This is a genomic window from Enterobacter sp. CM29, from assembly GCF_013179605.1.
Taxonomy (GTDB): domain Bacteria; phylum Pseudomonadota; class Gammaproteobacteria; order Enterobacterales; family Enterobacteriaceae; genus Enterobacter; species Enterobacter intestinihominis.
Genome location: NZ_JABMCU010000011.1, coordinates 1 through 42,197 on the forward strand (window position 1 = coordinate 1; position 42,197 = coordinate 42,197).

Annotated in this window: 35 protein-coding genes; 12 read left to right on the plus strand and 23 right to left on the minus strand. The window is 55.0% G+C overall.

Annotated elements, in window-relative coordinates; genetic code table 11:
* The 3 genes from HP459_RS02825 to HP459_RS02835 form a co-directional block, all read right to left on the minus strand.
* Positions 1 to 2,205, minus strand: a 2,205-nt coding sequence (locus tag HP459_RS02825; RefSeq protein WP_171935907.1) for a fimbria/pilus outer membrane usher protein, incomplete at its 3' end; no start/stop codon positions are given.
* Positions 2,206 to 2,243: 38 nt separating this feature from the next.
* Positions 2,244 to 2,927, minus strand: a complete 684-nt coding sequence (locus HP459_RS02830; protein ID WP_038416069.1) for a fimbria/pilus periplasmic chaperone — start codon at positions 2,925 to 2,927, stop codon at positions 2,244 to 2,246.
* A gap of 44 nt (positions 2,928 to 2,971) precedes the next feature.
* A complete protein-coding gene (locus tag HP459_RS02835) occupies positions 2,972 to 3,499 on the minus strand; it encodes a fimbrial protein (RefSeq protein WP_171935908.1) in 528 nt (175 codons plus the stop codon).
* 367 nt (positions 3,500 to 3,866) lie between these two features.
* On the opposite strand from HP459_RS02835, the gene HP459_RS02840 reads away from it, so the two are divergent.
* Genes HP459_RS02840 through HP459_RS23725 form a run of 4 tightly spaced genes read left to right on the plus strand, consistent with a single transcriptional unit; the run spans position 3,867 to position 8,844 of the window.
* The gene (locus HP459_RS02840; protein WP_022648150.1) at positions 3,867 to 4,478 is read left to right on the plus strand and encodes a fimbrial protein; all 612 of its coding nucleotides are present in this window, start codon (positions 3,867 to 3,869) and stop codon (positions 4,476 to 4,478) included.
* Positions 4,479 to 4,537: 59 nt separating this feature from the next.
* A complete protein-coding gene (locus tag HP459_RS02845; RefSeq protein ID WP_171935909.1) occupies positions 4,538 to 5,206 on the plus strand; it encodes a molecular chaperone in 669 nt (222 codons plus the stop codon).
* 44 nt (positions 5,207 to 5,250) lie between these two features.
* Positions 5,251 to 7,755: a fimbria/pilus outer membrane usher protein gene (locus HP459_RS02850; protein WP_253939619.1), complete on the plus strand. Its 2,505-nt coding sequence runs from the start codon at positions 5,251 to 5,253 to the stop codon at positions 7,753 to 7,755.
* Positions 7,756 to 7,770: 15 nt separating this feature from the next.
* A complete protein-coding gene (locus HP459_RS23725; RefSeq protein ID WP_022648153.1) occupies positions 7,771 to 8,844 on the plus strand; it encodes a fimbrial protein in 1,074 nt (357 codons plus the stop codon).
* A gap of 3 nt (positions 8,845 to 8,847) precedes the next feature.
* On the opposite strand, the gene HP459_RS02860 is transcribed toward HP459_RS23725, so the two are convergent.
* The 3 genes from HP459_RS02860 to HP459_RS02870 are packed head-to-tail and all read right to left on the minus strand — an operon-like array spanning position 8,848 to position 11,558.
* The gene (locus HP459_RS02860) at positions 8,848 to 9,843 is read right to left on the minus strand and encodes a DUF2891 domain-containing protein (RefSeq protein ID WP_023300138.1); all 996 of its coding nucleotides are present in this window, start codon (positions 9,841 to 9,843) and stop codon (positions 8,848 to 8,850) included.
* A gap of 9 nt (positions 9,844 to 9,852) precedes the next feature.
* The gene (locus tag HP459_RS02865) at positions 9,853 to 10,839 is read right to left on the minus strand and encodes a DUF979 domain-containing protein (protein ID WP_038416071.1); all 987 of its coding nucleotides are present in this window, start codon (positions 10,837 to 10,839) and stop codon (positions 9,853 to 9,855) included.
* The gene (locus HP459_RS02870; RefSeq protein ID WP_022648156.1) at positions 10,836 to 11,558 is read right to left on the minus strand and encodes a DUF969 domain-containing protein; all 723 of its coding nucleotides are present in this window, start codon (positions 11,556 to 11,558) and stop codon (positions 10,836 to 10,838) included. The genes HP459_RS02865 and HP459_RS02870 overlap by 4 nt, the downstream gene beginning before the upstream one ends.
* A 224-nt stretch (positions 11,559 to 11,782) precedes the next feature.
* Here HP459_RS02870 and HP459_RS02875 point away from each other — a divergent pair, with 224 nt between their 5' ends.
* Positions 11,783 to 12,331, plus strand: a complete 549-nt coding sequence (locus HP459_RS02875; protein ID WP_022648157.1) for a winged helix DNA-binding protein — start codon at positions 11,783 to 11,785, stop codon at positions 12,329 to 12,331.
* Here the strand turns inward: HP459_RS02875 and glgX are convergent.
* The 3 genes from glgX to treZ are packed head-to-tail and all read right to left on the minus strand — an operon-like array spanning position 12,328 to position 18,671.
* The gene (glgX, locus tag HP459_RS02880; RefSeq protein WP_022648158.1) at positions 12,328 to 14,403 is read right to left on the minus strand and encodes a glycogen debranching protein GlgX; all 2,076 of its coding nucleotides are present in this window, start codon (positions 14,401 to 14,403) and stop codon (positions 12,328 to 12,330) included. The two genes, HP459_RS02875 and glgX, sit on opposite strands and share 4 nt — an antisense overlap.
* A 15-nt stretch (positions 14,404 to 14,418) precedes the next feature.
* The gene (gene treY / locus HP459_RS02885; protein ID WP_171935910.1) at positions 14,419 to 16,887 is read right to left on the minus strand and encodes a malto-oligosyltrehalose synthase; all 2,469 of its coding nucleotides are present in this window, start codon (positions 16,885 to 16,887) and stop codon (positions 14,419 to 14,421) included.
* Positions 16,884 to 18,671, minus strand: a complete 1,788-nt coding sequence (treZ, locus tag HP459_RS02890; protein WP_171935911.1) for a malto-oligosyltrehalose trehalohydrolase — start codon at positions 18,669 to 18,671, stop codon at positions 16,884 to 16,886. Before treZ ends, treY begins: the two co-directional genes overlap by 4 nt.
* A 131-nt stretch (positions 18,672 to 18,802) precedes the next feature.
* On the opposite strand from treZ, the gene HP459_RS02895 reads away from it, so the two are divergent.
* The 4 genes from HP459_RS02895 (at position 18,803) to HP459_RS02910 (ending at position 22,321) form a co-directional block, all read left to right on the plus strand.
* Entirely contained in the window at positions 18,803 to 19,330 is a 528-nt protein-coding gene (locus tag HP459_RS02895) for a GNAT family N-acetyltransferase (RefSeq protein ID WP_022648161.1), read from the plus strand.
* 111 nt (positions 19,331 to 19,441) lie between these two features.
* Positions 19,442 to 20,326, plus strand: coding sequence for an SDR family oxidoreductase (locus tag HP459_RS02900; protein WP_022648162.1), 885 nt, complete (start codon positions 19,442 to 19,444; stop codon positions 20,324 to 20,326).
* A 107-nt stretch (positions 20,327 to 20,433) separates the two neighbouring features.
* Positions 20,434 to 21,411 carry an MBL fold metallo-hydrolase gene (locus HP459_RS02905; protein WP_171935912.1) on the plus strand — a complete coding sequence of 326 codons (978 nt, stop codon included), beginning with the start codon at positions 20,434 to 20,436 and terminating at the stop codon, positions 21,409 to 21,411.
* 1 nt (position 21,412) lies between these two features.
* Positions 21,413 to 22,321 (plus strand): LysR family transcriptional regulator, encoded by a 909-nt coding sequence (locus HP459_RS02910; RefSeq protein WP_045622684.1) that lies wholly within the window; start codon positions 21,413 to 21,415, stop codon positions 22,319 to 22,321.
* On the opposite strand, the gene HP459_RS02915 is transcribed toward HP459_RS02910, so the two are convergent.
* Positions 22,312 to 23,196 (minus strand): LysR substrate-binding domain-containing protein, encoded by an 885-nt coding sequence (locus HP459_RS02915; protein ID WP_023306228.1) that lies wholly within the window; start codon positions 23,194 to 23,196, stop codon positions 22,312 to 22,314. The two genes, HP459_RS02910 and HP459_RS02915, sit on opposite strands and share 10 nt — an antisense overlap.
* Positions 23,197 to 23,307: 111 nt before the next feature.
* On the opposite strand from HP459_RS02915, the gene HP459_RS02920 reads away from it, so the two are divergent.
* From HP459_RS02920 to HP459_RS02930, 3 genes are all read left to right on the plus strand, one after another.
* Positions 23,308 to 24,789: a UbiD family decarboxylase gene (locus HP459_RS02920; protein ID WP_171935913.1), complete on the plus strand. Its 1,482-nt coding sequence runs from the start codon at positions 23,308 to 23,310 to the stop codon at positions 24,787 to 24,789.
* Between the two features lie 129 nt (positions 24,790 to 24,918).
* Positions 24,919 to 25,206: a VF530 family DNA-binding protein gene (locus HP459_RS02925; RefSeq protein WP_022648167.1), complete on the plus strand. Its 288-nt coding sequence runs from the start codon at positions 24,919 to 24,921 to the stop codon at positions 25,204 to 25,206.
* A gap of 7 nt (positions 25,207 to 25,213) precedes the next feature.
* On the plus strand, positions 25,214 to 26,503 hold the full coding sequence (locus HP459_RS02930; protein ID WP_171935914.1) for a glycoside hydrolase family 10 protein: 1,290 nt from the start codon (positions 25,214 to 25,216) through the stop codon (positions 26,501 to 26,503).
* Between the two features lie 39 nt (positions 26,504 to 26,542).
* On the opposite strand, the gene dsbG is transcribed toward HP459_RS02930, so the two are convergent.
* From dsbG to HP459_RS02995, 13 genes are all read right to left on the minus strand, one after another.
* The gene (gene dsbG / locus HP459_RS02935) at positions 26,543 to 27,319 is read right to left on the minus strand and encodes a thiol:disulfide interchange protein DsbG (RefSeq protein WP_022648169.1); all 777 of its coding nucleotides are present in this window, start codon (positions 27,317 to 27,319) and stop codon (positions 26,543 to 26,545) included.
* A 41-nt stretch (positions 27,320 to 27,360) separates the two neighbouring features.
* The gene (locus HP459_RS02940; RefSeq protein WP_171935922.1) at positions 27,361 to 27,918 is read right to left on the minus strand and encodes an RNA polymerase sigma factor; all 558 of its coding nucleotides are present in this window, start codon (positions 27,916 to 27,918) and stop codon (positions 27,361 to 27,363) included.
* Between the two features lie 5 nt (positions 27,919 to 27,923).
* Positions 27,924 to 28,337, minus strand: coding sequence for a hypothetical protein (locus HP459_RS02945; RefSeq protein ID WP_171935915.1), 414 nt, complete (start codon positions 28,335 to 28,337; stop codon positions 27,924 to 27,926).
* A gap of 195 nt (positions 28,338 to 28,532) precedes the next feature.
* A complete protein-coding gene (locus tag HP459_RS02950; protein WP_023330142.1) occupies positions 28,533 to 29,510 on the minus strand; it encodes an HNH endonuclease in 978 nt (325 codons plus the stop codon).
* The gene (locus HP459_RS02955; RefSeq protein ID WP_171935916.1) at positions 29,467 to 30,597 is read right to left on the minus strand and encodes a DNA cytosine methyltransferase; all 1,131 of its coding nucleotides are present in this window, start codon (positions 30,595 to 30,597) and stop codon (positions 29,467 to 29,469) included. The genes HP459_RS02950 and HP459_RS02955 overlap by 44 nt, the downstream gene beginning before the upstream one ends.
* A gap of 399 nt (positions 30,598 to 30,996) precedes the next feature.
* Positions 30,997 to 32,547 (minus strand): methyl-accepting chemotaxis protein, encoded by a 1,551-nt coding sequence (locus HP459_RS02960; protein WP_171935917.1) that lies wholly within the window; start codon positions 32,545 to 32,547, stop codon positions 30,997 to 30,999.
* A gap of 95 nt (positions 32,548 to 32,642) precedes the next feature.
* Entirely contained in the window at positions 32,643 to 33,659 is a 1,017-nt protein-coding gene (locus tag HP459_RS02965) for a LacI family DNA-binding transcriptional regulator (protein ID WP_045622696.1), read from the minus strand.
* Between the two features lie 28 nt (positions 33,660 to 33,687).
* The gene (locus HP459_RS02970) at positions 33,688 to 35,094 is read right to left on the minus strand and encodes a sucrose-6-phosphate hydrolase (protein ID WP_171935918.1); all 1,407 of its coding nucleotides are present in this window, start codon (positions 35,092 to 35,094) and stop codon (positions 33,688 to 33,690) included.
* Positions 35,094 to 36,464, minus strand: a complete 1,371-nt coding sequence (locus HP459_RS02975) for a sucrose-specific PTS transporter subunit IIBC (protein WP_038416083.1) — start codon at positions 36,462 to 36,464, stop codon at positions 35,094 to 35,096. Before HP459_RS02975 ends, HP459_RS02970 begins: the two co-directional genes overlap by 1 nt.
* A gap of 66 nt (positions 36,465 to 36,530) precedes the next feature.
* Positions 36,531 to 38,048: a carbohydrate porin gene (locus HP459_RS02980; RefSeq protein ID WP_046621474.1), complete on the minus strand. Its 1,518-nt coding sequence runs from the start codon at positions 38,046 to 38,048 to the stop codon at positions 36,531 to 36,533.
* A gap of 171 nt (positions 38,049 to 38,219) precedes the next feature.
* The gene (locus HP459_RS02985) at positions 38,220 to 39,116 is read right to left on the minus strand and encodes an aminoimidazole riboside kinase (RefSeq protein ID WP_046621473.1); all 897 of its coding nucleotides are present in this window, start codon (positions 39,114 to 39,116) and stop codon (positions 38,220 to 38,222) included.
* A gap of 88 nt (positions 39,117 to 39,204) precedes the next feature.
* Positions 39,205 to 40,416: an EAL domain-containing protein gene (locus tag HP459_RS02990; RefSeq protein WP_171935919.1), complete on the minus strand. Its 1,212-nt coding sequence runs from the start codon at positions 40,414 to 40,416 to the stop codon at positions 39,205 to 39,207.
* A gap of 85 nt (positions 40,417 to 40,501) precedes the next feature.
* Entirely contained in the window at positions 40,502 to 41,977 is a 1,476-nt protein-coding gene (locus HP459_RS02995; RefSeq protein ID WP_171935920.1) for a carboxylesterase, read from the minus strand.
* Between the last annotated feature and the right edge of the window lie 220 nt (positions 41,978 to 42,197).

A 42,197-nucleotide genomic window follows, 5' to 3' on the forward strand; every position in this document is an offset into this window, starting at 1 on the left:
ATCCACTGTGTTGAGTGAGATCGAATTGCTGTGATACGGACGAACGTACGGCACAATGGCGTTACCGAAATAATCGGTATGAACGTTCGTCTGCCCGTTGATCGGCATACCGGAAACACCCGGTGTTTCAACCAGCGCTACGCTATCGTTCAGCTGACGCGCCAGGGTGATACCGTCGCGATGCAGCACCATGCCCCCGCGCAGGCTGTAATTCACTCGTCGGCTGTAATCGTCGTAGCTATAGCCTGCGGACATATCGGCATAAGTACTTTGATAACCCACAGTGACATTGCCGTTAGTAGCTTCAGAATCGGCGTTATAGCCTTCTGAAACCTGCCAGTTCAGCTGGTTTTCCTGCATCGCGGTACCGGAAATTCCGATGTTGTGCGTGGTATCGCCGTTTTTACTACTGTTCATCGAATAGTTAGCCGAAACAGACCGGGCCGCTTCACTGTGGCTGAAGGCGCTGAACGGTACGCTCAGGTTAAGCGAGAAGACGTTATCGTCGTCGTAGTTATCGGAATCGTTATTGTAACCGCCATTGACGTTTTTAGAGTGGGCATAGTTCAGCGAGTACGACACCGGTCCAAGCGTGCTGCTGAAGCCCAGGTTCATGGAGTCCGCATGTTCACTGTTCCAGTAAGAGGCGTCGTACATGCTCAGTGACAGGGTGCCGAAAGGCAACGTCTGTGAGATTGTCACATCAAAACGGTTTCGCTCGCGGCCATTATCAATAGTGCTATTGCCCGGATCCCAGTCATTGAGGAAGTCCTGAAACGAAAGATAACCCCGGGTTGAAAATTTATAACCGGCGACGGCAATATCGGTGTTGGTCTGCTGAAGCGTCTTACTGTAGCGCACGCGATACGACTGGCCGCTATGGTGTTCCTGTTGTCGCATGTTGTCCGGCTGCGGGATATCCGCCCACGACTGGGAAATATCAAATGAGAGCGCTCCGGCGCTGCCCATATTAAAACCGGTTCCGGCAATCAAGTTGGAATAATTGTCTTCCGCCTGAATATAGCCGCCGTAAAGCGTGATCCCTTTTCCGACGCCCCAGGCCGCTGATCCCTGAATAAAGTTAAAATCCTCTGCACGTGAACCCGACCCGTCCTGACGGGTTTTGCCCGCCACCAGGCCATACTGCACCTGACCTTCACGTTGCAATACCGGCAGCGTGGCGTAAGGCACAATAAAGCTACTTTGCGTACCGTCGGACTCTTTGATCACCACCTGCAGATCGCCGGAGCTGCCGGTCGGATACATATCGCTGAATTCAAACGGTCCCGGCGGCACGGTAGCCTTATAAATGCTGTGACCGTTCTGGTATACCGTCACTTCGGCATTGCTGCGGGCTATACCGCGTATTACAGGGGCGAAGCCTTGCATGCTGTCCGGCTTCATATCGTTATCCGAGTACATCTGCACCCCGGTGAAACCGACGCTATCAAAAATGCCGCCGCGCGTGGTTCCTTGTCCCAGTACCAGCTGGCTTTTAAGAGATTTAATATCCCGTGAGGCGTAGGTATACACGGAATCCCAGTCATTTTCGGATTCGGAATGGGTATAGGTGGAATAGTTGCGAAAGCGCCAGGCGCCTACGTTCAGCCCCGGTTGCAGGCTAAGAAACTGATTACTGCTGTCGGTGCCGTTGCGTTGATGCAGATCCTGTTGACCTGAGACGCTGTAATTAAGTAAACCCGCGGTGATCCCTTCATCCCAGCGCTCCGGTGAAACATAACCCCTTGCGGTGTTAAATAAAGCAACCTGCGGCAGGATCAGGTCGAAACGCTGCTGCGCCAGATCGATTTTTTCGTCCGCGCCGGGGATGGCATACAGATCCACACATTCGCTGGCTTTTTCCTGTTCGCCAAAATAGTTATCGACACGAACGTTCCAGGCTTTCAGCTGAGTGACGTTTAAGCATGCCCCTGTGCGGTCTGACGTAGGGGCACTTTTCAACCGTCGAAAAGAGAGGGTTTTACTGTCTACCAGATTGCCGTTGATAAAAATGTCGACGTTATAGTCCCCGGGCGGCACCTCATCTTTGGCAAACAGACTGAGATCCATTGCTGGCACTTCTGCGCTGTCTGTTTCCAAAAGATGAGGGTTGAAATGTTCCTGCGCACGTGCGCTGAAAGAACTAAAGACAACACTGAGCCCGAGCCCTAAAGAAAGGACGTAGGTTTGTTTCACTTTTTCCATTGTAACCCTGTATCCGTGCGGGAGACTTACGGTGTCGATTAATATGAGGTGACTTTGTCCGGGCCTTTCACGCCATAATCATTAATAAGCGACCAGGTTACTTTGCCGTGAGGTGACATAACACCTTCAGAAATACTCAACGTGGAGAATGGCGCGACAAAATACTGCCCGCTTAACGCCTGGTGATTAATTTCAATTCGTGAGAAGTTCATATAAAAAGGTGTCGGGTTATTGACCTGTAAACCCTTCGCGGTCAGGTTCCACTTAAGCTTTTCCGCACTGGATTCTGGCGTCTGCCCCTTTAATGCTGCCGGACGGTAGATCAGCTTAATCTTTGAGTTGATGGCAATTTGCATCGTATTTTTACCTTCACTACCGTCGGTAGCGGGGATCCCTTTCACGTTCAGCCATAACAGCGATTCACGATCTTCCGGAACAGGTAAACCTGAACGCACAATACGAATTGACGCTTTTTTCCCGGCTTCCAGACGGAATAGTGGTGGCGTAATAATCATATTTTCTTTTTTTAACGGGCTGCCTTTAGCCGGGCTAATCCACGACTGTACCAGGTTAGTAACCTTGTCAGAGTTTTCAACGGACAAAGAGGCGGCCTGGCGGGAGCCGTCAAAAATAACCCGCGTACTCCCGGTAACAATACTGGCGGACGCGTTCAGGCTGGCGGCGCTGGCCACGCAAAAAATAACAGCGGCGATGGGTTTCATAATGCACTCACAAACTAAAAAGGAGGGTTTCCCCTCCTGCGGAATCAGTTATAACGGACGTTGTAGGTAATAACAGCGTTAACATCGCCGGCAACGGCCTGCCCGGTGGCAATCATCTGCGCGGTATAGGTTTGACTCGCTGTGCCATCGGTGAAAGTAATAGGATCGTTATCTGCATTATTTTTGACGATGGTACCATTTGAGCCGCCCTGCTTGAGCTGAACGGCCACGTTGGTTGCCGCACCCAGCGTAGCAGTGTTTGCAAAATAGGATGGATCGGCTGCAACAGCATCAACAGGGCCTGAGAAGACAATATTTGCAGTCGTGCTGGTTGGGCAGTTATTCAGGTCGAACACAAACTGTTTTGGCGCGCCAAGGTCGCCTTTTGTAGCGAGGTCGGTTGCCGCCGTTGAGCCCAGATCAACGGTCGCATTTGCCGTGCCGCCATCAACGGCAATATCACAACCCTGATCGAGCACCATTCCATTAAATGTGATAGTGTTAGAAGCCGTCGCCGCGCTCGCGCCACAGAAAGTCAGAATAAGCGTCGCACCAATTTTAGTCAGTTTCATTCGTTGATATCCCAATAGAAATAATAAATATCTTCATTTTTATTCCTGCCAGGACGAGACAATAACAAAGTAGCTCCACTGAGCTCACAATGAATAATGCACCGTTTGTGACAAGGCAAATATAAACCCTCAGGCAGGAATTAGATTCGCAACATCAATAAACGACATCAGCAAACCCGAAGTAAGGTTACAAGAAAGTTACGGAGTTTCGTAAAATAAAGTAATTTAATTTTAGACAACCTTTTGTTATGGCCTGAATTGGCATTTTGTTAGCATTCGCGCTGTTTTTTCTGAGCAATAACGCCACCGGCAGTGTTGCTAGCAGCATATCCAGACTGACATATTTGAGCGAATGAGAACAATAGGCATGATCAACAAAAAAAACATGATCGCATTAACCCTTTGTGGCCTGATGATGGCAAGTGGCAGTGCGCTGGCGGGCCTTCCTTCTGGTGACAGCGACAATAATATTAATACCAACCCAGAGAACGATGCGGGGACTCAGGGCACGGGCGGCGTAGTCCATTTTACCGGTAAGATTACCGATGCATCCTGTAATATCACCACCGACTCAGCAGGGCAAACCGTTGAATTAGGCACCTGGGCTGCAAGCTACTTTGCCACCCAAAAAGAGACCACGCGCACGCCTTTCCAGATCTCAGTTGAAGGTTGCCCGGATTCCGTTAAAACCGTTGCCGTGTTGTTTGATGGTAACAAAGATGCGAATGATAATACCCTGCTGGGTTTAAATTCTTCCGTGGACAGCGATGGCAATACGGCGACTGGCGTTGCCGTTAAACTCTATGAAAGCGATCGTAACACGCAGATTAAAATTGGTGATATTTCTCAGAGTATCGACCTTGCCGAAGGGGAAGATTCAAAAACACTCAATTTCTACGCCAATTATAATGCCACCACCGATGTCGTCAGCACCGGAGAAGCCGACGCAGATGCCAATTTCCTGATGGTTTATAACTGATCGACTGATGATAAGCAGAGCTTTCTCTGCTTATCTTTTTCCTCTACGGGGATCTGAAAATGAATAAACTCACCGCGGCCCTGTTCTTTTATTCGCTCGGCATGAGTCTGTCAGCACACGCGGGGGTTGTGATGGGCGGTACGCGTGTTGTTTACCTTGAGGGGCAAAGAGAAGTGGCATTTTCCATTACCAATATGGAAAAAGAAACCCCTTATCTTATTCAGTCGTGGATTGAAAATATTGACAGTAAGAATAAAACCGCTCCGCCCTTTATCGTGACGCCTACGTTATTTCGTTTAGATGCGGAACAGAAAAACTCGCTGCGCATCAATTATCTTGGAACGCCGTTACCCACTGACCGGGAATCTGTTTTTTGGCTTAACATCAAAAATATTGCCCCGAGCAAAAAAGCAAACAGCAACAAATTGCAGATTAACGTGAAGTCAAAATTCAAGTTATTTTTCCGTCCCGCAGGGTTGAAAGGCAATGCCGAACTTGCCTACAAAAAATTAAAATTTACCTGTCGTAATAATACGCTTAGCGCACACAACCCCTCGCCCTGGTTTGTATCGTTTTACAAGGTCAGCGTTGGGAACACCGACGTTGAAATGCCGGGAATGATTGACCCCTTTTCCGATCGTCAATGGCACATTCCCTGCTCGGGGACCATTCGCTGGCAGGCGATCAACGATTACGGCGGGCTGACGAGAGTCGCCACGCAATCCTGACGCTGTGACAACACGCCTTTGGCGAATGTAGCCAACGACCGCACATGCATTCTCTCGGCCCACGCAATTTACCCCGCATTTATACGCTCGCGATGCTTGCGGGTGCGGTCACGTCTGGCATTCATGTGCGCCGGGCACAGGCCGATGAGTACTTCGATCCTCAGGCGCTGGAGATCACAGCAGATCAGCAGCAGGCTAGCGACTTAAGCTATTTTTCCCGACAAGGCGGTCAGCAGCCGGGACATTATCGTGTCGCGGTTGTTGTTAACCAGACGCAGCGGGATGAGCGCGAAATTGCATTCGTTGATACCGGGGGAACGCTCTCACCAGTCCTCAACCTGGCGTACCTCAAGAGACTTGGGGTAAACATCGCGGCCTTCTCTTCGTTCGATGCGCTGCATGACGAGGAGACATTTACGGACATCGGCAAATATATTCCCGATGCGTCGACGCATTTTGACTTCACCCATCATCGGCTGGTTTTCAGCATTCCGCAGGCAGCCATGTTGCAAAAAAGTGCCGATTATATTCCTCCCGAACAGTGGGACGACGGCATCCCCGCTGCTTTTGTCGATTACAATCTTACGGGCTCGACAACCAACATCGACAATATTCATGACAACAGCAGCTATCTGAGCCTGCGATCCGGTATCAACCTGGGGGCGTGGCGTTTACGCAATTACGCCACGTTTGAATATGGTAATACCCATCACTGGCAGTCTCAGGGAACATCCCTCCAGCGGGCCATTACGCCGCTGAAGAGCGCGTTAACAATAGGGAATGCCTACACGTCTGGCGAGGTTTTTGACAGTTTTCAGTTTACGGGGCTTCAGCTTGCCTCGGATGAGAATATGCTGCCGGACAGCCAGCGCGGTTTCGCGCCCACGATCCGCGGGGTCGCTCACAGCAATGCCCGCGTCAGCGTTCGCCAGCACGGTTACACCATCTATGAAACCTATGTTGCGCCTGGCGCATTTGTCATTAGCGATCTCTTCCCCACTTCGCAAAGCGGCGATCTTGAGATCACGGTGCATGAAAGTGATGGCAGCGAACGCACGTTCACCCAACCCTACTCCTCGGTGGCCTTTATGCTACGGGAGAAACGACTGAAATTCAGCGCCAGCGCCGGACGGTATAACAGCCCTGACGCCGAGGGCGACACCCCGCCGTTTGTTCAGGCCTCCGCCTTTTACGGATTGTCTTCAAGCCTGACGCTGTACGGCGGAGCGGAGCTTTCCGGCCACTATCAGGCTCTCGCGCTGGGATTAGGTAAAGATTTTGGCCGGTTTGGGGCACTGGGTGTGGACACCGTTGCGGCGAAAGCACACCTCAGTGATGACAGGCTTGCCCTCGGGCAGCAAATACGCGCTCAGTACCAAAAAAATCTCGCTGAGACGAACACGTCGCTCACCCTTTCGACCAGCCATTACACGACGCATGACTTTTACAGTTTCAGTGAAGCAAATGATGACAGCGACCCAGACCAGCACGTGCATAACCGGCGTAACCGCACACAGTTCAGTTTGACGCAGGATCTCGGTGCGCTGGGCAATATCAGCGCATCCTTTTACCGTCAGGATTACTGGAACGCCTCGGCGGTCGATCAAACCGTCCATCTTGGCTATTACGCAAACTACAAAGGGGTGTCGTTGAGTGTTGGGTATTATCTCACCCGCTCAAGCGCTGATGATAGCGACAACGAACGGGCGATAAACCTTAGCATCAGCGTCCCACTCAGCCGCTGGTTACCCGGCGCAACAACCAGCTACAGCCTCAACAATAACCTTGATGGCCATACTACCCGGCAGGTTTCGCTGTATGGTACGGCCCTGGCCCACGATCGCCTGAACTATAACCTCCAGCAGGGCTTCGACAACCAGGCCAATACCGCGAACAGCAACCTTGCGCTGGCTTATCACGGCGGTTATGGCAGCGCCAGTCTCGGGTACAGCCATGATCGCTATAGCAACCGCGTGAACTACGGCGCGGCAGGCGGCATTGTGGCAACACAGTATGGGGTGACGTTGAGCCAAAGCCTTGGGGATACCCTGGCGCTGATCCGCGCTGACGAGGCGTCGGACGTTCAGGTTGAAGGGGCGACCAATGTTCACACCGACTCCCGAGGTTATGCCGTGATGCCAACCTTATCGGCGTATCACAAAAACACCATTTCGCTGGATACCGAAACGCTGGCAGAAAATGTCGATCTGGACCAGAACAGCAGAACGATTGTGCCGACCAGCGGCGCGGTCGTCCTGGCGAATTACCATACCCACGTGGGCATCAGAACGCTCATCACCCTTACGGCACACGGGCGCCCGCTTCCATTTGGCGCCAGCGCGTATGTCTCGAACGGGACGTCTGCGAAATCAAGCGTCGGCATCGTTGGCGAAGCAGGACAGGTCTATCTCAGCGGCGTGCCGCTACGCGGGACCTTGCATGCCAGCTGGCGGCAGAAAGGCCAGGATATGCGCTGTAGCGCCCCATTACGCCTTCCGGATACCGCTGGCCGCACTCCGGTCACGCTTCTGAAGCTTCAGTGCCAATAACTTACTGAGATATCTGTGAACAATATCAACCGTTTAATCAATCTCCTGATGCTCGCTTTTTTGCTGATTCACGCTACGGCAAGGGCGTCTCAGACCTGCCCGCCGACCATGGGCGATGCGGTCATTAACTTTCAAAACTACTCGATCACTGATAACCCCTCGATCCCTCCGGGGTCGATGCTTTCAGGCGCTATCCTGGGCCAGGAAAACCGCTCGTTTTATAACTGTCCTGAGGGAACCGGCCCGGTAACGATGCGCTTTGTAGCCAATAACGCCTTAACCGTAGCGCCCGTCAGCGGCGTGGCGCCGAACGGTACGGGCGCCCCGGCCTCCGTTTATGACGTGCCAGATATTCCCGGCGTCGGGTTTGCGGTGGGCATTCGCGAAACCACGCACTGTGCAGCCGAACCCGTGCATTACATCGCCTCGGGGGATGACAGCGTTGCGATTTGCAGCACAAACGATCCCTCGCAAATGGCGACCCAGTTCTTCGTCGTGTTTTATAAAACCGCGCAGGAGATTGTCTATGAACAGCCGAACAGCGGGCAAATTCGCGCAGGAACGCTGATTCTGGAGGATGCTAACGGCGCGGTGATATCTGAAGCTGGCGTGACGGTGGAAGTCGCTGCCGCCGACCTGAAAGTGCATAAATCGAGCTGTTATATCTCGGATAACAATATCACCGTCAATATGGGACAAAGTAGCGTAAGCGATCTCAACAAAGGAATGGATGGGGATAAACACCGCTTCATCATCCCTCTGGTCTGTGACGCATCCCAAACGGCAGCGGTGAAGATCGGGTTCTTTGGTCCGACTGAAAAAGACGCGCAGAATCACGATGTGCTGGCGCTAAGTCAACAGGAGAGCGCCGCTACCGGCGTGGGGATCCGCATTCTGTATGGCGATAACTACGGTGCCGCCAGAGGCACAACCGTTCCTCTCAACAGCACCGGTGTCGAACCTTTTGCCAACGCTGCCCGGCAGACCGCGTTTTCCCTGGATTACGACGCACAATATGTGCGCACCGAAACCCAGGCCACCGCGGGGCTGGCAGACAGCCTGGCGACATTTAGTCTGATATACAACTAAGCGCTACTCCAGTGCCAGCAGCGCAAAACTCGCCAGCCAGTGCCCGCCGCTGTAGTGACTGCCGACAACATGCTCCACGCTTGCCGAGAGATGGCGCGCAACGGCATCGCGTAATGGCTTCCGGGCGTGATGATTTTCCGGCAGGGCGCGGGCAATGTGCTTCATACACCAGGCACGGCTGAGGTTGAGACCGTCCAGATGCGCGATTTTCGGGTCGGTGCGATCGCTCACCTCAGCCGGGTTCATGAGCGCAGAAATGGCGCCCACTTCAGGCAGAAACGCATCGAACCAGGCCGGGAAATCCTCCACCACCTTACTCATCAGCAGGGCCTCGGTCAGCGCTCCGGAGATATACTCGTCGCCACCCGGCTCATAATGCGCAGGATAATGCGTGTCCGCGAGGTAAAACCGCGTTGCCGCGTCCAGGATGGCGCGCTCAAGCGTGTCATCGTTCACCGCCCGGGCATAATCCAGCCCCAGCGCGAGCGCAAACGCCGTGTTGTAGTGCGTCCCGACGCGGATCGGATAGGTAAGCTTGCTGAGGTAATCCACCAGCCGCTGGCGAATATCCCGCGTTAACGGTTGCAGCGTCTGGTACCAGCGCTCCGCCTGCGGCAGTGACGATTGTTTCAGCTCCTGCGCCAGCGCCAGCAGCCAGCCGTAGCCATAAGGTCGCTCAAACGACGCGCGGAACGGCGCGGTAAAATAGGCCAGCTCCTTCGCCACCTTCTCGTCGGTCAGGTGTTCTTCGAAGAGAGTGATGATCTCTTCCCGACACGGCAGTTCGGGCCAGAGACGCAGGCAGCGCAGCAGCAGCCAGTAGCCGTGCACCGCAGAGTGCCAGTCAAAACAGCCGTAAAAGATCGGGTGCAGCTCGCGAGGCGGCAGAACGTCGCCGTCATCGTTGAGCAGATGCATAATGTGGTTCGGATATTCCTGACGTAAATAGGTCAACGGCATTCTGGCGAAGGCGTCAGCCTGATGTTGCGTTAATTCCATTGCAGCTCCTTAGCGAAACACGAGGAAATACATTAAGAACACGTTCACCACCAGCAAGGTTAACGCGGTCGGGATCTGGATCTTGATAACCTGATATTTGTCTTTTAGCTCCAGCAGCGCGGCGGGCACGATGTTGAAGTTGGCGGCCATCGGGGTCATCAGCGTGCCGCAATAGCCTGCGTACATGCCGATAGCCAGCAATGGTGCCGGGTTACCGTGATGGACGTTAATCAGGAATGGCAGAGCGATACCGGCGCTTAACACCGGGAAGGCAGCGAAGGCGTTGCCCATAATCATGGTAAACAGCGCCATTCCCACGCAATAAATGACCACCAGCATGAAGCGGCTGTCCGGGTTCACAAACAGGCTGACCACCTTTTGTACCGATTCGCCGGTATTCGCCACCACAAACACCCCGCCGAGCATGGCGAGCATCTGCGGCAGGATCACCGCCCAACCAATGGTATCGACCAGCCGACGCGACTGACGAACCGCATGCAGCGGCGTACCTTTTGTCAGCCACCAGCCGGTGAGGATAGCCGCCACACAGGCCACGCACAGCGCCGCCAGCGTAAGCTGCTTCTGGTCTAGCAGATAGACACCGCCAATCGACACGCCTTTCAGAAACAACGTCCCGATGACCGTCACCACCGGGATCATCAGCGCGGGCAAGAATAGCCAGTTTTTCAGCCGGTGTGATGAGGCAACCCGCTCCTCCTCGGTGGACATTTTATAATGCCCCTTCCCGACCAGCCCGAAACCGGCCAGTAGCGCAATCACGATAACGGCGCCGCCAATAATGCGATACGCCAGCGACTTACCCAGCTCCTGCACCATCAGATCGCCAAACAGGAAGATCCCGCCAAACAGAAACCAGAACAGCGCGGTGGTATAGCGTTTCGGGTTAGCGCGATCGCGAAGGGTCATCACAACCAGCAGCATCACGACAAAGCCGATCAGGTAGTACACGCGGTTAATGGTTATAAAGGTCATCATGGTGCGATCTCCTGCGTACCCTGCTCTGCTCTCCAGGCCATCACGTCGCGACGAATGCTGGCGTCGAGGCGCAGCAGACGCGTCATATGGATGATCAGTGCCGCAATAGCGGTCGGAATGGCCCACAGGCCGATATGCAGCGGTTCGATCCCCTCGATCCCGTTCTCTTTCAGGAACGCATCAATCAGCAGTACCGCGCCAAAGGCGATAAAGATATCTTCCCCAAAGAAAACCGCGATATTGTCACACGCGGCGGCATGGGCTTTGATTTTGTCGCGGATAGTCTGCGGCAGTTCGCCGTATTCATTCAGGGCCGCCCCTTCGGCCATCGGCGCCAGCAGAGGACGCACCGTTTGTGCGTGGCCGCCAAGCGACATCAGGCCCAGCGCAGCCGTCCCTTCGCGGGCAACAAAGTAGAGCATCAGGATACGCGCCGAGGTGGCGCTGGCGATCTTCGCGACCCAGGCCTGGGCGCGCTCTTTCAGCCCGTAATACTCCAGCAGGCCAATCACCGGCAGGATCAGAATGAAAGTGGCGAGCGATCGGCTATTCACGAACTTTTCGCCGAAGGTTTCCAGCAGCATACCGAAATCCATGCCAACCAGCAGGCCCGTTGCCAGCCCCGCCACCACGACAACCAGCAGCGGGTTGAAACGCAGTGCAAAACCAATAACCACCACCGGAATCCCGATAAGTGGCAACAGTGTAGAACTGTCCATAAACGTTACCCTATCCAAAGTGAGCGTTGCGCGCCGACGGCTATTTTTTATACTTCGCAGCAGAGCGAAGCCGGTGCATTACGGCGCGCGATGTTGTGTTTTGCGTCAGGCTCCACAGAACCTGCACTAAAAAGCTATATCTGAACGTCAAAAACATGTAAACAATTTATCAATAAAATGTTCTTATTTTATCGACGGGTTTACATTCTGGAGAAAGGATCGGTATGACGACAAAGAAAACGAAAACAGCGTTAAACCACGACGATATTGCGGACGGGCGTATCGTCTCCTCCCGCCATCTCGTCTCAGAGCGGTGTGCCGAACTGTCGGAGCTGGAATACGCGTTGATCATGACCAGCAATGCGTTTAACAAATGGATGGTACGCTGCATGACCGCAGCAGGGGAACCGGATATGGGCGCTTTCGACGTCTCGCTTCTGCACCACGTAAACCACCGCAACCGCAAGAAAAAGCTGGCCGACATCTGCTTTGTGCTGAACGTGGAAGATACCCACGTGGTGACGTATGCGCTGAAAAAGCTGGTAAAGGCGGGTTACGTCACCAGTGAAAAAGCGGGGAAAGAACTCTTTTTCTCGACGACGGAGGAAGGCAAAGCGCTGTGCATGAAGTACCGGGAGGTACGGGAAGCCTGCCTGATCAACATTCATGCGGAAAGCGGCATTCCAGGCGCGTCGATTGGTGAGACCGCGCAGTTACTCCGCGCGATCTCCTCCCTGTATGATACCGCCGCACGCGCGGCGGCCTCGCTTTAAGGACGGCGGAAAAGCGTTATGCTCCGCCCGGCCAGTTCATAATCGACGGATTCCGTGATGATTTCCCCTGTGGGGGCATCATCCGCCGTCGAAAGCTCCAGCACCCAGCCCCCTTCGCCAAACTGCGGGATCTGGAATGGCACCGTGCCTTCAAACGGGTTAAACAGCATCAGCACGTCGTGCCAGATGCCCTCTTCCTGCTCAAGATCAGGACGGCTGATGGCAAGACCAAGAGTGGAACCCTCGTCCCACTGTTCCGACTGCTGCGGTCCGCCACCGGCGTTAAACCAGCGGATCTCAAGCCCGTCGCGCCAGTTTTCACGGCGCAGCAGCGGCTGCTCAGCGCGCAGAGCAATCAACCGACGGGTAAAGTCGCGCAGCTTCTCGTCGTTTTCAGAGAGTCCTTCCCAGTTTATCCAGGAGATCTCGCTGTCCTGGCAATAGCCGTTATTATTGCCCTTTTGCGTCCGGCCAAACTCATCACCTGCCAGCAGCATCGGCGTGCCGTGGGAGAAGAAGAGCGTGGTGAGGAAGTTGCGCTTTTGCCGCTCGCGGGTGGCGATGATATCGGGGTTCTCCGTCGGCCCTTCTTCACCGTAGTTATACGACCGGTTATCGTTATGTCCGTCGTTATTATCTTCCCCGTTATCGGCGTTATGCTTCTCGTTGTAGGATACCAGGTCGTTCAGCGTAAAGCCGTCATGCGCGGTGATAAAATTGACGCTGGCCCACGGACGACGTCCTCGCAGATCGTACAAATCACCGGACCCTAACAGACGGGCGGCAAAATCGTTAGAAACGTTATCTCCCTTCCAGTATTCACGTACCGTGTCGCGGTATTTGTCGTTCCACTCGCCCCAGCCTGGCGGGAAGCCCCCCACCTGATACCCCCCTGGGCCAATATCCCACGGTTCACCGATAAGCTTCAGCTTCGACAGCACCGGATCCTGGGTCACGGCATCAAAGAAGCCGCCGCGCGGGTCGAATCCCTCCGGCTCGCGTCCGAGAATGGTTCCGAGGTCAAAGCGGAAACCGTCAATCTGCATCGATTCCGCCCAGTAACGCAGGGAGTCCATGACCATCTGCAACACGCGCGGGTGCGAGGTGTTTACGGTGTTCCCGGTGCCAGTGTCATTAATGTAATACCGGTGCTGATCCGGCATGGTGCGGTAATAGCAGAAGTTATCAATCCCCTTAAACGACAGGGTTGGTCCCAGCTCGTTGCCCTCCGCCGTGTGGTTATAGACCACGTCGAGGATCACCTCGATGCCCGCGTCATGATAAGCACGCACCATGTCGCGGAAACCCTGGATCCCCGCCGGGCCGTAATAGCGGGACGCTGGCGCAAAGAAACCGAGCGAGTTATAGCCCCAGAAGTTTTTCAGGCCGCGATCGAGCAGGTGCTGATCGTCAGGGAACCAGTGAACCGGTAGCAGCTCGACCGAGGTAATGCCGAGGCTTTTGATGTACTCCACCGAGGCTTTATGCCCCATCCCCTCAAACGTACCGCGCAGTTCAGGCGGAATAGCCGGGTTAAGCTGGGTAAAGCCTTTTACGTGGCTTTCATAGACCACGGTATGCGGCCACGGGATATCGGGCCGGCGTGAGTCCTGCCAGTCAACGGCATTGGGGTCGATGACCTTACATTTGGGCGTAAACGGCGCGCTGTCTCGCGTGTCAAAACTGAGATCCAGCTCGTCGTGTCCCAGCTCATAGCCGAAGTGGGCATCGTTCCACTCAATTTCACCTACCAGTTCACGGGCATAGGGGTCAATAAGCAGCTTATTGGGGTTGAAGCGGTGACCGTTCTCCGGATCGTAGGGGCCGTATACACGGTAGCCATACAGCGCACCCGGTTTCAGGTCCGGCACATAGCCGTGCCAGACCTCATGGGTATATTCCGGCAGTTCCAGACGGGCGATTTCTGTTTTTCCCGAAGGATCAAACAGACACAGCTCCACCCGCTCCGCGTGGGCGGAAAACAGGGCGAAGTTCACCCCTTTTCCGTCATAATTTGCGCCCAACTGTTGGCCATGACCGGCCCGAATTTCAAACGTTGTATCCTTTGGCATTTTTGTTCTCCTCAATTATTCGCAGGTAAGCAGAACCAACAAACATCCCTTTTCAGACGTTAAATCCAGCGTCTCTGGCAGAAGGCGACGCTCACCGGTAAACAGATCCCGGTAGTGCTTCCCGGCCAGCGCCTGGGGTATGGCCACGGTAGTATTGGCCCACAGCATCGCATTATCGGTGACGTCAAACACCAGGCGCGGCACGGCGACGATCAGCGCCTCGTCATCTTTGATGCGGGCATAAACGATCAGATTCTCCTCCCGCTCGCCGGTTACCTTCAGCGGCAGCCAGTCGCCGTAGCGGAAAAGCGCGGGGTAATGTGGCCGAAGCCGTAACAGCGTGGCGGTGACGTACTGCTTCACGCTGCCGTCTCGCCAGCGTTGCGCATCGTTAAAAACGGTGCCATCCGCTACGCTGAGGTTTTCCGACAGTGCGGCGAAATCCGGTTCGCGGCGGTTATCCGGGTCGACGAGGCTGAAGTTAAGCCCCTCGCTGCCCTGGTAGATGTCCGGTACGCCAGGCGCAGTCAGTTTGATCACCGTCTGGCTCAGGCTGTTCATTAACCCAGCCCGAATAAACGGCTGGAGTGCGGCACTGAAATCACGCAGGAACAGGGTGTTATCCGGGGAAAGCAGATGGCGCACGTAGTCCAGGACCACGCTCTCGTAACCTTCGTTGCTGTCGATCCAGTCGGTACGCTGCTTGGCCTCGCGCAGGGCTTTCTCGATAAAGCCGAGGAAACGCTCTTCCAGTGACTTAAGGCCATCACGATCCTCAGGCGACAGGGTTGCTGGCCAGACGCCCGCCAGCGCCTGGAAGATCATCCAGGTGTCGGCGGCGTTCGGCGCGGTGCCATCGTTGAGGAATCGGACCTGCGTCTGGTTCATCTGCCGCCAGCGCGCCAGATTTTCTCCCCACAGATCTGGCGCTTCCGTCAGCGTATACAGACGAGCTCGTGCATCCTCGCCGCGTTTGGTGTCGTGGGTGGAAGTTCCCAGCAGCGCATCGGGCTGGCGGGCAAGTCGAATGCGCATCTCCTGATGAAAACGGGAAAGTGAAAACGCGCGCGGCGTCGGGTCGGCGCCGACTTCGTTCAGGGCCAGCTCCAGGTTATGGCGGAAGAACAGCGTATCCTCTACCGATTTCGCCATCAGCGGCCCGGTCAGCTGCTGAAAACGGGTGCGGAAAAGCGAGGCCAGCGCGTGGTCATGCTCCGGCAGATCGCCGGAAAGAATACGCACAATCAGACTCAGAGCGGGTTCAGAGGTGTTGACGCTGGCGACCACGCGGCTGAGCAGCGCCACATCCGGTGACGTCAGCCCCTCAGCGGTGCCGTAGGTGCGATACACCGGAAACGCGATAAGCAGCTCGCGCAGGGCATGGCGGATATCCTCATGCTCCACTTCGGCACCGTTATGCCCGGCCAGCTCGCTGGCTATTTTGAGCAGCGTGGTAAATTCACCTTCAAAATTACGATCGGTCATCAGGCCTTTGGCGTTGCGAAGTTCCGCCTGCCTGTCAACGGTCATACCCAGCGTCTCGTCGTAGAGCGTCTCCAGCCGCGAGAGGTTGGTATCATCCACCAGCACTTCCGCCAGGGAGGCGATAAACTCATAGCCCGTAGTACCTGAGATGGGCCACTCCGGAGGAAGCTGTTCCCCTTTGGCGAGGATCTTCTCTACCGTGATGTAGCAATCCGGTCCGGTCGCCGCACGCAGTCGCTGCAAATAGCCCAGCGGATCGGCAAGCCCGTCCACATGGTCAATGCGCAGGCCGTCGACAACCCCGGCGTGGACAAGCTCAAGGATCAGGCGGTGCGTGTCTGCGAATACCGCCTCATCCTGTACCCGCACGCCGACCAGCCCGGTGATTTCAAAAAAGCGCCGCCATGAAAGCTGTTTCGGCGCTTCCCGCCAGGACATCAGCCGCCAGCTTTGCGCCTCGTGGATCTCAGCGATGCTCTTGCCTTCGGCATACGTGCCGGGATTAAGCGGATAGGCGGTATCATAGTAAACCAACGCCGCGCTGTCGGTGACACTGTCACGTTTCAGGGTGATAGCCCCCCGCTCCAGCTCGGTTTCAAAGGTGTCGCCAAGAAACGGCAACGTCAGGGGTCGGGACCAGTCGATATCAAAATACGCCGCATAGCGGCTCTGCCGACCGTGCTCGATAACATCGCGCCACCAGCGGTTTTCCAGCGAGGTCGACATATGGTTAGGAACGATATCCAGAATCAGCCCCATCCCCGCCTGTTTCAGCGCTGCCGCCATGCGGTCAAACCCTTCCCGCCCGCCAATCGCCGGGTCGATTTCGTTGGGGTCGGTCACGTCATAGCCGTGGGTGGAATCCGTGGTTGCGGTGAAAACAGGCGACGCGTAAAGATGGCTAATTCCGAGGTCTTTCATATACGGAATCAGGTCCACCACGCGATCGAAGGTCATGCCGTTGCGAAACTGAATTCGGTAAGTAGAGGAAGGGATCATAGCGCTGCTTCTCCATCAGCAAAGCGAACAACAATACTGTTCGGCGGCAGGTTTTCGACTGCCTCCGGCCAGCTAAAGATCGTTTTTCCGGGCAGGTCCGCTAAGGCGAGGGGCTTTTTGCCGATATTCAGCGCCAGCGACAGCGTACCGGACGGAAAACGCCAGCTCACGGCAACCATGCCGAGCGCCGTTTGCAGGACGTTACCCTCCACGGCGCCCCGCTGTTTCAGTAACGGGACGATAAAGCGTTGACGCAGCGCAATCAGTTCGCGCGTAACGTGCAGCCACGCCCTGCCTTCCGCCGTGCCTGCCTTGTTCCAGTCAAGCTTCGACCGCATAAAGGTATTTACGTCATTGGGATCCGGTACGGTTTCATCGTGCCCGGCATGGCCGGTAAACTCTTTCGCGCGACCCTCCCGCACGGCTTTCGCCAGGTCGCCGTGGAAGTCGGTGAAAAAGAGGAACGGATGCGTTTCGCCATACTCCTCACCCATAAACAGCAGCGGGATATGTGGCGACAGGAGCAGCGCCGCGAACAGCACGCGCGTTTTCTCCGCCCCAGCCAGAGAGATAAGCCTCTCCCCCTGGGCACGGTTGCCGACCTGGTCGTGATTCTGAATAAAATCGACAAAAAACTGCGGTGGTTGCTCGCGACACTCTACCCCGCGCGATTTCCCGGTCTGAAGCGAGATTTCCCCCTGGTAGACAAAGCCCTCTGCCAGCGCCCGCGCCAGCTTTTTCTCCGGCTCAAAGGCAAAATCCTGATAATAGGCGTGTGATTCCCCGGTCGCGAAGACATGTGCGGCGTTGTGAAAATCATCATTCCATTCGGCGGTGAAAAGCGGCGTCTGACCATGCTCATCGCGCGGATGCAGGAAAATCACGTTGCGACTGTCTTCGGTGGTCAGATGGATATGCCGATCCGGAAAGGCGTCGCGGATCCGTTGCGCTATCTCGGGAAGAATATGGGTCTCAGCGTTGTCATGGATCTGGTCGATGGCGTCGAAGCGCAGACCGTCAAGATGATACTCCGAGAGCCAGAATAACGGCGCCTCAGCGATGTATTGCCGGACGGCTTCAACCTCATAGGCTATACCGTTGCCCCACGGGGTCATACGATCCTGATGGAAAAACGCCGGCGAGAGCAACGGCAGGTAGTTCCCTTCCGGGCCAAAGTGGTTGAGTACAATATCCAGCACCACGGAAAGCCCGAGCGCGTGGGCGGCATCGATGAAGGCATGAAAATCATCCGGTGTGCCATAAGCTGAGTGCGGGGCATACAGCAGTACGCCATCATACCCCCATCCGCGCGCGCCCCCGAACTGGGACACGGGCATCACTTCCAGTTGCGTAATACCCAGTTCGGCCAGATAAGGCAATTTATCGATGGCCGCCCTGAAGGTTCCTTCCCCGGTGAAGGTGCCGATATGCATCTCGTAGATCACCGTCTCTTCCCATGGCCGCCCTTGCCATTCCCGCTGTGCGGGCAGGTTGTGACGCGTGTCGATTACCACCGACGGGCCGTTGACGTCAGCCTGTTGCGCGCGCGAGGCCGGATCCGGCACCGCCATTCCATCCTGTAAAACAAACTGATACGGCGTACCGTGTCTGACGCCGGGCACGTCAACCTGAAACCAGCCGTCGCCCACCGCCGCCATCGGAATGTCGGTGTCGGTTAAACGCAACGTGAGATCTTTCTGCCCTTCTGCCCAGACGCGAAAACGTACAACGTCATCGGAAATAAACTCAGCACCCCAGTGCCTGCGACATGTTCTGAATTCCATTCATTGTCCTCGAATGACCACATTTTACGCGGAACGAAATACAAGCTTAGACCAGGATGAACAGAGTGTTATGCCAGCAGGGTATGCCGCTTCGTCTATTATCTATTTATAACTCCCACTTAAGGAATACTATGCATATTCGAAAAGGATTAAGCACCGACCTCGCCCGTCTTGAATGTTGTGATTTTTCTTTTACGGTCGATGAGATTGCCAGAGAGCCTTTTCTCAATGGTGATTTGCATATCGAGGCGCTAACCGATCCTTATCATAAAACCTATGAACTGGATCTCCAGACGCTGGAAAATCATTGCGTTAATCCCGATTCAATATTTCTTATCGCCGAAACGGATGACGGTGAAATCGCCGGTTTTATTACCGCGTCCTGCAACTGGAATAAATTTATTTCGGTGGATTACATTGCCGTGGAGCGTTCAAAACGCCGAACGGGCGCGGCGCACAAGCTGATGTCTGCCACCCACGTCTGGGCGCGAAGCCTCAATGCGCCCGGCTTACGGCTGGAGACGCAGAACGTTAATGTTTCTGCCTGCCTTTTCTATCGTCACTATGGATTTATTCTGGGCGGTTACGATCGTTACCTTTACAACGCCCTGCCGGAAAAAGATGAGGTCGCCCTTTTCTGGTATTACATGCTGGCTTGAGAAAATATTTTATATCCGCCACTGGAATATAGATTTGTCTGAATTTGTCAATTTTGCCCGCTTACGTTTAATTAACGACTAATCTTGGAATTCACTATTAAGGAGGCCGGTATGTCTACAGGAAATAATCACACGCTGCATTACCCTCGTCCACCGTTTGCAGAACAACCGCAAAGGGCTCCCGGGCTGGCATCGGAAATGAAGCCAATACCGGATCATGGTGAAACAAGTTATATCGGGTCAGGAAAACTGGCAGGAAAAAAAGCGCTGATTACCGGCGGTGATTCCGGCATTGGTCGCGCGGTAGCCATCGCCTATGCCCGTGAAGGTGCAGATGTCGCTATTGGCTATCTGCCGGAAGAGGAGTCCGATGCGGCATCGGTCATTGCGCTGATTCAGGCCGAAGGCCGTAAAGCGGTCGCCATTCCCGGCGACATTCGCGTGGAGTCCTTCTGCGACACGCTGGTGGAAAAAGCCGTTGCCGAACTGGGCGGCCTGGATATCCTGGTGAATAACGCCGGACGCCAGCAGTACTGTGAATCTATCGACGATCTCACCACGGCAGATTTTGACGCGACGTTTAAGACCAACGTCTATGCCCCCTTCTGGATCACCAAAGCTGCGCTGCGCCATTTGCAGGAAGGTGCCGTGATCATCAACACCACTTCCGTTCAGGCGTTTAAACCGAGCGCGATCCTGGTGGACTATGCGCAGACCAAAGCCTGTAACGTGGCCTTTACCAAGTCTCTGGCCCAGCAGCTGGGACCGCGTGGTATTCGGGTAAATGCCGTCGCGCCAGGTCCATACTGGACGCCTCTTCAGTCCAGCGGCGGTCAGCCTCAGTCTAAAGTTCAGAAGTTCGGGGAAGATACGCCCCTGGGGAGACCGGGTCAGCCGGTTGAAATCGCACCGCTGTATGTGCTGTTTGCCTCCGATTCCTGCTCATACGCTTCCGGGCAAGTGTGGTGCTCTGATGGCGGTACCGGCGTGCTGTAAAGCATCCTCTCAGACCTATCCATTTCATGGATAGGTCACATTCACTCCCCTGCTGTTCTCAAAAATCGCAGTTGAACTATGATGAACTTACTATTAAGGAGCCCATCATGTTTACTGTGAAAAAACTTGCGATATCAACCCTGTTGACCGGTTCAGTTTTATTCTTTCCAGCGATCCACGCGGTGGCCAGCGTTCCGCAGCATGTGGTGAAACAGCAGGCTGGCGGCTACAGCGTTCAGGTTGGCGACAGGATTATCACCGCCTTTACGGACGGCAGCGTGCCGCAGGATCTGCACGCCTTACTGCGCCGGACGACGGCGGAAAATACCGATGCGTTACTGGCCAAAAACTTCCAGGCCAATCCGGTGGAAGCATCGATTAACGCGTTTTATATCGCCTTGCCCGGTCACAAAATCCTGGTGGATACCGGTTCCGGTCAGCTGTTTGGCCCCGGCAAAGGCGGGCGGCTGATTGAAAGCCTGGCGACCCAGGGCATCAAACCCGAAGATATTACCGATGTTCTAATCACCCATGCGCACTCCGATCACGCCGGTGGTCTGGTCAAAGACGGTCAGCGCGTGTTTACCCGCGCGCAGGTCTATGTCGGCAAACCGGATATCGATTTCTTCTTTAACGACGAGAACCAGAAAAAGTCTGGCTATGACCAGAACTACTTCGATGTCGCGCACAAGACATTAAAGCCTTATCTGGATGCCGGAAAAGTGAAGACTTTCTCAGGCACCGAACAGCTTCTGCCGGGCATCAGCGGTACGGTTCACCCGGGCCACACCCCAGGTTCCGCGTTTTACACGCTGGAGAGCAAAGGTGAAAAAATTACCTTTGTCGGCGACATCATCCACGTCGCCGCAGTTCAGTTCCCGCAGCCCAACGTGACGATTGCTTACGATGAGGATCAGGACGGCGCCGCCCGGGTGCGCAACGCAGCTTTCGCTGAGTTTGTGAAAAACAAAGATCTGATTGCGGCGCCACATCTGCCTTTCCCCGGGATCGGCTATGTGACGAAAGGTGAGCGGGAAGGCTACGCGTGGGTCCCGGTGACCTATACCAACCGTGACGCAAAATAAGATGTCCCCCTCCGATATGGATATGGACCTGATCCTGACGCTGGATGCGTTACTCAGGGACCAGAATATCACCCATGCGGCCGCGCGGCTGGGCATCAGCCAGCCAGCAATGTCTGCCCGCCTGGCACGCCTGCGCGTGTTGTTTGGTGAGCCGCTGTTTGTCCCTTCCCCACACGGACGTGGGGTGTTACCGACGCCGCGCGCCGAAGCGTTAAGGCCGCAGGTCGCGACGGTTTTGCAGGGCATAGCGGCGATGCTTGAACCCACCACGTTCAACGCGCAGAACAGCAACCGCACCTTTGTTATTGCCCTGCACGAAAACCCGGCGCTAATGCTGGGGGCAGAGTTGCAGAATCAGATTAGCAGTGCGGCACCAGGTATCCGCCTGCGTTTTGCGCTCCCGGAAACCCAGCTGCTGTCAGCGCAGATGGAAAATGGCGATGTGGATATTTATATCGGCGTTAACGCGGGGGCGCACGATGCATGGGTCAGACGCAAACTGTTTGACGATGAATATGCCACAGCCCAGCGGAAAGGCCATCCGCGCGGTACGGGGCCGGTGGATCTGGAAAGCTATTGTAGTCTTTCACACCTGGTGGTTTCATCCGAGGGCGACCCGTTCGCGGGCTTTGTCGATCAGCATCTGGCGGGGCTTGGCCACCAGCGTAACGTGGTGATGTCGACGCAAAGCTATGCGATGGCGCCTGCGATTGTTGCCGGTACCGATTTACTCTGCACCCTACCCAGGCGCATGTTGCTACGCTTTACGCAAACGCTTGATATTTTTCCGCCGCCGCTGGATCTTCCGCCGATCGTCATCGGTATGTACTGGCACCCGAAAAACAGTCAGGATCCGGCTAATCGCTGGCTACGTGAACAGCTTCTTCAGGCCGCCGGACGTCAGGTATGATCGAGGATACTCATCAATTTTTTCAGGACCTCAGAGCGAATAATCCGGTGGCAAACCAGCGTCAGCTCGCTCTCCCGGAGTCGGTCAAGAATATCCACAAAGACGACGTTTTGTACGCATATCGCCTTCGCTGAAGCTGGCAGCATGGCGATACCAAACCCTGCCGAGACAAGGCTTATCACCGTGGGGACATCGGTGGCATTTTGCACAACGTCAGGCTGTATGCCAGCGCTGTGGCAGGCATCATAGAAATATTGCTCCAGCCCCATCCCCTCCGGGTCGCGCAGGGCGATCCACTTCTCCTCTTTCACCGACGCAAGCGTCAGCGCGGCGGAGCCCGCCAGACTGTGTTGACGAGGTAAGGCCAGCACGGCTTTTTCCGTTGTAAAAGGACGGCTTTGCAGATCGTCAGGCAGCAGCGGTAACGGGGCACGAATAATGGCCACATCCAGCTGGTTGCTTTGCACGCCGGTATAAAGGGTTTGCACGTTTCCCGTCATCATGGAAAGGCTGATGGCTGGCCATTTCTCATGTAAAAGCCGCAGCGCGTCGGGCAGCTTACTGTCGAATATCGCGCTTGAAACGCATCCGAGATTCAGCACGCCCTGTTCCCCTCTGGCAGTCTGTCTGGCATCCAGAATCGCCTGATCGGTCATAAAAATCGCCACTCTGGCTTTACTGAGAAACGCCTCACCGGCTGGCGTCAGCGTCAGGCGACGATTCGCCCGGCTAAAGAGCACTACCCCCAGACGATCTTCAAGCGTTTTGATTTGCTGGCTTAGTGCCGGTTGCGCCATGTTAAGGCGCTCCGCCGCACGATGCATGTGAAGCTCTTCCGCCACCACGATAAAATTGCGCATCAGTCGAAACTGCATACTGTGCCTTCATTATTGATAATAAAATTCATATTAAAATAGCACAAATGATGCAATTGATAGCCTTCTTCGTCCGGTTAAGAATGGATGCAATCATCCGAGGGGGAAAATATGGAAAACCACATCAACGATCTCAGAAGTGCTATCGAACTGCTTAAACGCCATGAAGGTCAATACCTTGAAACCAGCCATCCGGTCGATCCTGACGCGGAGCTGGCGGGTGTGTACCGGCATATTGGTGCTGGCGGCACGGTAAAACGTCCGACGCGCATCGGCCCGGCCATGATGTTTAACGCTATTAAGGGGTATCCCGACTCCCGTATTCTGGTCGGTATGCACGCCAGCCGCGAGCGGGCGGCGCTCCTGTTGGGCTGCGAGCCCTCTGAACTGGCAAAACATGTCGGCCAGGCGGTGAAAAACCCGATTGCTCCCGTTGTCGTCCCGGCGGCCCAGGCGCCGTGTCAGGAGCAGGTGTTTTATGCCGACGATCCGGACTTCGATCTGCGTAAATTGCTTCCGGCACCGACCAACACGCCGATAGATGCCGGTCCGTTCTTCTGTCTGGGGCTGGTGCTGGCAAGCGATCCGGAAGACGCCTCGCTGACCGATGTCACTATTCACCGTCTTTGCGTTCAGGAGCGCGATGAGCTCTCCATGTTCCTTGCCGCGGGCCGCCATATTGAAGTGTTCCGTAAGAAAGCCGAAGAGGCGGGCAAACCCTTGCCGGTCACGATCAATATGGGTCTCGATCCCGCTATCTATATTGGCGCCTGTTTCGAAGCCCCTACCACGCCCTTCGGCTACAACGAGCTGGGTGTCGCCGGTGCGTTACGTCAGGCTCCCGTCGAGCTGGTGCAGGGTGTGGCCGTACAGGAAAAAGCGATTGCGCGTGCGGAAATAATCATCGAAGGCGAACTGCTGCCGGGCGTGCGCGTAGAAGAAGATCAGCATACCCACACCGGGCACGCGATGCCGGAATTTCCCGGCTACTGCGGGGAGGCTAACCCCTCCTTGCCGGTAATCAAAGTGAAGGCCGTCACGATGCGTCATCAGGCGATCCTGCAAACCCTGGTAGGACCGGGCGAAGAGCACACCACGCTGGCCGGTTTGCCAACGGAGGCCAGCATCCGGAATGCGGTGGAAGAAGCCATCCCCGGTTTCCTGCAAAACGTCTATGCGCATACCGCTGGCGGGGGCAAATTCCTTGGGGTATTGCAGGTTAAAAAACGCCAGCCTTCTGACGAAGGGCGTCAGGGTCAGGCGGCCCTCATCGCGTTAGCCACCTATTCCGAGCTTAAGAACATTATTCTCGTCGACGAAGACGTGGATATTTTCGACAGCGACGACATTTTGTGGGCGATGACGACCCGTATGCAGGGCGATGTCAGTATCACCCATCTGCCGGGGTTCCGCGGTCACCAGCTCGATCCGTCTCAGGCGCCGGACTACAGTCCCTCCATTCGTGGCAACGGGATCACCTGCAAAACGATTTTCGACTGTACGGTGCCCTGGGCGCTGAAGTCCCGCTTTGAGCGTGCACCCTTTATGGAGGTAGACCCGACGCCGTGGGCACCTGAACTGTTTAAAAAATAGTATTAACCGGAAATCCTCTTCACCCTTTACGGGTGAAGAACCTCACGCTGAAATTGCCGCGTCCCCTGCTTTCTTGTAACCTTTGAGCGTTTATCACATCCCCATAAAAAATGAGACTACCGGACGCCTATGACAGCACCTATTTCCAACGATCCTTTGCATGGCGTAACGCTTGAAATGCAGGTTAACGCGCTGGTTGCGCGATATGGCTGGAATGAACTGGGCAACCGAATCAAAATCAACTGTTTTCGCAAGGACCCGAGTGTTAAATCGAGTCTGAAGTTCCTGCGCCGGACCCCATGGGCGCGGGCGGAAGTTGAAGCCCTCTACCTCGACTCCCTTCACGATGACGGTAACGAGGAACAGGACGAACCGGCGTTTAATCCCTGGACGGATGGCCGGACACCCAGGAGCTAACACGCAAATGATGCGACACGTAAAACGGACTGGCGCGCTGCTTGGCTGCGCGCTTTTACTGGTAAGTTGCACTTCCAAACCACCCAAATCACTCGTTACCCCGCTGCCGCAGGCGAAACCTGTACAGCAGACTAACGAACCCATGCGCGGGATCTGGCTGGCGACCGTCTCCCGTCTCGACTGGCCCCCCGTGTCATCAGTGAATGGCCGCAGCGCGGACCAGCGTATCGCCCAGCAACAGAAGGCGCTGACGGACAAGCTCGATAAGCTGAAAAAGCTTGGGATCAACACCGTCTTCTTTCAGGTAAAACCGGACAGTACGGCGCTGTGGGCCTCTGAAATACTGCCATGGTCAGATACCCTGACCGGGACTATCGGGGAAGACCCCGGTTACGATCCGCTCCAGTTTATGCTGGATGAAGCGCACAAGCGCGGGATGAAGGTTCACGCCTGGTTCAACCCTTACCGCGTCTCCACCAACACGAAGCCCTCGACCATCGCCGCGCTTAACCGTACCTCGTCGCTTCATCCCTCCAGCGTCTATGTCCAGCATCCGGAGTGGATCCGCACCTCGGGGGATCGTTTTGTTCTCGACCCGGGCATTCCCGAGGTGCGGGACTGGATAACCCAGGTGGTGATGGAAGTGGTGAATCGCTACCCTGTCGACGGCGTTCAGTTCGATGACTATTTTTACACCGAGACGCCGGGCTCAACCCTGAACGATGCCTGGACCTTCAGGCGCTACGGCGAGGGATTTGCGTCGAAAGCTGACTGGCGTCGGCACAATACGCAGCAGCTGATTGTGCAGGTATCAAGGGCGATCAAGCAGGCAAAGCCTGAGGTTGAATTTGGCGTCAGCCCGGCGGGTGTATGGCGCAACCGCTCCTTCGACCCGGCAGGATCGGACACGCGCGGTGCCGCAGCCTACGATGAATCCTACGCTGACACGCGTAAGTGGGTACAGCAGGGTTTACTGGATTACATTGCGCCGCAGATCTACTGGCCCTTCGCCCGCGACGCGGCACGATACGATGTGCTGACAAAATGGTGGGCTGACGTGGTGAAACCGACCCATACCCGCCTGTATATCGGGATCGCGTTCTACAAAGTGGGCGCGCCTTCCAGAAACGAACCGGACTGGACGGTGAACGGCGGCGTACCGGAGCTGAAAAAACAGCTCGACCTCAACGATTCACTGCCAGACGTAAAAGGCACCATCCTGTTCCGTGAAGACTATCTTAACCAGCCGCAGACGCAGGAAGCCGTAAATTACCTCCAGGGGCGCTGGGGTAGTTGACTGACAAAAGGCAGAAACGTCCTGTTTCTGCCTTTTTTTTTACGGCTTCGGCCCGAACATCGCCTCAAGCTGTTTTGCGTCTGGCATGCCCACGACCTGCTGCAGTTCGTTTTGCTCATTCAGGTAATAAATAGCCGGTGTGGCATTTGCGCCGAGACTGTCCATAAGCGTCTGGTGATTTTGCAGGATCTCAACGGTTTCCCGTGAAGCCGCCCCTTCAGGTTTAGGCAGCTTTTTACCGCCGGACAGCTCGTACTCTTTCCAGGCCGACACCGGATCTTTGGCATTCAGGATCGCGGAGGCGTTACGCCCGCTGTTCGGGTTAAGAAACGCAACCAGCAGCGTGTTGAGCTGGACCTTGCCGGCCTTCACCCACGGCTGCGCTTCAGCCCAGAACTGCTTGCAGTACGGGCAGAACGGGTCGGCAAAAACAAAGACTTTGCGCGGGGCGCTCTCCGCGCCCTCTTTCAGCGGATGCGCCGCATTGAGCTTTTTCCACATCTCGCGGCCCATCGGGGCGTAGATCTCTTTCTGGAAAAAGGCCTCGCTGAGGTTGGTTCCCTTCTCATCATACAGATAGCCAGACACCACGTGCTTTCCGTCAGGGGTCAGAAAGAGCGTCACGCCCATGTCCTGATACTGCCCCAGCCACGCTGGCGCGCCGCCGGGGGCATCAATTTTCTTAATGATTTTGATATCCTGCTGCTCACTGAAGTGCTTTACCACATCCGGAAGCGACTCCTCTGCCCTGACCAGCCCTGAAAACAGCAGAGCAGAGAGTAGCAGCATCTTTTTCTTTGCTAACAGTTGAAGCATAACGACCCCTCTAAGATATTGTTTTTCAGAGTGGTCGAACTTTATTGCCCTGTCAACGCTTCATAAATATCCTTGAGGCGACTACGCAAAAATCGCACAGCTTTGTGTTTGCGGGATAATAACGCCTGCACGCTGTCGCCCGTTTCCTCCGCCAGCGCCTTCATGGTGTATCCGTCAAATTCCGTTTTTTCAAACACCTCGCGCTGTGGTGGCGGTAGTTCCGACAGGGCTTGCCCCAACTCTTCCCACAGCAGCATGTTGAGATACTCCTCCTCCGGGGTTTGCGGTACGCCGAATAACGTTTCTGCAATCTCCAGCTCCGGAAAGTCCTCGTCATCTGCCGTCAGGTACCCCGGCAGTGAAACCTCATGCTTTTTTCGCGCCCGGTCGATCATCTCATTCCGCGCGGCGCGAAACAGCCAGGCGGCGACGTTCTCCACCGGTTGTTCCACTTTCATCAACTGCCAGGTCACTTCCTGAAGAATATCATCGACATCATCACGAACCGCAGTCCGTCCGCGAATGAAGGCTTTTAGCCGTGCGCGGCAGGCATTGATTGCCGAGATAAGTAATGATTCCCCCGCCTCACCGGCTTTCATATCGCTCACTCAGTTTCTGGCGCTTTCGCAGCGTTATCATCTCGCTTCTCATCCCGGTCATCGTGCCACCGGCAATGACCGTGACGACCAAATCCTGCCCGACGCTGCTGAATGAAGGCCTCACGTTGTTCGGGGGTCATATTCATCCATTGTGCGTGCATACGGCGGTGTGCACCGAACATGCCTGGACGAAAACCCAGCCCACCGAAAAGAATGCGGCTCAGCAGCAGGATCCCCAGCGCCTGCCAGAAGCCAATGGCTTTAACCCCCAGGATGGCCGGGAGCAACGCGTTCCACAGGGACATGACCAGCAGGCCAAGCACCACGAACAGGACTGCGCCTATCACGATGCCCTTGTACATACGATGGCGGCCCAAACCACGCCCGTGACCTTTTCCGTGCATATCAAAATTTCTCATGTGTACCTCGTTTATGTTGAATGATTATGGTCTCTGATGAGGTAGACGGATGAGGAACAGAAATATTGCCGGGGAAAGATAAAATTTATGTGATAGCGGCTTTGTACGGATAACAGTAATGGCTGAAGGAGATCGTGCAGCGGCTGCATCGTTTTAACAGGAAGAAAAAGGCCGCGAAAGCGGCCATTTTAACGATTATTGAAGTAATTTAATTAATTCTTCTATCGGAATCTTTTTCCTGTGGACTTCGTCGTGACAGACATTACATAGAGTTATCAGGTTAGTAAGTGTGTTCTCACCACCATGGGCATGGTGTTCTATATGATGCAACTCAAGGAACGTCCTGGGGTCATTAGCCGTTTTTTTGCTATGCGACCAATGGCAGTTCCTACATGAATGGTTATCTCTCTCTAGAACACTTGCACGAACGGGATCAGGAATTTTACGATCATGAACTTCCGCCTGCCGGTCCTCTTCGAGTAGATAAGCTCCAACCTCTAACTCTGGACGACCAGAGTTTTTAGTAGCAATAGGCCAACCATCTTCTGTTCTTAATTCACGGGTTCTGCGAGCCCATTCTTTACTATCATTTGCAAGGTAACGCAGCTCTTCACCGGTAACAGGACGGCCTACATTTTTTCGAAGATAGGAAAGAATTTTATCTTTCGTTGAGATTTTGCTGCGGCGAAGAACGTTTGCTTCATTCCAACGAAGCGCAGCCTCTCTATCCTGATCCGTTGCCATCAAAGCATAAACGTCGGTTTTGAGGCACTTTGTAGATGTGATCTGGAGTTCTTCTATGGTGATTTCCTCCTGTTCGATCATCTCTTTAACTGTCGTTCCACTTAAAACTGACCAGCCAAACTGAACTCGCAACTCACGGATTCTGCGAGCATATTCACTTATACCTGCGACAACCATTAATTCATCACCGTGAATGATGGTTTTAGGGTATTTCAGCAAATATGCCAAGATGCGATCTCGTGCAGAATTGCAATTTTCCTCATTCAATAGAGAACTGCCTAAATCGCGTAACAAGTGGTTTGCTGGAACGAGTGTAAGCACCTGTTCTCTTAGGGAGTTCTCTAGCAACTTATGCTCAAAATTAGCAATTAGTGCTAAAAGTTGTTTACGCAGCGTTTCCGGTTCGCTCTTCTTCGATCTTCTCGCCATCTTTGATTCTGCATTCCATTAGATTGATAACATATGATGCAATTTTTTGAGCAAAAACAGGTGGAACAGCATTACCAATCTGGCGAGCAATTTCTGTTTTCGTGCCCTCAAATACAAAACTATCCGGAAAACTCATTAAACGCGCAGCTTCACGGTGCGTGATTGGACGGTGTTCTTCTGGGTGGAGATAGCGTCCTTTTTCCGGCTTAAAAAATTCTGTTCGAATAGTTACAGAAGGACGATCCCACCACAGACGGCCAAATAGGTCTGTACCGCCAGATGTTTTCTTTATCCAGCATGCGGGGGTAATATCAGGCCTGTTTTTTTGTAAGTCAAATCTGTTACCTCCTACCGGAACGGCACGGTAGCGCTCTTGCGATAGCGCGGTCGGATTTCTACCAAAATGAAGATCTAATGGAGGTTTCACATCCCGAATTTCTGTGCCTACTGGCTTAGGAAGATCACTGATGAAATCTTTTACCGTTAACCAGGCAGGGAGAACACCCGGTTTTTCCGGATTTTGATGAGACGGTGAAGGTGGGAACGTAGGAATTGTGTCGAGATTAAATCGTTGTTTCTTGATCCCAATGGCAATAGCACGCTTACGGGTCTGGGGAACGCCATAATCAGCAGTATTAAGCACGCAAGGATTCAGCAAAACAAACCCTATGCTCTCTGCTCGAGCCCAGATATCAGCGAACTCATCGCTCGATAGTAACCCTGGTACGTTTTCCATGACAAATACTGAAGCTGATGACCTTTCAATGATATCCATATAAGGCTCCCATAGTGCACGACGATGGTCGCCTTCGCGGTTTTTATTTAACAAGCTGAACCCCTGGCATGGAGGCCCACCGATGACGATGTCGGCCATTGGGATCGGGTTGTCAGCGATCCACTCGTCTATGTTCGCAACAATCCCATGATTACCAAAGTTTGCGTTATAAGTCTTTATCGCAGCTTTGTCATTATCAATTGCTAGAATGCTTTCGAAATGAGTGCCATTTGCATCTTTCATGAAGCCGCAGGACAGCCCACCAGCACCACAAAACAAATCGATGACCTTTAATTTATTGATTATACTCATTAAAACACATTCCCAATTTTGCCATGGTTTACTTTCTTCGAGTGTATCATAAGATATGGCTGTTTTTATGTACAGTATACGTTTACATCCTCACATTCACCCTTTCGCCCGCACTTTATGATTGACGTAGGCAACATCATCAAAATGCAGAAGATCTTAGATCATACGAAAATTGCACAAGCGATGGTCTTTGCACACTTCGCTCCTCAATACATGCAGGATGCGATTTCTCTTAACCCGTTGAAGGGTGCTAATGCTGGTAAGAGTGTCCACAGTGCGCCCACACAAGTCGCTTAATATGGCTTTTGACTGCCAGTAATAATACGTGAAGCCTTGTCTGGCGCGGGTTTCCAGTTACGCCAGACATTAAAAAGGCTCCCTAGGGAGCCTCTATGAACATCACGCCGTAGCAGGTAAACGAAAACTCGAAATACTCTGCGACAGCTGCTGCGCCTGCTCCTCCAGCGAGGCCGCGGCTGCGGCGGATTGCTGCACCAGCGCCGCGTTCTGCTGGGTCACACCGTCCATCTCCGTTACGGCCTGCCCAACCTGACCAATTCCACGGCTCTGCTCTTCTGAGGCAACCGAAATCTGTTCCATCAGCGTATGCACTTTATTCACAGAGCTGATAATAGAATCAATCACCTCTCCCGAACGATTCACCAGTTCCGCACCGTTTTTCACGCTGGAAACAGACTGGGCGATAAGGCTTTCGATATCCTTCGCCGCCACCGCGCTTTTCTGGGCCAGGGTGCGCACTTCACTTGCCACCACGGCAAATCCTCGCCCCTGCGTACCGGCACGCGCCGCTTCAACGGCCGCGTTCAGCGCCAGAATATTAGTCTGGAAAGCAATACTGTTGATGACGCTGGTGATGTCCTCAATACGCTTCGAATTGGACGCGATAGTATTCATCGTTTCGATGACTTCACGGGTTACCGCTTCACCGGTATGGGCATTTTTCACGGCATCCTGCACCAGCTTACCGGCCTGGAACACGTTATCGGTGTTATTCGCCACCGTCGCGCTCAGCTCTTCCATGCTGGCGGCCGTCTGGGTCAGGGCAGAAGCCTGTTGCTCGGTACGGGAGGCCAGGTCGATATTGCCGGAAGCAATTTCCTGCGCCGCATGCGTTACGGTGTGGCTGGCATCGCGCACCTGAGAAATGGTGGAGAGCAGCGCCTGGCGCATCTGCTCCATCGAGGACATCAGGTGATCGATTTCATTCCCGGAATCACGCTTGATCGGTACCGGTACGTCCAGCTTCCCGGCCGCAATCTGTCGACAGTGCTCGCGCGCCAGGTTCACTGGCGCAAAGACCACGCGTTTCATCAGCAGGCTGACGACGAGGATCACCACCACGAACAGCACCGCAATGCAGGCGATAATAACCAGACCCGACACAAAATTATGGCTCGCATCCTCGTTCAGCGTTTTGGCGTACTTCTGGTGAACGGAGAGAACCTGATCGAGCACAATTTCATATTGGCGATCGAGTTGAGACACCACGGGAATAAGAGCGTTGAACCGCGACACATCGTGAGCGGCGGCAGCGGCAATCAGCGGTGCCAGTCCCTGGTTACGGTAGTTTTGCCACGCCTGCTGGTAGGCAGTGACCAGCGGGGCTTCGTCCTGTAAACGCGGCGAGGCCATAAACGCCGAAAATGCACTATCGGCTTTGGTCAGCGCCTCTTTAACCGAGGCCAGTTTCGCAGACGAGTCGGTGGCGTCCCCCGCTTCCACCATTTTTACATACTCCATAACCCTGACGCGCAGGGTTCGGCTATGGTTAATGGGATCAATAATGGACAGGACAACCTGAATTTCTTTGTTCACATTATCCAGCGAAGTATTACTTTTAATGATGAGCCCAACGCTGGTGATGGTGCTGGCCACAAAGAAGAAAAGCAGAGAAAACAGGATAATCAGGGATGATTTTTTCAACGACATAACACACCTCAGGGATATAATTTCCCTTTGGTTATCGGCTGAATCCCATCTTTAATTAATTAAAGTTATTGATATATCCGTCAGACGTTACCCTGTCACTCCACGACCTTGTACCGCCGTTGCAGTGTGGCATCCAGTTTACGCTGGATTGGCTCCGGCGTTTCCCCTTCAATCAGTTTGCCAATCAGATCAAAGCAGTGCCAGGCGAGCTGGCGGTTATCCTGACGAACGGTATCGACAGGAATGGTCAGAGAATCATAGAGATAGTGATCGTCAAAGCTGGCCAGACGCATATCGCTTTGCAGCAGATTATGTTGCCCCATATAGCGCAACACCCCTTCCAGCAGACCGCAGGCGGCGGTAAAAAGGGCTTTTGGCGGGCGGCCCAGGCGCGCGCAAAGTTCGGCAAACATTTCGTAGCCGGAGCTCGGATGGTAATTACCATGAATAATCCACTCCGGACGTAGCTCGACGCCAGCGTCACGCAGCCCCTGCTTAAACCCTTCCAGACGGTCACGCGTCGGGGAAAGCCGCGGCTGGCCGCCGAGGAAGTAGAACTCATCCGGATGCTGGCGCGCAATGTCGGCCACCAGCGTGGCGGTCGGGGTAATTGAATCGGTGAGGACCAGCGGCAGAGAACTGTCGTTCATATGACGGTCAAAGAGCACAACGGGCAACTGCTCGCTCAGCTTTTGATAATCCGCGTCGTTGAGCATGCTGGAGGCGACAATCAGCCCGTCCACCTGGCGGGCCACCATGTTATTGACCACCACCGTCTCCTGGCCCGGATTTTCATCGCTACAGGAGATCAGCAGCTGAACACCCGCCTCGCGGCAGAGGGTCTCCAGCTCATGAGAAAAAACGGCAAACCCGTAGTTGGTGATTTCCGGCACCACCAGACCAATGGTGTGGCTGCGGTTGTCCCGCAGCGAACGGGCGTGAATACTGGGCTGATAATGATGTTCTTTGGCAATCGCCAGCACACGCTCGCGTGTCTCCTCCGCCACCCGAAGCTCTTTGCTGCGGCCGTTCAGAACCAGACTGGCGGTGGCTTTTGATACCCCCGCCAGCTCCGCGATATCTTTAATGGTGACGCGTTTTGTTTTTCTCACAACGACTTAGATCCGGCTGCCAAAACCCCTATTCTATCATGCAGCTGCGCAGCGACCAGTAGCGTAATGTGATGTCGGACGCACCTTCGAAGCGAACCTGGGCCGGATGGTCAGGAAAATAGCGGCTGCTCATGACGCCTTCACCGTGATTGATGAAAATTTCGACGCTGGAACGGTCACACAGCACGCGTAAATGATGAACAGTGCCCTGCCAGTAGCGGGTCAACGTCTCTCCGGTTTCCAGGCTGGCGCGTTCCAGATGGATCCCCGCATCATCCATAATCAGCCGCAACGCGCCGGCAAAATCCACGTTTACGCACGATGCGCTCAGTTCGAACTCAAGACGGGTTCCCTCCAGCACCGGGGCATCGCTGGCGCGTCCCTGCCAGTGATGTTCATCCTCGCGCAGCGTTTCCAGCTCACGGACCGGCGTTTGCCAGAGCTTACCGTCGCGGTAGCGCAGCTCGCGCGGACAGGTCATCTGGTGGATCCAGCCGTGCACCCGTGTAGGCTGGAGCATCTCTTCGCCGTCCGGCACGCCCATCCAGCCGATGAGGATGCGGCGGCCGTCTTCTGCCACCGTGGTTTGCGGCGCGTAAAATTCGAAACCGGCATCAAGCTCATGCAATTCGCCGTGCGCAAATGCAGGCGTTTGATAATCAACTGCTCCACTCATCCAGACGGCCGGATAGGTGCTGAGATAGCGATGCGGTTTGCGCGCCAGCCCCTGTGGGCAGCAGATCAAGACGTGTGTGCCATCAAGCGCAAACAGATCCGGGCACTCCCACATATAGCCCGCGTCCGTGAGTCCATTGACGCCGTGACCGGCGATTTCGCCGCAGGACGCCCAGGTGTGCAAATCGGCTGACGTAAACAGCAGCACCTTGCCGCGCTTATGCTGATCCTGCGCCCCGAGCACCATGTACCACTGCCCGTCATGGCGCCACACTTTCGGGTCGCGGACGTGCCCGGTATACCCGTCCGGCAGGGGCAACACCGGTCCCAGTTTGGCAAACGTGCCGTCGTCATTTTGCACCGCCAGACACTGCCAGGCGGTGCGGCCGCCATCGTCAAACTTAACGTTGCCGGTATAGCACAGGGTCAGCACGCCGTTGTTATCCACGGCGCTGCCGGAGTAACAGCCATTGCGGTCATACTCTTCGTCAGGCATCAGCGCCATTGGCTCGTGCTGCCAGTGCACCAGATCTGCTGAGCTCCAGTGTCCCCAGCACTTGTAGCGATGATCGCAGCCCAGCGGGTTCCACTGATAAAACAGATGGTAACGTCCGGCAAACCAGATAAAGCCGTTCGGATCGTTCATCAGCCCCGTCACCGGCGCAGGATGCCACTGCGGATAGTGGCTGTCCGCTTGCGCACGCGGCTGGCCTTGCATAACGGCCTGCAACACGGCAGGCCAGCGGGAAGGTAAGGTCATTATTCAGAGTCCGTCTTATATTTCAGCAGCAGAGAGACGGTGAACGCCACGCCAAAGGCAATCACCATGCCGATAATATAGTTGAGCAGCGAGCTGGCCTGAACGATCGCCATACCGGGAAGCGCCGTCAGACCAACGGCGGTCATGTAGACATGCACCGACACTACCCAGGCCCCGCCCGCTGCGCCACCGATCAGGGCCGCGATAAACGGCTTCACGAAACGCAGGTTGATGCCAAAAATTGCCGCTTCGGTGATGCCCAGCATCGCGGAAAACGCCGACGGTAAGGTAATGGCTTTGATTTTGGCATCGCGGGTTTTGAACCACACCGCCAGACACGCCCCGCCCTGCGCCACGTTCGCCATCGCCCAGATCGGCAGCAGGAAGTTCACGCCAATCGACGGGTTACCCAGCAGTCCGGCCTCAATAGCGTGGAAGCTGTGGTGAATGCCGGTAATGACAATCACCGAATAGAGCCCACCAAACAACAGCCCGGCCAGCCAGCCCGCGTGGGCAATCAGGGTGCTAAGAATAAAGGAGATCCCGTCGCCCAGCGCGCGTCCCGCCGGGCCAATAATCAACAGCGCGATAAAGCCGGAGATAATGACGGTCAGGAACGGCGTCAGGATCAGATCTAACGCATCCGGGATCGCCCGGCGAAGCTGTTTTTCCACAATGCTCATAAACCACACCGCCAGCAGTACCGGGAAGACGGTTCCCTGATAGCCAATCATGGCGATTTCAAGACCGAAGAAGTTCATGGTGTGGAAGCCGGATGCTACGCCCCAGGCGTTGGTCAGCGCCGGATGAGTCAGGATGCCGCCGAGCGTTGCGCCCAGATACGGGTTGCCGCCAAACTCCCGCGCGGCGGTGAAGCCAATCAGGATCGGCAGAATAATAAACGCCGCCGAGCTGCACATATCCAGCATGATATAGAGCGCGTTATCCGGATTAACCCAGCCGTAGGTTTTAACCATCCCGAGCAGGCCCATCAGCAGACCCGAGGCCACGATCGCCGGAATAATCGGCACGAAGATGTTGGAGAGCAGACGCGCGATGCGCTGAAACGGGTTCAGCTTGCGGGCTGCAATATCCGCCGCTTCCGATTTACTGGACTCGCTAATCCCTGCCGCCTGAATAAACGCGGTGTAAACCTTATTCACCACCCCTGTGCCGAAGATCACCTGCATCTGCCCGGCATTTCGAAAACAGCCTTTCACGCCTTCAACCTTGCCGATAGCCTGCTGGTCGGCAAGCGCATCATCGACCAGCACCAGACGAAGGCGCGTGGCGCAATGTGCCGCGCTGGCAATGTTCTCTTTGCCACCGAGCAGCGGAATCAGCTCGCGCGCAATATGATTAAAATCCATAGATACCTCTTCCTGACCTCTTTTTATGATGTTCGAAACGCCCCCGCAATGCGGGAGCGTGAAGGGTTAAAACCAGGTTTCCATCTGCACCCCAAAGTTCCATTCCCCACCCGCATTGAAGCCGCTGCTGCCAAAGGCGTCATCGCTGGCGTAGTTATCCAGCTTGCTGCTCCAGTCCATCCAGGTGGCGAACAGGCGCAGCTCCGGACGGCTGAAGAAATCGCCAATCTTGCCCGCCTTTAACGTCGGGGCAAAGGTCAGCTTGTAGAAGCTACCGTTAACCGCATTGCGATCCTTGTAGCCTTCCGGGTTTAAATCCATGTATTGATAGCTGCCCTCGAACGCGAGGGCGAAATTCTGGGTCACCTCTTTGATCAGACGCGTATTGAGTGTGACCCACTCGTAGCTGTCGCCCTTCACGTAGCGGTCCTTACTGCTTTGCGCCAGTACGGCGGGCGCAATGTGCCAGCCACCGCCCAGCGGCGTGACACCGTAACTTGCAAAACGCCAGGTATCGGCTTCTGACAGCAATGCGCCGTCTGCACCAATGCTTTTCACCTCGGCCCCCAGACCGTGGCCGTAAAGCAGCGCCGTTTTGGCGGAACCTTCCCGCAGGCCGTAGAAGCTCTCGTTATGCAGACCCACCAACGCATGCACCCCGTTATTCGCCGCGTCGGTTTTAATCAGATCGCCGTTGCTGTCCTTACGGTCGTCATTATCTTTTGCCCGTAAGCCGCTGACCATCAACTGCACCGGCCCGGCGAAGTGGTTCATGCTTAAGATGTAGTTCTGGACGTTGTTGTCGATCTCCTCTTCGCTGCCGAAATTACGGCCATAAAGGGAGAAGTTACTGCGCAGCGTATCGTTCCACTTCACGTCGTAGACGCCGCCGCCGGTCCCGGCGAGAAATACCACGTCGGAATCCAGCCAGTGAATGTCGAAGTTGTCGCGGTCAAAACGCTTACCCGCCCAGAAGGTGCTGCCTTTCAGCGCACCGGTAACGTCCGGCAAATTGCCCAGCTCGGCAAAGGCCTGACGAATGTTCAGGTCGCTGCTGTCTGCCGACCAGTCGTTATAGGTTTTCTGACCGTCGGCCAGCATCGCCTTAAAGCGCGTCGTCGCACCATTCTCCAGCGTCTGTTTGTGCTCAACATTCAGCTCAACGTAGGTATCCGCTTCGTTCCCCAGACGCCCAATGGCCCCGCCCGTTTCCCCGGCGGGCGTCAGATAAGGGCCGCTTTTGCTGCTGGAGGCCGCGTCGTTCATCAGCAGGCCGGAACGGGCGTAACCGTGAAATTCAAAACCGCCTGTCCGATCGGCTTTCTCTTCCAGCACCGTAGTACGTTGCGCCACCGCCTGTGTGGAGGTCTGCGCTTCCTGCTGCGCAGCCACCAGCTGCTGTGTTTTCTGTTCCGCTGCCGTGGCGCGCTTTTCAGCAACCTGCGCGCGGGTTTCCGCCTCCTGCAAACGCTGCTCCAGCGCCGCCAGGCGCGCTTCGATACGTGTCATATCCGTCTGGGCAAAAACAGAGGTACTGCCGGCCAGCATGCCTATCATCACGGCAAGTCTGCGTTTTTTATACATTTTGTCGCATCCCTAATAACTATCGGTAAAAGTGCTAAATTGCTAAACCGGTTTAGGTTGATGATACTAAACCGTTGAATTTTGAATCGGCAATGTTTTTTGCTAAACCGTTTTAGTAAGTGTGATCGAGGCGACAATTCAGGCCGCCGACCGGAGGCCTGGAGAGGTGAATTACAGTTCGTGATGATAAGGCAGCGCGGTCATTGCCCCTTTTGCGGTTGTCGCCAGCGCCCCACAGCGCTGCGCTAACGTGATGACCTCTGAGAGACGGGCCTGGCCATGACGTGCCAGACCGAACAGCAGCCCGGCGACGAAAGCATCCCCCGCGCCGGTGGTATCAATGCATTCCACGGGTGATGCAGGATAGTGCGTCAAGGCACCTTTTTGCCAGGCGGTGACGCCCTCTTTTCCCTGCGTCACCAGCACCAGCCTAGCCGGGCAGGTGCGCATCAGCGCCGCCAGCCCCTCATGGACCTGCGCATTTCCGGTTAAGAACGCCAGTTCTTCCACCGAGATTTTCACCACATCTGCACAGGCTAATGCCCGCTCAAGACACTGACGCAGCTCGACTTCATCGTGCCAGAGATCGGCGCGGATATTGGGGTCAAAGCTGACGAATCCCCCCGCCAGTCTGATAGCGGACATCGCCTGAAACGTCGCGGAACGGCTGGGTTCGGCGCTAAGCGCGATAGAGCAGACGTGCAGCCACTCCCCGGCGCGGAATGGCGGGAGATCGGCAGAGTCGAGGAATAAATCAGCGCTCGGGCGAACCATAAAGGTAAAGGAACGTTCCCCGTCGTCATCGAGATCCACCACCACCGTGGAGGTGCGATGCCGCGGATCCCGTCTCAGCCATTCTGTATTAACCTGCTCATCCGCAAGCGTTTTTTGCATAAAGCGCCCGAAGGGGTCGTCGCCCACCCGGCCTATAAAGGCGCTTCTGCCTCCCAGACGCGCTACCCCTACCGCAACGTTGGCCGGTGCGCCGCCAGGACATTGCAGCAGTTTGCCCTCTCCGTCGGGCAACAGATCCACCACTGCATCGCCAAGTACCCAGATCGTCTCCATATCACCTTCTTAGCTAAATAATGTTAAACCGGTTTAGCTATTTAAGCACAGGCAGGGTGTCGGGGAAATATGGCGAGGGAAAATTTGCTTAACCTACCCGTTGGGGCCAGTGGATATCACCCACGCCATTGAGCTGCGGGCGGGCGAACAAAAAGCCCTGGAAGCGGCGAATACCGGCGGATTCAAGCCAGCACCACTCTTCTACCTTCTCAATGCCTTCTGCGACCAGCGTAATCTCCAGATCGGTGCAGCAGCTGATTATCGACTTCACAATCGCCTGCTTGGGTCCGCTCTGGTGAATATCGCTGACGATCTCCCTGTCGATTTTGAGCTTATCCGGCTGGAACCGGGTGAGCAGCGACAGACCGGCATAGCCGGAACCAAAATCATCTATTGCCAGCCCAACCCCTTCCGCTCGCAGCTGTTTAATGGCGCTGTTAAACTGGTTAAAGCCGGATATCATCTCGTTCTCAGTGACTTCAATGACCACCTGCTCTGGCTGTAAACCGTGCTTTTTGATCTGCGTTACCAGGAACTCTACCGCACCCGGCACGTTAACCAGCGACATTGGCAGCAGGTTCACCGCCAGTTTGTGGCTGCCGATGCCCAGCTTTTGCGCCAGCGCAAAGGTCCAGGCTTTGGTATGCAGATCGACTTCGTATATCTTTTCACGATCGAGACTACGGAAAAAATGCTCCGGGCTGCCGCCGTCGTTTCCGCGTATAAGCGCTTCGAGAGAACTGATTTTGCCTTCGGACGGCTCGACAATGGGTTGCAGCGCAAACTGGCAGGGCTGTCCCGCCAGCAGACCTAACCCTTTACCAAACGGCGCGCGCTCTCGCGAAAGCGTCCATTTATCAGGCTCATAGTCCGAAGCGGGTGGGATAGCGGTTTTGCCGGCGATAAAGGTCTGAATAAATTTGAAGACCCGATCCTCAGAAGTCAGGTAGCTTTCCAGCTTGCTGTAATGCAGTACCGACGCCAGAATCGCCTTCGGGGTCTGAACCTCCAGGTCAAACCGCAGCATTCCCACGTTATCGAACCGTCTGCGCGGACCGTAATCGCGCATCAGCTCCACTACGCCAGTATGCCGGTTATCTTCGCGGATGGTATTAAACAGCGCGACTACGCTCTGTTCCGTTCCCTCAAGAATTTGCAGGACGTCACGGCCACTGGAGAGAAGAATGCCGGATATGCCCTGCTCCGTATTGCGGATCCTGGCCTGTTCAACCAGCTCGCTTAACGCTGCGGAGGTGCAGGTTAAGCTCAGCTGGCTTCGATAAATGAGAGTTGTCAGCACAGAAAGAGGTCCGATAGGGATATAGGCCAGAGCGGTACTGTTTAACACAGTTCCCCGGCGTGACCTAATCTATTCCGCAGCGGAATTAATTTTCCCCGATACGGCTGTCGATCCGCGCCTGCATGTAATCGTAGAACGGATTCGACGTCACGCGCATTAGCGCATCTTTGCCGACGCTCAGCACCGATGTTTCTCCCCACAGAGCAATCGTCCCGAGACTGATTCCATAGCGGTTTTTCACCTCAGGATGACGGCCATACAGATCGTCTTCAGGCGGGAACGGAATGGCAATATGCGACAGGGAATAAACCTCCTGCGGATACGAGACCGACAGCGGCGTCACCGTTTCCCGGGTGCTGCCCGCAGGCGTTGTCTTTGCCACCATATCAAACCTGTCAGGGCTGGCATTGGTCACGATTGTGACACTGTAACGTCTTTTCGCCTCGGGCAGCAGGTCAGCCACCGCCGTCCAGGATGATGGCCTGAACAGTGGACGGAAACTCCCGGCCTGATTGATGTCAAATACCACCAGTTCGCTGCCATTTGCCGGAAGCTGGTCAAACAGCCCGCTGACTACGGCGCGGGTACTGACCGTTGAATCCATGACCGACTGAAACGCCAGTACCGGCGGGAGCTGCGTTAGTTTGTGATCATGAACATCGCGGTTTATCTGCTCATGCAGCGCCCGGGTAAGCAGCCAGGACTGACGTGCCGCATTCACCGGGAACGAATTGTATTTATAAGGATTATATTCCGGCGAAATGTTGAGCCACGCGGCTTTGGCAAACGCCGGTAACATAGCCGGTAGCCCGGCGAATCCGGCAAAGCGCGCAAACGCCGTGACGCCAATCATCGGTGAGAGCAAAACGATCTGCTGAGGTTTACGCAGTTCAGGCGCATCAAGGGCGTCGAGGGCGTATTTCATCGCCAGCGCACCGCCGTTGGAATAGCCCGCCAGGTGCAGGGGGAGATCGTTCCCTGTCAGGCGTGTTGCTTCACGAACCGCAAGGCGCGTAGCTGCCAGCCACGCCTCCCAGTCAACGTCTGTCAACGCGCCCGGCGCCGTGCCGTGTCCGGGCAAACGAGGCACTACGGCCACAAAGCCGTGCTTTTGATAATTCACGGCCAGACGCCTGACGCTGTAGGGCGAATCCGTCAAACCGTGCAACAACACTACCGCCCCGCGCGGCTTTCCGGCAGGCATCAGCACAAACGACCGGTTTGCATCCGGAGTAAAGTGTCCTGGCCACACCAGGCTCTGACGGTAATAGCGGTTCAGCGGCGTGCGCTCTGCGGGGGTGACTTTCGCCGTCACCTCAGCATCAAGAGCGGTGAAGATGGCGTTTTCCCGCGCGACATAGGCTGCGAAGGTCGCGTTATCCATCTCCTGCACGGACATTTCGTCAGCCCGCCATGTATGCCAGTGATGCAGGGCCGGCCCCTGCTGCGAAAGATAAACCCGCACCGCCAGCAGAACGAGCACAATGATCCCGATGACCATCGCTATTTTTTTTGCGAGAGCCATCAGGCGCACGCTGACCCGCCAGGGCAAATTCGCCATGTAAGGCTCCCTCTCTTATCCACAGAGCTTTCATCTTACCAAAAAATGTGAAGAGGCTGTCGTATTCACCAAATAGATACCGCTCAGGCCGGACACTGCACCAAAAGTGAACTACGCTGCACAAATGTTGAGCATCTGTTAAACAAATATTGCATTAACTTTGCTGCACAGCGCGTTTTCGCCGCAATGTGAACATGGCACGCGTCCTGCATTGTTAATC

Coding starts and splice junctions, on each gene's coding strand:
- HP459_RS02830 (WP_038416069.1), bottom strand. CDS start 2,927: ATGAAACCCATCGCCGCTGTTATTTTTTGCGTGGCCAGCGCCGCCAGC.
- HP459_RS02835 (WP_171935908.1), bottom strand. CDS start 3,499: ATGAAACTGACTAAAATTGGTGCGACGCTTATTCTGACTTTCTGTGGC.
- HP459_RS02840 (WP_022648150.1), top strand. CDS start 3,867: ATGATCAACAAAAAAAACATGATCGCATTAACCCTTTGTGGCCTGATG.
- HP459_RS02845 (WP_171935909.1), top strand. CDS start 4,538: ATGAATAAACTCACCGCGGCCCTGTTCTTTTATTCGCTCGGCATGAGT.
- HP459_RS02850 (WP_253939619.1), top strand. CDS start 5,251: ATGCATTCTCTCGGCCCACGCAATTTACCCCGCATTTATACGCTCGCG.
- HP459_RS02860 (WP_023300138.1), bottom strand. CDS start 9,843: ATGGAATTAACGCAACATCAGGCTGACGCCTTCGCCAGAATGCCGTTG.
- HP459_RS02865 (WP_038416071.1), bottom strand. CDS start 10,839: ATGATGACCTTTATAACCATTAACCGCGTGTACTACCTGATCGGCTTT.
- HP459_RS02870 (WP_022648156.1), bottom strand. CDS start 11,558: ATGGACAGTTCTACACTGTTGCCACTTATCGGGATTCCGGTGGTGGTT.
- HP459_RS02875 (WP_022648157.1), top strand. CDS start 11,783: ATGACGACAAAGAAAACGAAAACAGCGTTAAACCACGACGATATTGCG.
- glgX (WP_022648158.1), bottom strand. CDS start 14,403: ATGCCAAAGGATACAACGTTTGAAATTCGGGCCGGTCATGGCCAACAG.
- treY (WP_171935910.1), bottom strand. CDS start 16,887: ATGATCCCTTCCTCTACTTACCGAATTCAGTTTCGCAACGGCATGACC.
- treZ (WP_171935911.1), bottom strand. CDS start 18,671: ATGGAATTCAGAACATGTCGCAGGCACTGGGGTGCTGAGTTTATTTCC.
- HP459_RS02895 (WP_022648161.1), top strand. CDS start 18,803: ATGCATATTCGAAAAGGATTAAGCACCGACCTCGCCCGTCTTGAATGT.
- HP459_RS02900 (WP_022648162.1), top strand. CDS start 19,442: ATGTCTACAGGAAATAATCACACGCTGCATTACCCTCGTCCACCGTTT.
- HP459_RS02905 (WP_171935912.1), top strand. CDS start 20,434: ATGTTTACTGTGAAAAAACTTGCGATATCAACCCTGTTGACCGGTTCA.
- HP459_RS02910 (WP_045622684.1), top strand. CDS start 21,413: ATGTCCCCCTCCGATATGGATATGGACCTGATCCTGACGCTGGATGCG.
- HP459_RS02915 (WP_023306228.1), bottom strand. CDS start 23,196: ATGCAGTTTCGACTGATGCGCAATTTTATCGTGGTGGCGGAAGAGCTT.
- HP459_RS02920 (WP_171935913.1), top strand. CDS start 23,308: ATGGAAAACCACATCAACGATCTCAGAAGTGCTATCGAACTGCTTAAA.
- HP459_RS02925 (WP_022648167.1), top strand. CDS start 24,919: ATGACAGCACCTATTTCCAACGATCCTTTGCATGGCGTAACGCTTGAA.
- HP459_RS02930 (WP_171935914.1), top strand. CDS start 25,214: ATGATGCGACACGTAAAACGGACTGGCGCGCTGCTTGGCTGCGCGCTT.
- dsbG (WP_022648169.1), bottom strand. CDS start 27,319: ATGCTTCAACTGTTAGCAAAGAAAAAGATGCTGCTACTCTCTGCTCTG.
- HP459_RS02940 (WP_171935922.1), bottom strand. CDS start 27,918: ATGAAAGCCGGTGAGGCGGGGGAATCATTACTTATCTCGGCAATCAAT.
- HP459_RS02945 (WP_171935915.1), bottom strand. CDS start 28,337: ATGAGAAATTTTGATATGCACGGAAAAGGTCACGGGCGTGGTTTGGGC.
- HP459_RS02950 (WP_023330142.1), bottom strand. CDS start 29,510: ATGGCGAGAAGATCGAAGAAGAGCGAACCGGAAACGCTGCGTAAACAA.
- HP459_RS02955 (WP_171935916.1), bottom strand. CDS start 30,597: ATGAGTATAATCAATAAATTAAAGGTCATCGATTTGTTTTGTGGTGCT.
- HP459_RS02960 (WP_171935917.1), bottom strand. CDS start 32,547: ATGTCGTTGAAAAAATCATCCCTGATTATCCTGTTTTCTCTGCTTTTC.
- HP459_RS02970 (WP_171935918.1), bottom strand. CDS start 35,094: ATGACCTTACCTTCCCGCTGGCCTGCCGTGTTGCAGGCCGTTATGCAA.
- HP459_RS02975 (WP_038416083.1), bottom strand. CDS start 36,464: ATGGATTTTAATCATATTGCGCGCGAGCTGATTCCGCTGCTCGGTGGC.
- HP459_RS02980 (WP_046621474.1), bottom strand. CDS start 38,048: ATGTATAAAAAACGCAGACTTGCCGTGATGATAGGCATGCTGGCCGGC.
- HP459_RS02985 (WP_046621473.1), bottom strand. CDS start 39,116: ATGGAGACGATCTGGGTACTTGGCGATGCAGTGGTGGATCTGTTGCCC.
- HP459_RS02995 (WP_171935920.1), bottom strand. CDS start 41,977: ATGGCGAATTTGCCCTGGCGGGTCAGCGTGCGCCTGATGGCTCTCGCA.